Here is a 42,416-nt window from a genome sequence, read left to right on the forward strand (position 1 = left end):
GTAAAATTTGCCAGCAGTTCGGCGATCGAGAATTCCATGCAGCGATATGTCCTCGTAATCTTCTGTTCGTTCGTGCGTTTCGCGCTTCCACAGAGTCAAGTCAACCCCCTTTCACTCAACGCAAAAAGGCACTCGCCTGTGTGGTTTCCCCGTTGGGCAGTGGGGAGTCTGCGGTTTTCAGCCGTCACAGCCCGATCGCAGTCAGTTGACCCAAGCTCACCCAATTGCTCAGTTCATTGTCTCGAATGACAATTCTAGAGACCTCTCCTCTCAAAGCGTGTTGGATGTCTCTGCGAAGTGTCGCACACTCAGGTCGCTTGTCTGCCCACGATCGGTCACCTAAGTTAACCCAAAAAGGTCATTCTAACGATCTTCACTCAGGTTTTTCAGATAGGCGCTATTTTCAATACTGTCATGAAAAGGGGCACGATCGCCACAAGAAGTAGGGATGAGAGAGAACTTCGTTCCTTACCTCTGCCCCGTCACGATGTAAGCCACTCGCTTTCCAATATTAGTGGCGTGGTCGGCCATGCGTTCCAAGTGGCGAATCAAGAGCACTAAAAGAACGATCGGTTCTACAACACCTTGGATGTCAGACTGATGTGCCAGGACAGTATAAAGATTTTCGTAGTCTGAATCGACCGCATCATCCTTGAGTTTCACCTCTAGCCCAGACTCCGCATCCAAATTAGATAACGCAGCCAAACTCATCGCTAACATGGCCCGACAGCGATCGAACATCATCCGAATTTCGCCCATGTGAGGAGAAACCGGGTAAGGAAATAAGCGAACGGCCACATCTCCCAAGTTTTTGGCGTAGTCTCCGATGCGCTCTAAGTCACGGACAAGCTGCATCACGGCACTCAGCAGCCGCAAATCTTGAGCCACAGGAGACTGAAGGGCGATTAAATTAACACATTCCAACTCGATCTGTTTGTAGAGGCGATCGATTTGCTTGTCCTGAATCCTAATTCGCTGGGGCGCATCTAAGTCTTGCTCAAACAAAGCCTGCCTCGCTAAGCAACAAGAATTTTCAACAAGCGCCCCCATTCTCAACACATCTCGCTGAATGCGCTTAAGCTGACGTTCAAAATTGATCCGAAGTGGTTCTTGACTTTCCAAAGCTTTTTTATAAATCATTTCATAAGAGACAATAAAGGCTGATCTGGTTATTAGAACTCCTCTTAAGTGACCCACTATAGCAAGACTTTTTGGCGAGGTCAGGTATCGAGCAGAACCTTTGAGATTAACTTTTTAGATTTAATTTAAGGAAAAGGTGATCACAATCTGAGATAATCCATTACTTTATAATTTCTCACACAGAGCAACTTTCAAATTCTCTCTTGAGAGGGATAGTTGAGGCTGTGACCAGAGAGTGTCGAGTCCCCTACCACCTAGAATGGACATGAATGCAACCCATCTGATTTCTAACATCGATCGCTCGACCACTATGTATTCGTCTACACCGCAAGATGACTCGCTGAACCCTGCTATGTTTGCCCTGCGTGAAGCGCTGCCTGCGGAACTGCACCAATCCACGAGTCACAGTTTGTTTGCTCAACTCCGCAGCCGTTATCCGACAGGTGCCCTCAGTTCTGAGCTAGTCCAGGTTCATGAAGGTCAGTTTGTCGTCCGTGCTTTGGTACAAGTGGGCGGATTGACGATGGCGACTGGGATGGCTGCCGCCGATCGCGTTGAGCTTGCCGAAGATCGGGCCAGAATTCGTGCAATGGAGGTTTTGGGCATCGCCCCGACTAACCTTGCCTCTCCCAGCGTTTCAGCCTTTGAGATGTCAGCCCGACTGATGACCGAAGCCTCCCAACCAGAGATTGCAGGCAGTTTAGCGACCCCTCAGCTTTCTGAAAGTCAATCGTCTACAGAACCGACCCTCAGAGATGCAGATAGTTTCGCTTCCCCAGTAGACCCCATCCCCACGCCCGAAGAAATTGCGTCTCCTCCTCGCAGCCGCACTAAGAAAAAAGAAGCGCCTTCTGTTGCTCAGTCCGATGATTTCTTATCCACGTTTCCGGGTTTGGACACGCCTGAGCCAGCGATCGAGATGGAGTATGAGTACACCGAAGCGTTTGAGCCTGCGGTAGAGTCTGCCAAGGTCACAGTGCCCGATATGCAGCACGACCCAGTGGATTTGTCAGATGCGATCGCCCAGATTGGCACCGAGATCGAGCGAATCGGCTGGACAAAGAAACAGGGCAGCACCTACCTCCAACAAACCTATGGCAAAAAAACCCGCGCCGAACTCACCGAAGACGAGTTGTTAGAGTTTCTGCACTACCTCAAGGCTTTGCCCTCAAAGGGACATCCCTCAATGAGTCAGATTCCATTTTAAGAAAGGGATGAGGGATGAGACTTTGGACTCTAGACAGAAGAAATTTAGGTCTTGGGTCTAAAGTCTTTACTCCTCACTCCTCACTCCCGACCGCTTACTTCACCACTGCGGGCCGGGTAGCTGACGGACGACGCTCAATTACTTGGTCGATCAGTCCATAGGCTCTGGATTCTTCGGCTGACATAAAGAAGTCGCGCTCAGTGTCTTCCTGGATGCGCTCGATCGATTGTCCGGTATGCTCTGCCAGCATTTCGTTGAGGCGCTGCTTATGGTAGAGAATTTCTCTGGCCTGGATTTCGATATCAGTCGCTTGACCCTGGGCACCCCCCAACGGTTGGTGAATCATGATCCGCGAGTGGGGAAGGCTCATCCGTTTGCCTTTGGTGCCAGCGCTGAGTAAAAACGCTCCCATGCTGGCAGCAAACCCGACGCAAATCGTGCTGACTGGCGGCGTAATCTGACGCATCGTGTCGTAGATCGCCATACCTGCCGAAACAGAACCCCCCGGAGAGTTGATGTAAACGTAAATGTCCTTCTCGGAGTCTTCTGATTGCAGGAAGAGCAGTTGGGCGACAATCAGGTTGGCAACGTCTGCGTCGATCGCCTGCCCCAGAAAAATGATTCGCTCTCGCAACAGTCGAGAATAGATGTCAAAGGCGCGTTCGCCCCGACCAGACGTTTCAATAACGGTAGGAATCATGGAGCCTGCTTTTGATAATTTTCATTATTCTAGCGATTTGAGTGAGACGACGGAGACAATTCTCAGTTAAATGGCTGAATTAAGGCAAACTAAGGCTTTGCTAAACCTGTTAAAACAACATTTAAGCGCCTAGTCAAATGAATGTTTAAAGATAAGTAACTGGTTTTAAAATTGGAATCATAACTAACTATTTTTACAACTGAAGAATTTTACTAATCACAACTTTAAAGGAACGATGAACTGTTCTGTTTGATTTGTGTTGATCTCAATAATATACTGTGGTTTAATTCCTGTAAAAATCGCTTAAACAACCACGCTGTAAGGATTAAACTGTCACACGTCACTCTCGTAGATTTGCTGATTCAGCCGAAAATCTGATAGACAAATTTGACATTCTCTATATAGAATTCAAGAGAAGATAAGGTTCCCAAAATAATTTGCTGGAGCGGCTGAAGGTGTATCTCTTTCCTCGATAAGTGGTGAGATTTGAGTGAGTTTTTTCTAATAATTGATTGCAATTAGTAACAAGACAGGCACAACAATGGCTACAGATTTTCTGACTTCTTTGCCGACTAGTCAGGCGGCTCTTACGACCCGTCCCGTTGCTCCAGGTTTGGCAGTTGACCCCTTTACCGGAGATGATGTCACTGCCAAACCCTGGCTTTTTGGCTCTAGCGCTGGAACGAGTCTGGGCTTGACTGCTAGAGGAACCATCACGCCTTCTACAAATGGGCTGCCAGGGTTTGCGACGGCGATCGATACTGCCGGAAATGGCGCACTTCGGCTCACTAGTGCAGGGGGAAACCAATCCTCGTTTGTCATCTTCAACGAGGCGATTAGTAGCGGTCAGGGGCTGTCTATTACCTTTGACTTTTTCTCCTATGGTGGCAGTGGTGCTGACGGAATCAGCTTCTTCTTGATCGACGGTAGTCAGTCACCGACGACAGCAGGAGCACCCGGCGGAGCGCTTGGATACGCGGCTCGTGGCTCCACCCCTGGGCTATTGGGCGGCTACTTAGGGGTCGGATTTGATGAGTTTGGCAACTTCTCTAGCCCAACCGATAACTCACCTGGAGGGACTGGGGCCGCTTCTGATTCGATCGCCGTTCGAGGCAGCCAGGCCAACAGCTATCGATTCCTCACAGGCAGTGGCACATTGCCCACCAGCTTAGACGTACCGGGTGCAGCAGCAACTCGTACCGCAGCTCGACGCACTGCCCGCATTGACCTCTCACCAACTGGGCTTCTCAAAGTGCAGGTCGATTTGAATGCGGATGGAGACTTTTTGGACAACGGTGAATCTCCTACAGCGCTTCAAAATTATGACGTGGCCGCCAACAACGGGGCCCTACCCGCCAACTTCAAGTTCGGCTTTTCATCTTCGACAGGGGGTTCGACCAATATTCACGAAATTCGCGGGCTGTCGATCGGTGCCAGCGGACAACTAATCGGGGGACTCGGAACGGGCACCAGCTACACCTCATTGCAGCCTCCCGTCGTGCTTTCTCCTACGTTGACCATCAGCCCCACTACAGGCAATCTGACCTCGGCGACGGTCTTCATCACCAACCTTAAACCAGGGGATGTCTTGAGCATTGCAGGGCAGCCTGTGACAACGACGAGTGGAACGATCGGAACGTTGACTTGGAGCTATGACTCTGCAACAGGTGCATTAGGCTTTAACGGGGCGGGAACGCCTGCCGAATATCAAGCAGCCCTGCGGCAAGTCACCTATCGCAACAGTGGCGCAACGCCAGACACCGAAGTTCGCAATATCCGCTTACGGCTCGATAGCGTTCCGGGTGGCCCTGGCAATGAAATTCCGGTTCAGGTGTCATTGACTACAGTGCGTCCTGGGCCAGACCTTTTGTGGCGAGACTCCGCATCCAACGATGTCGCCTTCTGGTATCTTCAAGGATCAACCCTTGCTCAGGCCAATATTGCCTCATCAAATTTGAATCCTGCTTGGGTGACGATCGATTCCAAAGACTTTGACGGGGATGGAATTGGTGATGTGTTGTGGCGCAAAACGGACACAGGTGAAACAGCAATCTGGTACATGACCAACAATGGGGTCTTTAAGCCCAACTCTGGGGGCATTTTATCAGCGGCAACCCGAACCCCGATTCAAATCATCAACGATGGGTGGGAGTTGGTCGGAGGAACCAATATTGATGCTGACGCAGCCCTAGAGCTAATCTGGCAAAATCGCAGAACGGATGAATACGCCTTCTGGAACGTAGACTACGCTACGAATACGGTCACCAGTTTTGATTACTTCCGCGATGCGGCTGGAAACAGGCTCAAAGTCGGAGGCTTCAACACTTGGACAATGGTCGGTTTGGCAGACTTTACTGGAGACAGCCGCTCAGAAATCGTCCTTCGCTATTCGCCGCTTGATGAGACCGCTTATTGGCGCTTTAATATCGATGTGGCGACAGGTCAGTTGCGTCTGGCCAATTCCACCTTCTTGCCTAAAACAGGTTTCGCGACGGATACGTTGCAGGTTCGGGCGATCGCTGACTTTAATGGAGACAACCGCCCTGACATTCTCTGGCGCAAGTCTGATCAAGACCTCACCATTTTATGGACGATCGGGGTCGATGGTGCAGGACTTCTGACTGCAACACCCAGTACGCTGCCGACCACAGGCACTGCCGACTGGAAGGTTGCAGGAGCCGCTGATTTTGTGGGCAACGCGGGTGGTGGTGATGGCACCGCAGATATCGTCTGGCGCAATGCGGTTAGCGACGAGGTGGCTATCTGGTCGATCAAGGGCGGCGTGCTGGATTCACCTAACACCGATTTCGTTAGAAGGACGACTGGGTTAATTGCTAAGAGTGACCGTAGCACCTGGGATGTCGAGGCAGTCAACGAGTTTGGCGTAGGGACTCCAATCTAGAAGTTGTCAAGTTGCAAATGATGTCGAATGTTCAACAGCCGACTGAGTTTGGACAGGTTTGAACCTGAGTGAAAGGGGTGTCTTAGGGCATCCCTTTTTTTGGACTTTCTTCTTTCCGCTAGACTGGCAAAATGACCTTTTGTAGAGTTCTAGCCGCCATGACCAATCGACTTGCCCAGGCTCAAAGCCTCTATTTACGAAAACATGCGGAGAATCCGATCGACTGGTGGCCCTGGTGTGATGAGGCGATCGAGACCGCACGACGTGAGAATAAGCCGATCTTTTTGTCGGTGGGCTATTCGAGTTGTCACTGGTGTACGGTCATGGAGGGCGAAGCGTTTTCGGATTGGTCGATCGCTGACTTCATGAATGCCAACTTTTTGCCGATCAAGGTCGATCGCGAAGAACGTCCAGATCTGGACAGCATCTACATGCAGGCCTTGCAAATGATGGCGGGGCAGGGTGGCTGGCCGCTTAACATCTTCATCTCACCAGATGATTTGGTGCCCTTTTATGGAGGAACTTACTTTCCGGTAGATGCCCGCTACGGACGGCCCGGCTTTATGCAAGTCTTGCAAGCGATTCGCCACTATTACGATGTCGAGAAGACAAAACTCGACGGCATCAAAGCTGAAATTCTCAACGGGCTTCAGAGTTCTCTCTCACTACAGCCTGGGGCGCTGAGTCCCGATCTGCTCAATCTGGGATTGACCCACAACACAGAAGTTGTCTCATCCAAACGGCCCGGGCCGAGTTTTCCGATGATTCCTTACGCAGATGTGGCACTGCGATCGACTCGATTCTCCAACTTACAACCCAGCGCTAGAGAAGCCAGTACCCAACGCGGCCGAGATCTGGCTCTAGGCGGCATTTTTGATCACGTAGGCGGTGGATTTCATCGCTACACCGTTGACCCTAACTGGACAGTGCCCCACTTTGAGAAGATGCTTTATGACAATGGTCAGATCGTGGAGTATCTGGCAAATCTTTGGGCGATGGGTGTGCAAGAAGCGGGATTTGAACGAGCGATCGCCTTCACCGTCCAGTGGCTCAAGCGTGAGATGACCGCTCCTCAAGGGTACTTTTACGCGGCTCAGGATGCAGACAGTTTCACCACACCAGATGAGGCGGAACCGGAAGAAGGTGCCTTCTACGTCTGGAGCTATGCGGAACTGCAAACCCTGCTGACGGCCGAAGAATTGGCGGAGTTGAGTGAGCAATTCACGATTACAGAAGCGGGCAATTTTGAGGGCGTGAACGTGCTGCAACGTCGCCAGTCGGGTCAGCTTACTAAGTTGGTAGAAGCGGCACTGTCCAAGCTGTTTGTGGCTCGTTACGGGTTGCCTGCTCATGAATTGACGACCTTTCCCCCAGCGCGAAACAATCAGGAAGCCAAAAGCACCGCCTGGGATGGACGAATTCCATCGGTGACCGATACCAAAATGATTGTTGCTTGGAATAGCTTGATGATTTCGGGACTGGCTCGTGCTTACGGGGTGTTTCGAGAGTTGGAGTATTTGGAATTAGCGAGTCAGGCAGCGGATTTCATCTTGCGAAATCAGTGGGTCGATGGGCGGTTTCATCGCGTCAATTACGATGGTTCTGTCGAGGTGCTGGCTCAATCAGAAGACTATGCTCTCTTCATCAAAGCCTTGTTGGATCTACATCAGGTGACTCGGAGTATTCGTGCCGCTGCGCCTGAAAATGAGACAGATTGGCTGGGTCAAGCGGTTCAAGTCCAGGCCGAGTTTGACGAATTTCTCTGGAGTGTGGAGATGGGCGGCTACTACAACACGGCTAGAGATGCGAGTCGGGATTTGTTGGTACGAGAACGCAGCTACATCGACAATGCGACCCCGGCAGCGAATGGGGTGGCGATCGCTAATCTCGTCCGTCTCTCCCTACTCACCAAAGATCTGGACTATCTCGACAAAGCAGAACAAACCCTACAGGCCTTTAGCAGCATCATGCAAAAGTCCCCAACTGCCTGCCCTAGCCTGTTTGCCGCGTTGGATTGGTTGCAAAACTGCACGTTGATTCGCACCAGTTCTGATCAAATTGCGCGGCTAGAAACTCAATATCTGCCAACAGCCAGCTTTGCATTAGAAACGAATTTACCTGAGAGCGCGATCGGTTTAGTCTGTCAGGGATTGAGTTGTAAAGAACCCGCTTACAGTCTGGAACAGCTACAGCAACAAGTGCAACAAAGTTTGGTGAGACGTGCGTGAATTGTGAAATAGAGTTGGTGTTTTTAATTTTTCGCTATCGGTCGAAGAATAGCTGGAAGATTTTTGAAACTCTTATCTGACTGATTCTAAGGGCTAGGCGTTGGGGTCGGGGTTGGACTGGGAATGGGCTGGCTGGGGGCAATCTTGTCGATCGTAATCAAGGCCTCAATCACAGCTTTGACGATCGGAGCCGCCACCGTCGAACCAAACGCATCTTCACCTTTTGGCTCGTCAATCACCGCCACAACGGCATAGCGCGGAGCCTCGACGGGAAAGATGCCGACAAAACTCGTGATCTTGGCAGACTCCAAATAACCGCCTCCAGCACTGGCTTTTTGCGCCGTTCCTGTCTTACCTGCGATCCGATAGCCCGGAACCTGAGCCGCTTTGCCCGTCCCCTTTGAGACGACCGCCTCCATCATTTTCAGCACCGTTTGGGCTGTCGTGGGCGAAAAAACTTGTTTTGCAGTTGTCAGATTGGGTTGCCAATAGGGTTGTCCAGTCGCGTCGTAGAGTCCTTGCACAATGTGAGGAGTCAACAGCTTGCCACCACTGCCCAAAATGCCCTGTAGCTGCAATAGTTGAATCGGGGTCAGCGAAAATCCTTGCCCAAAGGCAGTCGTCGCCACATCAGCCGGAGACTGGACAAAGGTTTTGCGGTCTTTGAGTTGTCCTGCCACTTCAAACGGCAAATCAGATCCGGTAGACTGCCCTAGCCCGATGCGCTGGAGCCAACTGTAATATAGCGATGGCTTCATCTGTTGGACGATATGCACCATGCCGACATTGCTAGAGTGCTGCAATATCTCAGACACGCTGACCGGGCCTCTGGCACCCGCGTAAGAATAGTCAAAGTTTTGGATCGGCCAACTGTCAATGGAGATCGAACCTTCATCATTAAAAACCTGGTCAGGTTTAATGGCACCTGCTTCTAGGGCGATCGCTACATTCAGCGGCTTAAAAGTCGATCCTGGCTCATACAGATCGGTCAATGCCCAGTTCTTAAACAGTTCAACTTTGGCTTTGAAATACTCGTTGGGGTCGTAAGAAGGATCACCCACCAGCGCCCGAATGGCCCCATCTCGCACATCCATGACCAGCACCATTCCCCGCTTGGCAGAATACTTTTTGATCTGCTGTTTCAAGATTGGTAAAGTGGCGCGTTGAAGCCGACTGTCGATCGTCAGTTGCAAATGCAAATCGTCAATGTGGAGAAACCCCCCCGGCACCTGATCCGGCATGACCGTTCCCATTCCCGTCCGGCTGAGACGCACCGATTTGACCGATCGCTCTAGCAAATTTTTGTGGCTGTATTCGACACCGGCCTGCCCCGTTTGATCAACATCCACATAGCCCACAACATCCGCCATTACGTTTTGCTGAGGATAGAGACGCTGCTGCTGTTGTGCCAGATCTAGCCCGTCGAGTCGCAAGTCTCGAATGCGATCGGCTGCATTTTCTTGAAGCGAAAACTCCAACCGAATCCCGGTATCCGCAGATTCAAACTTACGAGTTAGTTCTGCAATCGATCGACCCAAAATAGGCGCTAACTTGCCCGCGACTTCTCCCTTTGACTCTTTGAAATACATCGGGTGAGCAAACAGCGTATAAACCGGACGATCGATCGCTAGAATGCTGCCATTGCGATCGACGATCGGACGACGCGGGATAAACGGTCGCAGATAGCTCGTTTGTTGCGCTCGCGCCTGTTTGAGCAACCGGGGAGCCTGCACCACCTGAAGCCGCACCAGATTGAGCATCAACAGCAAACTGCTGACCACCAATACCCCCCAGACGATCACAAGCCTGCCGATCGTAGACTTGGCTTGAGGAACATTTACCCGGCGCAGTCTAGCGATTAGAGACGGACGGCGAGAACGTCCACGAGGGTAAGAAGGGCTGCTCATAAGGGAAAAGGGCGAATAACTCAGAATGAACCGAAAAGGTGTTGTTGAAGGATGCCGTCACCGTCCCCCAATTCTGGGAAACTTTCGGACTTTCAAACTCAACAATCCAAATTCAGTAATGCCGGAGAAGAATGTCTTTCAATTCATCCCACCCGCGATCGGTTTAATATCCAAGGGGGGCAACGGGCGAAACCTGGGGAGTGGGCGCATTCTCAGGGGGCGCATTGCGAAGCGGAGCAGGCTTGAGAAAGATCATGCCGTCGGGAGTCCGAGGAACTAGCGTCGCGCCAGGGCTGTTTGCTTGATTTGCAATGTGGTTTTGCAGCAGGGCACTATTGGCTCCCAACTGTCGCTCACTGCGTCTGAGTTCTTCAAGCTTTTGATATTCCTTGCCCCAAAGCTGCTGAGAGTCAACCGTCCAGATATAAGTCACGAGAGCCAGACCCGATACCGCAAAGGTTGTGATCAAAGAAGCCTGTTGGAGCTTGATCAGCGATCGTACCCATTTGGGCGGGGCATTGAGCGACGGCAGTCTTCTAACCGTGGACTGATCCGCAGGAGGCGCAACTCTCATTCTCGCTCGTCTCAAATCTTGCGGTTGGGCAGCAGGAGCCATCCGAGGAGAAGCGGCGACTCTAAGAGAACGATTTTGGCGATCGACAGGTCTTAGCACAGCAGACATAAATACCAGCACTCCTATAAGCACAACCACGTAGAACAGAGCAGCACCAAATCAGGCAGCCTCGCCCAACTGAGCAGGTTTCTGTCCAAAGGCAAGAACGACCCTTATTGTATCTGGAGACTCCCAATCTGATGAGCTTATTTAGAAAATCTCTCGTTCGCCAAGGGAGGGGTGAGGAGTGAGGAGTGAAAAGCGGCGTTGCCAGATATTTAGAGCCGCCTAAGCGCTTGATCCTGGTTGACTGACAGAACTCCTGAAACCCTCGATTTTTCGTAGGTTGGTGTTGAGCAACGCGAAACCCAACAGCAGCCTTTCTACCGTTGCTAACGTTGGGTTTCATCAGGTTCAACCCAACCTACCTGAAAAGGTTTGTCAGTCTGCGGTTAAGTTTCCTAAGCGCTTGATCAGACGTTGTTTATTGATCGATCGAATTTGGTTTAGCAAGACAACAGAATCGTTTCCAAGTCCATCTTCGGGAGTTTGAACTAGAACCTCAGTTGGATAGAGGGGGTCTTCAAACTGAGAGGTGATGGCAGCGACAATTGTAATAGGACTATGGAGATTGGCAATGTCGTTTTGCAGGATCAAGGCAGGACAGGTCTTTTTGATTTCTGATCCCACCGTTGGATCGACGCTAACCAGGTAGACTTCTCCGCGATTGGGATAGGTTACTCTGGAGTGCTTTGCCACGGTTCTTCTTCCAGCGCAAACCATTCTTCAGTTAAATTCAAATCACGATCGGCTCTGCGGATAGCTCCTTCTTGCAGTTGCTTTCTCAACGTTGCCTTACTTTTTTCGTGAATGTAGTAGTTGACAGCTTGATTAATAAATTGGCTAAGATCGCCTTTCTGCGTCAACTGATCAATGAGTTGAACGGTCTCTTCGGGAAGTGTGATGTTGAGCGATCTATCCATGACAGTTCAAATCGATCGACTCCATCATTATAGGAGGCGCTGAGGCGGAGAGGAACGATCGTGGTTTTGCAATGAATGCGATCGTTGGAAGGCGATCAGGGCAAAGCGCAACTTTGGAGAAACCGTAAAACGAATCGCGCTGCATTCCCCAATTCATAATCACTTCGAGGGGCGATCGTCCTTCATCCCTTCCCAATGTAGGGTTCACAGCGATCGCGATCGTTCTTCAGTTCTGGCGTGTAGAGCAGATAGGACAGAAGCGGAAGAAAATGGTAAGCTCAGACTCCAAATTGCTCGATGATAGGAAGGGTAAGCATCTCGGCGAGTTTGACCCAATTACAGGCGAACAACTTAAGCAAGCGAATCCTGATTACGAGGTGGAGCCATAACCATGATTGACCCAATTAAGGTTCAAGCGCGATCGATTCTAGGACGTGATCCTTCGTTTGTCAGAGTGTTGCGTTGGTATGAGAAGAGCGGCGATCGCTTGGCGGGTGAGGCTTTGCTCGATTCATTGATGCTGCCCGAATTGCAAAGGTTGTTTCGAGAGTCTTCAGACAATCTGATGGTGGATTGCTACCCGGTCTCTGCGGCTCAGGTGGCTCCACTTCAGGCAGCGATCGATGCAAAGCGCAACGGTAAAGGAAACGCTGAATCCATTGATCTCGATGTTTACGATTACTACCTTGAATGTGATGCGGTTTGATTTGCGGCTTCTCCAAACTTGCGTGCCCTGATCGCTTTTCGAGGGTGCTATTGGTAATCGCAGTGAAATATCTGCTGAAGCCGATCGTCCTTCATCCCTTCCCAATGTATGGTTCACAGCGATCGCGATCGTTCTTCAGTTCTGGGGTGTAGAGCAGATAGTTGTTGAGGTGTTGGCAGGCGCGGTTGAGAAAGCTGTTGAGGTTGAGGTCGATGCGATAGACTTGCGCATCGTAGATTTAGAATTGGGCAGAGGTGAGCCGATACACCAAGGTTGCGCTGCATTATCTTGCCAAGAAATCTGCGGGACTTAGAATCTTAAGGTCTCGAAAGGGGTGAAGAATTAGTAAGTCTTTATCGTTGCTGAGAAGATAACCCGCATTGCCGCTGATTGCCAATTCGAGAAATTTATCGTCCTTAGAATCTCGGCAAACGGTAATTGAGTCAACAATCTCAATCATCTCAACAATTTCTAACAACTCAATCAAGAACTGATTGCGTGACTCAATTGACACATATCGATCAAAGCGCGATCGACTGAATACATCGTTAAGTTCTGCCAGGACAGGCTCAGACAAGAGAATTGTCCCTGATATTACACCTGACGTTACAACTGTATCAAAAGCCTGCCGAGCCAACGATCGCTTGAACAACGCAGCACTCAGCAATACATTCGTGTCAAGCACAAACCGATCTTCACTCATCTAGGATGGATTGCAAAATTTCTAGTGTTAATCCGTTCGCTTCCGCTTCATCACTTAGGCGATCCATCGTGGTCTCCAACTGAGTGATCTGCATTGCCTGCTTCAGCCATGTCCCTACTAGGGCTTGGACTTTTTTTTGCTGTTCTGGGTTTGCTGATTGATAAGTTCTCGCAACGTCAGCGTCCACTTGAATTGAGATTGTTTCCTTCATCTCCAGTTCCTCGTCGCAGATGCTATTAGTATAGTTCCGTGATGACGGCTGGGGAGTGCAGAGCGATTACTCTGGCAGGAAAGGCTTCGCGCTACATTGTCCCTGATCCAAAGGCTAAAATCACTTTGAGGCGCGATCGTCGTTCCAGGTTTTGCCTATGTGGGTTGTGCAGCGATCGCGATCGTTCTTCAGTTTGATTAGCAGATAGTTTTTGAAGTCTTTGCGATCGCGCTCCACAAAAACCGATGATCACGTTGAGAAGGCACGATCGCCGTTTGCTCAAATAACACCCAATTTGCTACACAAGTACCGCTACTTTTGAAAGGAAAAGTTGCTTAAAGAAACGTATGCTGTACCCTTATCTGAACGGCTAAATGTCGCCTGATCAGGTACATTTTTGTTAAAAGCGGATTGAATGTCTAACCAATGAAAAACGATATCCATTGGATTACCTACAATCTCAACCCCAATCATTGATTGTTCTAAATCAGATTGACGTTGTTCCTTATCTTTCGACTGGTCTTCCTTCCAGGTGTTTTGCCGACTTGTCTTAGCATCGTTGCAGGAGTACTGCCACTCCAGCCCAAAGTGAATATAGTAAACGCCTGCCTTTTTGGGAGCCGTCAAGCTAATAGTATGCTCATCAGACCTATCTCCCTTGAGCAGCTCACCTTGAATTACCCCGACCTCGATACAATCGGTTGATTCATTTTCACCGGGAATTCCAAACACAATTTGGTTTAGGGTGTTAGGGCTACTGCTACGATAATCATCCATCAGGGCTTGGTTAAAGGTAAGTCTATACTCTGTGTTGCCACCAATGGGTTTCCCTGGTTGAGCAAAAATGACATTAGGACGATCCTGCAAAGTAAATAAAATCGTTCCTGCCAGCGTTAACGGAACTGCAATCGCCGCAGCAAGCGCTGCTATAGCAGCCGTAACAGTCCATCTTTGCTTGCGTCGTTGTACATTCTCCGCTTTCCAGCTTGTGCTTACATAGGTTGCTTGTAACTCAGTTGGTTGTGGTTGTTTACTTGCCCCCTGCAACAACCAAGTTTCTGCCGTCTTCAAATCCACGCCCCGCAGCAGATAGCTCTCATTCCGGTTTTGGCTGTCCCATTCGATCGCCCGTTCTAGAATCCGCGTATGCGATCGCACATACTCCAAATCTGTCTCGATCGCCTGAATTAAGTCAGAAAAGCCGCGATCGAACTCATCCGTCTCGCGAAAAAACAACCAGTTGTACTTCGACAACATCGGATGCACCCTGGTCGTATCGAAGCCCTCACGACGAACGATCGGCACCAGTCGCTTATTGTGCTTAACCGCATGGTCGATCTCGTCTCGGCAAACATCTGACGCAACCGAATCAGGACTGATCACAAACACAAAGGTATTCGTCCCTTCGATGCCGCGCTCAATCTGTTGCCACCAATCCGCCGTCAGAGGAATCGCATCCCAATCGACCCAAATTTCTCGCTCTTGTGCCCGCAGTGCATCATGCAGCGTTTGCACAAAGGCTTTGTCTTTCCGAGAATAAGACAGAAAAACGTCAGTCATGAGAGTATGGGGGGCTTTTTATTCCAACATTAGAATACTCGCTCCACCCCAAAATCTCAGTCGGATTGCAGAATGTTGTTAGGAAATGAGAGCGATCGCCTCACAACTTCAAGCTTTGCGTTCACCGCGAATTGATGTCTAGATGCTCTATGAAGACACCCAATCTTCCAAAATCAGGTTCGTAACTAACGAAAAATCTCGCTGGTTTCTGGTTGCGATAATGGCTCCCGTCGTCAGGGCAATGGCAGCAATTCTCATATCTTTCACTAACCGCTTCTTGTTCAGTTCGGGTTGTTGCCGCAGAAGTTGTTGGTAGCGATCGTATGCAATCGCATCAAAGTTGAGAATGGTTGCAAACCTAAAGAACTCAGTAGATATCCAAAGCTTTGCATAGAGTTTGACGGGATCTTGGCTGGGGCTGAGATGGTTGATTTCGCCAATCCAGCCATTAAAGAATTTCCTGCACCGTAATCACAGTAATTGCCCAACTCAATCCTGTCCTTCCCAATTCTGCTGCAACTTGCGGATGTCTCCCTAAAAAGAGTGAAACGTGATCAGTGTCTAAAATCCGTAGCGTCATTCGATGTCATGCAAAGAGTACGCAGGAGAATCCTCATCAATTTCTCTTTCTTCTCGGAGCACTTTGACGATCGCAGCAAACTCTGGATCATTCTTGAAAACTCCCGCAAACTTCATCCAGGGTTTCTCGACATCTTGAGGAGAGTTTAAATCAACGGCGAGAATTTCGAGTGTGGAGAGCCGCTCTGAGAGAAGTTGCTGAATGGCCGCGATCGCTGCTTCACGGGTTAAACGACTAACCGAACAATTCAGTAAAGCTGGAATCGACGCTCGAATCTGACCATCGGGCTGTTGCTCTAGCAAAATTTGGAGGGAAGAACTCGGCTGAACCGAAGAGACCTGAAGATGCATTGCACGAACGGCTTGGAACTATGGATTCAATTGTAGCGGATGCGATTTGCTCCACGAGCGCTTATTAGTGTTGGTGATTGGGTCAAGTGAAGGGACGATCGAAACCATTCACAATCTCTACGCCAGAAGCTTTGCCGAAGTGAGCGACTGGAGTCCTTTACTACCAGCCCCCTACCCACGCGAAGTAGTCAGCATTCTCTCTCGCCGCCGCAGAAAGCACCCCGTCAATCTTGAGCATCGCTAGAACGATCGTAACTTCGCTGAAGTCTTTGGCTGGGTGGCTCACGCGATCGTCATTACCCCAACGTGACTTTGCTGCAAGTTTTTCGCGGCGTTGTTTACGGCTTCTGCCCCCAATTCTGAGGTGAATTCGATAGAGTTTTTCGCTTCGTTGTTCACGGCTTCTGCCCCCCAACCCCCCAATTTTGGGGGACTTTAAGAGAAGAATTCTGGTTCAAAGTCCCTCAAGGGCGGGGAATTTAGGGGGCGTTCTCGGATCTAAAAACGAAGCGAAGCAGTTCATCGAACTGACAATTACTTTACCTCGCACTTCATCCCTCATCCCTCATCCCTTTTATCTCCCCATCCCCAACGACAGCACCAATCGGCTCATAATTCGCCCGTCTTCCAGCCTGTAGAGATTAAACTCAGAACCCATTTGCTTCATCAATGACTGACAAATCGCCAAATGTAGACCAGGAGGCTTGTCTAACATCGACGGGGCCAAAAGGTCAACGGCTCGGCCGGCTTCGAGGTCTTCGATCAAGCGAGGCTCGATCGCCCCGTCATCAGTAATTGAAAGCTCTACCCAACTGTGATCTAACTGCCGACACCACAGATCAATGCGTCCACCGGGATGCGATCGCTGACAAGCAATCAGCAGCAGTTCATACAGCACCAGTTCGATTTTGGCGATGTCGCCTGTGATCATCGGATTCGTCTCATTGTGAACCTGTGACCAGAGTTGGCGCTGTTTGATCAGGTTGTCCACGCGATCCAAGGCTCGTCTCAAAAGACTGACCAGCGGAGCGGTTTCCGTTTTGATTTGCAATTGCCACGGTTCGTCTCGAACCACTCGATGAACCGGGTCGATCGCATCGTTGATCTGGCGCATGATTTGCTGTTGACGAGTTGCTGAGAGCGCATCTTTGTGGGGGTTAGAAATCTCGCCCAGGCGTTTGACGCTCAGTTTCACCGATCGATACATTTCCTCCATGCGACGCTGTTTGTACCAATTGAGACGTTCTAGCTTTTCGCGTTGCAGCTTGAGCATTTCTGACAACATCAGATAGCGGCGTGACCAGGCAAACTGGCTGACTAGTGTATCTAAAGCCGTGAAATGGCGATCGCTCCAGTGGCGCTCTAAATGGTCAGCAATGATCAAAACGCCCGTGGGTTCATGTTCTGGAGCCGTTCTCAAGGCCATAATCAGAAGTTGACCAATGCCAGGAGCGTTGAGCCATTGACGACTTTCGACAGGCACCTCATCGATCGAGAGCGTCAACAGTCCGTTGTGTTCTAGCGCCCGATGCACCAGCGCGTCAGTAAAGGTCGAAACCTTGAGAATCGGATTAAAGGTAAACCGCCCATCTGTATCGCCCGACTGCACAATCCGCCCGGTGCGCCGACCCGGAGACCACGACACCAACGCCGCCATCGGAGCCTGTAAAATCTGGGCGATATATTGCAGGGCCGATCGCTCCAAAAGCTCTAATTGGTGAGTCTGCTGAATCGTCGTCAACCCCCACTGAATCGTCTGATACATCTTTTGCTGGTGGTCGTTTTGTTTTTGAAGCTGCCACTGGCGCAAAATCAGCCCAATCTGCTGAGTGACAACCTGACTCAACTCACACTCCGGCAAACTCCACGATCGCGGCGCTTCGTGACAGATCAACACCAAGCCTTCGAGGGGCTGACCGGGGGCGGCATTGCAGACCAGCAGCGATCGAATGCCCAACTCTAACAGCAGATCGCGCCAGGTGCCCAGCCGTAAATCATCCTCTAGATTCTCAATGGCAGTTGCGCCCAAACTGCGTTCTAGCATTTGCCAATCGATCTCGGCCAGTCGTGCTAGAGAAGAAGCCAACGGTCGCCGATTGTTGGGATAGCTTTGATAACAGACCTCAAACCGCTCTTGCTCGGTGTCGTACATGAGAACGATAAAGCGATCGGTCTTGAGCCGCTTGCCCAACAGTTCAGCCGTGTTTTTGAGGGTGGCTTTCCAATCGTCGGTACTGTAGATGGCGTGGGCAATGTCGGCGGTGAGGGCCTGGTCGAGTTTGGTTTGTTCGACGGTGGATTCTAGTTCCTCCAGGGGGGCGACGAGGGCAACCAGTTGAGCCGCAGCCCGCAGATAGCTTTTCTCTTCGTCTTGCCAGATTCGAGCTTCATTGCCTTCGGTGGCCAGAAATCCCAGCAGTTCGTTTTGGTAGAGAATCGGGGCGGCCATCAGCGATCGAGCGCGAATTTGCTGCATCAGGCGGCTGGTCGTATCAGCTCTTAAAGAACTTAACGCTTCGCCGATCGACACCACCTGATCCGAGGCCAACGCCTGATAAAACCCACTCATTTCTTGAACTGTGATTCCAGAAACGGGCTGATTGTCTTCGATCGCTCTAGAAGACGGCTTAAGGTTGGTGACTCTGCGCCAAAAGTAGCGGTTTTGTCGCTCAAACCAGTAGACACTAGTGCGAGACGGACTGATGAACTGGTGAGTTTGTTCGACAACTGCTTCTAGACGTTGACCAAGATTAGGGAGCGCTCCGAGTTGACCAATCAGCGTGAGAAGGGGCTGTTCGGGGCGTTTGATTTGTTGGCGTTTCCATTCGATTTCGACGGTGTTGAGGGCGGCGGCCAACTCGCCCACGATCATTGAGAGCAGGGCTTTTTCCTCTGTTTTGGGAAAGTTTCCCCACAGGCGCGACCCCAGCATCACAACTCCAAAGCAGCGATCTTTGTAAGAAATCGGGAAGATCATCGTCCCCTGGATGCCGCTTCTTTTGGCCACTTTGCGCCACTCACTGGCCCGGGCTTCTTCTCTGAGATCGGGGAGCGTGATCGGACGCTGCTGAATCACCACCTGCTCCATCAGATCGCCCGAAGTCAGGACAAACCGCTGTTTGAGAAAGGCGCTATCTTCACCCGATGGCAGAGCGCCTCCTTTACCGAGCAGCCGATGATCGACGCGATCGTACAGCCCTAACCAGATCAGATCAGGCTGAAAATGAGTTTGTAGATAGGATAGCGCCGTTGTGAGCAAGGCTTCGATATCGTCACCTTCACGCAGCGTTTGCAAGACCCGCCCCAGGCTAACGAGTTGCTGTTCATAGGCATTTGGCTCTTTCGACTGACCCATGTTGCGAGACGATAATTTCAAGAGATAAGCAGAGGAGGAGAAAACGGGTCGTCAGGGTCTTTGTCAGGATGGGTGGGGTAGAACGGCGAAGCAACCCTCTGCGGGTAACTCAACGAGATCGTGATTTGACTGAGAAACCGCCGACCCGTCTCACCGTTGAGCGCGATCAGCCCCTACAATGTCCGCAGAACCGTTCCCAGACAGATGAGACTCATCCTTTAGAATGCCCTGAAAACCGCATTTTTTCACTCAGTGGAAGATTAGGACTGAAGGGTGAAGCCGTCGTTGACTCATTTCCCCATTTACCCATTCACCTGCTCTCCAACTCGTCAAAATAGATAAAGTGTTCATTATTTTTTGTTACTAGTGGATATTTATCAAGCAGCGATTCGTCCAATTCTTTTTTCTGGCTTGAAAGCCGACCCCGAATGGCTGCATCAACAGACTTTGCAGACTCTAAGCTGGCTCGATACTGGAGTGCCTCAATTTGCAAAGCGATGGGTTTTGTCTAAACTGTACCAGTCCTATTGTGTCGGTGATGTCCGATTAGAACAAAGTTTATGGGGGCAAAGATTTGTGAATCCGATCGGTCTGGCGGCCGGATTTGATAAAGATGGCGTAGCAGCAGCGCTCTGGTCAAGTTTTGGATTTGGTTTTGCAGAGTTAGGAACTGTTACGTTTCATGCCCAACCTGGCAATCCTCGTCCGCGTTTGTTTCGCCTGCCTGAGGATCGAGCCGCCCTCAATCGGATGGGATTTAACAATCAGGGAGCCGCGACATTAGCAGAAAGGTTAAAAAGTTCTGATCTAAATCATCACAAACTTAAAACTCCCATAGGAATTAATCTCGGCAAATCAAAAGTTACGCCCCTTGAGAAAGCGGCTGAAGATTATTTGGGGAGCTTTCGCCTCTTAAAAGGATTGGGAGATTATTTCGTCGTCAATGTCAGTTCACCGAATACACCGGGACTGCGATCGCTCCAGGCGACAGATCAATTGGAACCGATTCTGTCCGCTTTACAAGCCGAAAATCAGGGTGAAAAGCCTTTGCTGATCAAAATTGCGCCCGATCTGGAGTGGGAAGCGATCGCAGATGTGCTCAAGCTGGCTCAACAGTACGATTTGGCGGGCATTATTGCGACCAATACGACGATTCGACGAGACGGGCTACAGACTCAAACCCTGCAAGCGACCGGAAAATTGGTGACCGAGGAAGCGGGCGGCATCAGTGGGGCACCCCTGAGAACTCGATCGACCGACGTGATTCGATTTATCTGGCAGCAAACTGAGGGAAAACTGCCGATCGTGGGAGTCGGCGGAATCTTCACCGCTGAGGATGCCTGGGAAAAAATCGCGGCTGGGGCCAGTTTGATTCAGGTTTACACAGGCTGGATTTATGAAGGGCCGAGCATGGTGCGCCAAATTTTAGACGGACTGGTGCACAAGTTAGATGAGCGAGGGTTAGATAATTTGGGGGAAGCGATCGGCATCGACAATCCCAGAAATCCCAAAAATTAATCTGAGGGGCGACTTGCAGATGACTCAAAGAGATTAAGTTCTTTGGCTGCCCAGATCACGAACTCCCATTCAGCTAAGGCTGGATCATTCCCATCATCGTGACTTCCCAAACTAGCTGCGATTGGGCGACCAGCAGATACTCTCTGGCTTTTTCTAACTGCTGGAGAGCAATCACTCCGACAGACTGCTGCCAGTAGATTTGTTGGAGATAGTCCACGAGCCAAAGTTGAGCGTCAGAATCCAGGGTTTTGCTGATTTGACGGGCGATCGTTAACGCCTCTTTGAGCGATCGAGGGCGCTGAGTAGCCGCCAAAAGAATCTCCTGGGGAATGGTTTGCAGTTGTTGCCAATGGGCGATCGCGGCTCCCGGACTGCCCTGCGCTAACGACAACACTTCTGGACGCTGCAAAATTTCTTCCTGCCCTATTTTCTCTAGCACCTGTGCCATCTGTGCGCGATCGAGCCGATAAAAAGGAATTTTTTGACACCGGGAAACCAGCGTCGGCAACAGCGCATCAGAACTGGGAGCCAACAGCATTAACGTCGCCTGTCCAGGTTCTTCCAGGGTTTTGAGTAATGCATTGGCGGCAGGCTCGGCCATCGTGTTGGCTTGATCGATGATCACGAGCGATCGCGCTGCCTCTAACGGCGGACGACTCAAAAATCGCGTAATCTCTCGAATCTGCTCTAACCGGACTTGCGGCGGCGTTTTTTTCTTGACCCCTGCGGCTTCGGCTTCTGTGGGAGACAATCGCTTGCCTTGATGCAAATAAGTTGGCTCGACCCACAACAGGTCAGGGTGATTGCGCTGTTTGACCCGTCGATCGTCCTCCAACAGCAGGGCTGCAAACGATTCGGCGGCCAGCCGTTTACCAATTCCAGAAGACCCTGCAAACAGATAAGCAGGCGCAATTCGATTTCGGGCGATCGCTTGCGACAGCAATTCGACGGCTTGAGGTTGACCGATTAGAGAGGTGAAGGCGGACATGGAGGAGGGAGGGGTGAGGAGGGAGGAGGGAGGAGGGAGGGGGAGAAAATAGTTTCGATTGATTGAAAGTTAGCCGTACCATCGGGTTAGGGATTGGCTGAGGACGGCTTTGATTTGTTCGGCGACTTCTAGTTCGGTGCGGCTGGCATCAATTCGTACAATTCGATCGGGGTGAGACTGGGCTAATGCTGCAAAGCCCTGCTGGACGCGACGATGAAAGTCTAGATCAGCTTGCTCAATGCGATCGCTGACCCCTCGTTTCTGGGTTCTTGCCAATCCTAATTCTGCATCTAGATCTAGCCAGATCGTTAGATCGCTTTGCAGTCCAGCGGTTGCGATTTTGTTGAGGTGATCGATCAGCGATCGGTCTAATCCTCGCCCATAGCCCTGGTACGCGATCGTCGAATCGGTGTAGCGATCGCACAAAATAATCGTTCCTTCTGTTAATTGAGGCTGCAAAAATTCATCGACATGCTGGGCGCGATCGGCGGCATACAAGAGTAACTCAGCACGATCGGCGATCGGCTCTTTAGCAGGACTGAGCAGTAATTGACGAATACCTACCCCTAGTGTTGTCCCCCCCGGTTCGCGAGTCACGACCAAATCTTTGACCCGACCTTCCGACTGAAGTTTTGCCCCCCAGCCACTCGTCAAGAGCCACTGATACGATCGCTGAAGCTGTGTCGTTTTCCCACACCCCTCAACCCCCTCAAACACAATCAACTTACCCTTCATCCCTCATTCCTCTCGCCAAGCGTGTCGCAGACAACCCCTCATCTCTCTTTCTTTTCGCCCTCGCAGAATAACTCACTCTGCAAGTAATCCGCTATAAAGGTCATAAGGCTTATGAGAAAACACTTACCTTGAATCTTGTCATGAGATTGTCCTAAGCAGCATTCTGCAAACGCAGGTTAGGAACGTATCATGGGTAGGGATTCGCTTATCGCACGCTTGGGGTTGATTATGGCTCGTTATACTTGTTTGTTCACCGTCGCAATTTCTGTCAATAACCTTCCGCGAGTGTTGAATGAGACCCTGGAGTCCTGCAATTTAGACGTGATCTATGACACCGGAGATTATATGATGGCGCGCGAGGTGCCAGGTCAAGTCTCATTTCCAAAGTTGGTGACGGTTGAAGTTTTGATCGACAAAACGACTGCAACAGACGAAGAAATTCGGATGAATTTTGTGATTAAAAATGAAGAATTGCCACTTCAAGTAGACAATCACTGTCGTCAAATGTTTAATCAAGTCAGCCGCGCTGTCAGCGATAACCAGCACTGGAAACTGATAGAAACCGTCGGCGGCTAACAAAGGCAGCGATCGCTTCAGAAGCCGCTTCGCTTCAGTGATTTCGTCTTTACAAATCTTTTAACTCCTCTGGCTCTTCTTCACCGTCGTCTGAGACTTTCTTAAAGTCTTTTTGGTCGTAGTCCTCTGGAAGTTGCCCCGCTGTCCTCGGATTGATCAACGTAATATCTTCAAATTCATCGGGCGGCGTGGTGTGGAAGCCCTCTCGCTTGAACAGATAGTAGACGACCTGGACGTGAGGGCCAAAAATCACTTCGTCTTTGTTTTCTAGATCGCGCGATCGCAGTTTTCGACCATTGATCAATAGCCCATTGGCGCTCGGTTGCCCTTGAGAATCGCCGTCAGAAATGTGGTAGTAGAAGCTGCCATCGGAGTGAAATCTCTGTTCTAGGGTGGCATGATGGCGCGAAACAAACTGTGAGATCAGTCGAATATTGCAAGTGGGATCTCTGCCGATCGAGTAGCGAGTTTGCTCCAAGGGAAGCGATCGCTCTCCCACGTCATCTTTAATGATCAGCAGGTGACTTTGGTGAGGATCTGAAGGCATTGTAAAACCAGCGAATAAATCCTTTAGCGTCCTAATCAAAAATTAAGTTCACTAGTTGACAGTATAAATTGTCAATTTCATCTAGTCGAACATTGGGTTGAAAAGTCTTGTAGTCGTGGGTCGCTAAGGGCGATCGCTGCTCCTTTATGAGAGATTTAACCCGCCGCAGCACTAACCTTTCTATGCCTGAACTTAATGGTGAAACCCAATTCTGCTCAGATTTTTGAAAGGTAAAGGATCAATCTTCTGGGTCGCCCACCATATTGGGGCTGATCAGCGTAATATCAAACTCATCAGGCGGCACCGTCAAAATTGCGTCTCGTTTGAGCAGGTAGTAGATCGCCCGCACTTGAGGGCCAAAGACAACCTCATCTTCATTATGGAGATCGTGGGTTTGCAGTTTGCGACCGTTGATCAATAGACCATTGGCACTCGGCTTGCCTTTGAGGTTGCCATCGACGATTCGATAATAATAGGTGCCATCCTCGTTAGGCAGTTGCAACAGTGTGGCGTGACGACGCGAAACAAACTGCGACACCAGACGAATGTCACACTTAGGGTCTCGACCGATCGAATACACTGGCCCATCGAGAACAAATTCTCGTCGCCCTTTGTCGTCTTCGATAATGATGAGATGATTTTGATGCGGTTCTGAGGGCATGAAAAATCTGATAGGTGGCTAGGTGACTAAAGTTGAGGTGCAACCTACTGAGCTAAGATACCCGACTGCTTAAGGGAGGACTCAGTGCAATTACTGAACCGACATACGCCTCAAGAGACTAAAACAGTCGGGTGGCAGATGCACTATTTAGTTATTAACAGTTAACCCTGACAGTAGAAAACTGGGCTTTCATCCGAGACGCGAGGGGGGCGGTCGCCTTACTGCTGAGGCGTAGAAAAAGCCTGCCGTAGTAAAAGAGAATTAGTCACCACGCTCACAGAGCTAAACGCCATTAAAGCACCTGCCGCTGCTGGGCTGAGTAAAATCCCAAACTTGGGAAGCAGAACACCTGCCGCGATAGGAATCCCCAATAGATTATAGGCAAATGCCCAGAACAAATTCTGTTGGATTTTACCAAACGTTGCACGGCTGAGACAAATTGCACCCACAACATCAGAGAGGCGATCGCGCATCAAGATAATCCCGGCTGTCTCAACGGCGACATCGGTTCCGGATTGGAGGGCAATTCCGACATCGGACTGGGCCAAGGCTGGGGCATCATTGATGCCGTCTCCGACCATTGCGACTGAGGTGAGGAGGGAGGAGGGAGGAGGGAAAGATGAGTGTTGCAGCGATCGCACGACTTCTGCTTTTTGTTGGGGGCGGACTTCTGATAAGACGTTTTCGGGGGGAATGCCGATCATCTGGGCGACAAGTTGGGCGGTTTCGGGACGATCGCCCGTGAGCATCATAACGCGCAGTCCCATCGCTTGTAGGGTTTGGATCGTGTCTTTGGCATCCGATCGGATTTCGTCTTTGACGGCGATGAGTCCGATTAGGGTGGTGTGATTTGCCAGATAGACTACGGTTTTCCCTTGGGCTGAAAGGGTTTTTACTTGAGTTTGCAGAGCATCACTGACGCAGATCCCATTTTTCTGCATCCAATCAAAGGTTCCCAGCCAGATCGTTTGAGGAGTTTCAGGAGACAGCACCACCTGGGCAGACACACCGAACCCTGGCTCTGTATGAAAGTTTTGAGCAGTGAGTAACGGGAGCTTTTGTTGTTGGGCGGCTTTGAGAATTGCGTCTGCTAAAGGATGTCGGGTGCCCTTCTCAACGGTGGCGGCGATTTGAAGTAGGGCCGTTTGTCGCTCGTGCAGATCTGAGCCTTCATCAAGCGGAATGCAGTCTGTGAGGGTGGGCTGCCCGATCGTTAGGGTTCCTGTTTTGTCGAAGACGATCGTATCCAATTGATGGACTCGCTCCAACACGTCGCCTCCTCGAATCAGCAGTCCCCGTTCGGCTCCAATTCCTGAACCGACGAGAATGGCGGTAGGGGTGGCCAATCCGAGCGCACAGGGACAGGCGATCACTAGAACGGCGATCGCCAGTTTGAGGCTCAGAAGCAGTGGAGTCGGATGGATCGCGTGAGACATCACGGTGTGCATCAGCGCATGTTCGCTCCCCAGGGATCTGCTGGCCATCAAGACATCTGGCCAAACCTGAGTGCCGACAAAGTACCAAAAGAGAAAGGTGAGCAGGGCGATCGCCATCACGCCATAGGTAAAGTATCCCGCCACGGTATCGGCAAGCTGTTGAATGGGAGCCTTGCGCGCCTGGGCATCTTCGACGAGATGAATGATTTTAGCCAGGGTAGTGTCTTTGCCAATCCGAGTAACCCGAAGCGCGATCGCGCCTGATTGATTGAGCGTGCCAGCCGAGAGGCGATCGCCGGGTTGTTTCTGTACGGGCACAGGCTCCCCTGTCAGCATCGATTCATCGACAGTTGTCTGCCCGACGACCACTTCTCCATCAACGGGGATTTTTTCACCGGGAAGCACCTGTAGCCATTGACCGAGTTGAACGCGATCGACGGCGATTTCGGTAAAAGCGTGAGGAGTCAGGGGTGAGGCGTGAGGAGGTTGGGCTTCTCGTTCTATGAGGCGGGCGGTTTGGGGCTGGAGAGCTAAGAGGGCCTGGATTGCGGAAGCGGCGCGACCTTTGGCTTGCTGTTCTAGCGTCCGACCGAGGAGAATAAAGCCGACCAGCATCACAGGTTCGTCAAAAAAGCATTCCCAACCAAGCTGTGGAAAAAGGAGCGCAATCAAGCTGGCCGTAAAGGCGGTGATAGTTCCCAGGCTGACGAGCGTATTCATGTTGGGCGCGTTGCGGCGCAGACCTTGCCAACCATCGAGGATCATCGATCGCCCCGGCACCAATAGCGCAAGCGCTGCCAATCCACAGTGAAACCAAATGTTGGTCAGAAGGGGAATCTCAATGCCAAGTAGCTGATTGAGGTGTCCGATCGTCGAGAAAATTAGCAGACAGAGGGCGATCGTCAGTCGTCGAGTTTGTTGTCTTGCCTCGATGCGTCGCCGTTCTGTGGGGTCAACAAATGTGGAGTCTTCGGTCTGCAAACCGTGCGGCTGACTCGGAAATCCAACTTCGGTTAGCTTGTCGGCGAGCAGTTTGGCATCGGTTCCCGATCGACATTCGACGGTGGCGAGTTCGGTGACCAGATTGACGCTTGCGGTAATGACTTCTGGCTGTTGACTAAGCTGAGTTTCGACCGTTTTGACGCAGCCAGCACACATCATGCCACTGACATCGAGCGTAATCGTTTCTGAAGAGTGGTCAACGGGTTTGGGCGTGGTTTGCATCGGATCGCGGCGTAAACATCAACATGACTCCTTTCTTGAGCGTAGATGAAGTTTTGTGCGATCGTCCGAAAAATCTTAATTTTTTTCAATCTCAGGTTTGGCAGAGGTGCGTTGCCAACCGAACCAGTAAATCAGCGCCGTTAGCTGAATCGGCACCAAAATCAGATAATTTTTGATAAAAAAGTCAACTTCCAGATTAGAAAATGTAGTGAAATATCCGGCACCGAGCAGGGTGAAGAAGGCGATCGACAGTAATTTTTTAGGTTTATTCATGGTGGGGCGTTGAGTGAGGACTGAGCAATCTAAGAAAAGCGGAAACCCTGGCTCCATGTCTTGCAGAACGGCAATGAGATAAAACCAGGATTTCTACCCGTGCTAGAACCAGCCCTTCTTGCCTGAAATGTAGGTGCTGATGAATTCATCATCGCTTTTTGTCAGGTAGATGATGCCTTCGATTAAGCCAATGATGCCCATGATGGGAGAGGCAATTCCGATGGTCAAAACACTCACCAAGAGCATGATCAGCCCTTCTGTCTTGTAGCCCAAAATGAACTTATGAATGCCTAAAGCGCCGATCAAAATTCCGCAAATGCCAGCCGTAACTTTTTTGTTTGCGTCGTTGGAGGTTCCAGTGGTCATATAAGCCTCGTGAGGTTTGAGTAAATTGATAACATTCCATCTCAGTGTGCCCGCGAAACTCTGAAGACTACCGGGCTATCGCAGTTTTACGGAGTGAATTTTACAAATCAGGAGAAATTTTACGAATTAAATCTTAGGGAATCTATTTTCGCCGAGGCAATGAGTGGAGAAAGGTCAGTAATTTTGATTAGAATCAGCTTGAGTTTTCAAGATTTTTGAGATTTAGAGTTACGTGTCAAAGCTCGATCGACTGTTTGCTTCCTTATTCTTCAAAGGAGATTTTATGCAACCGATTCGACAAGGCGACGTGATTTTATTGCCAACCCAGCAGATTCAGGGCAAAAGGTTGCCTCATTTGACGCTGGCAGAAGGCGAAGTGACGGGACACAGACACCGCATCAGCGACGGCAAAGCGATTCTGTTTGAGCAAGACGGCGTTTTGTATTTGAGAATTGATTCCGAAACAGCGACCTTGACTCACGAAGAACATCAGCCCGTTCACATTCCGCAAGGCTCCTGGATGGTGAGGATTCAGCGCGAATATGAGCCAGAGGGATGGCGCTATGTCGCAGATTAAACAACTTACTCCGGAGCAAGCGAGTCAGTTTTCAATCTATCGAGAAAAATGGCGACGCATTGAGTATAGAACTGAGCCGATCGACCGTGAAAAAGCCACAGCAGCGGTGAGAGATTTGTATGCAGCGATCAGCAAATCTGCACCTGAAATTCTGTTTTTTGAAGGTCACACCTCAGCGTTTCAATTGTTCAAAAAATCTCTCAAAAGAAGCACTAAGTAATGGTGGAAAGTAAGAAACTTTATTGGTTCATCAACTTTTTTTCCTAACCTTGCTCTCACTGGTTTTTGCCTGTTCATGGCATGGTCTTTGTTTGCAACGCTGTTTGTAGTTGGTGCCTTTCTTACAGCAATCGGTTTGCCTCAATTCATGCAGTCTCCGCAGTTTCTGCATCTGGGGGCGATTCTGCTGATTGTCTGTTTGGTGCTGTCTTTGATTCAAGTTCTGGTAATGGTTCTCGAAAAGCCGGTTGTGTTCTGCTTCGATTATCGATTGTGTCATCCTCTAACGCGCTTCCTTAGAGCGCAATTGTCACCTTTAGTCGAAAAACAACTCACTCAGCCGCTCATTCGTAAACTGTGGATTGAGTTGAGCGATCCCAGCAGGCCAACTTCACCCTTTATTCAGTTCCGACCTCGGTTAATTAACTGGCTCTGGGAACGGCACAAAGAACCCTGGTTAATTACTGCATTTTTTAGAAACAGTCTTACCGAAGAAAATTATGATTTTTGTACTTGGCTAGACTTTTGCGTTTCTGTGCTGAATTGTGAGATCGATCAAGCGAAGTGGTCAGCCTTTCAAAGCGTCAAGCAGGAGTGTGGTTGGGTCATTTTTGCAGACAATGCTTGTTTAGTTTGCGATCGTCCCATTCGACTTTTATTAGATAATCAAGACCGCCTTCATGCCGAGGGAGAGCCAGCTTTAGAGTACGCAGATGGCTTTAGGCTATATGCCCATCACGGCATTACGCTACCAGAAACCTATGGTAAGTTGCATCCAAATCAATGGCGTGCAGAGTGGCTTTTATCTGAGAGAAACGCTGAACTTAGGCGAGTGTTAATTGAGGGCGTAGGTTATGAACGAATTTATCAAGAACTGGGTGCGATCGAGTTAGATTCATGGCGAGAATATTCACTGCTAAAAATTGATTCTAATATCGACGTTGAGCCAATTTTTCTCCTAAAGATGACCTGTCCCAGCACTCAATTTATTCACATTTTGCGAGTACCTCCTAATATGAATTCTGCAAAAGAAGCCATTCGATGGGTTAATTGGGACGTTAATTCCGAAGATTTTTCTACAGAAACCTGATGAAACATGAGCTTTTGAGATTAAGCGTTTTTGCCAAATCACTTCATTGAGAACCACTGCCTAAAATAAATAGACTCAACAAGGTGCCGCTATTCCACAGACTGTGCAGCAGCATTGAAGCGAGAATATTTTGGGTGCGAGTGTAGACAAATCCTAAGACAACGCCCAACGTCATTAGGGGCAGGACTTCTGACAAGCTGAGGTGAACGATCGCAAACAGAAAACTGCTCAATAAAATCGCTTGCCAGGTCGAAAAATAGCGCGTCAGAGACGGCAACAAAAATCCGCGAAACAGGATTTCTTCAAAAATGGGAGCCGCGATCGCTGCGGTGATAAAAAAGGTGGCGATCGCTAGCGTGTCCTTGCCTTCGAGGGCGATCGGTAAAATCGGATTGCTGCCTCCCTGCCCCTGCCAGATTCGCTGATTTAATAACGAAACAATGATCACTAAAGGAAATGCCGCCAAATAGCCACCAAATCCCCACAAAAACCATTTGCCTCTAAGAGTGGCGCGAAACCAGCCATCGGGAAGCGGCAAAAAAGGCTTGATCGACAGGTATAAAACGGTTAAGCCGCCGGACGATAGAAGCAGATAGGTAATCAAAAAATAAGCCGCTTTTCCTCGTTCACCAAAGGCTTCGGGGCTGAGTTTTAGCTGATCCCGGACAATTTGAATACCCAGGGGTAAGAGAATTTGCCCGACAAAGAAAAAGCCAACCACCAGCACTTGCCAGACGATTTCGCCGTCCCAGGGAGTCGTCCAGGTGATCTGATTAGTGCCCGAAAGAATCGCTTGCTTGCCTCGCACTAACCACTGACCAATCAAGAAAATTAGCAGCGCTAACCCCGAAAAGCCCAAAGCCGTCGGAATCAGATTGGCGATCGCCCATTTAAAAAAGGCTTGTTTGGCGATCTGCTGTTCTGTGACTTCGAGTTGACGAATTGCGTCCGATCGCTGCTGTAACTGATAAAGCTGATTCAACGCGCGATAGCGAAACCATCCGTTGAGGTTTTTTTGAATCTGAGCCTCGGCATTGGGAATTAAGCGCGGCGGGTCACTCCATAATCCAGTGAGAATTGAAGCGGTGGAAGAGCGATCGGCGATCGGTTCCCAAGTTTTGAGCGCCTGGTTAACTTTTTCTTGCTGAGTTTGCAACAGTCCAATTCTCAGATCCACCTCATCCACAAACGATTGTTGTCGAGCAAGCTGTTTTTGAGTTGCGGGGGGAGTTTGAACGATCGAGGATTCTGGAACGGGCTGTCCTAACCGAGCTTTCGTCACATCCACCGCTTTTTGGGCACTTTCACGAGCTTTCTGATATTGCTCTAGCGCCGTTTTGAGGGGATCAACGCCTGACAGCGCCCTTCGGGCCGTCTCGGCATCGGGTTCACCTCGCCATTGGGACGCTTGAAGCAACAGATCCGTTTCATAGAGTTCTAGCCGATTGTTAAACTGGGGCCGGTTCCAGCTACTGATCAGATCTCCGACTACGAGTACGATTGCCAATACCGTCAACGCGCCCAAAAGTAACCGCTTCACCGTCATGAACTTTCCTCATCAGTGCGACATGTGCCCCTGTGGACAAACTTAGCAGAAATGGTAAGGGGAACGCGGGACAGGGTAGAATCTTCCTGGCAAGAAGAGGTGAGGCGTGAGGGATAAGGCGTGAGGGGTTGAAATAAGGATTTGGGTCACGTTCAGGTCATTTCTTTTGGGCATTCTTTCGTCCTTCTGTCATTCACTTCTCACTCCTCACTTTCTACTCACTCCTCACTTTCTACTCACTTAAGGAGGATTCTGCTTGACTACTCGCGTCATACTGGTTCGTCACGGTGAAAGTAGCTACAACGTCGATCGCAGAGTGCAAGGTCACTGTGATTTGTCGCTGCTGACCGCAAAAGGAGAAAGCATGGCAGTCCAGGTGGCCAGTGCGTTGCGCGGAATCTCATTTGATGCGGTTTATAGCAGCCCTCTGCAACGAGCCAAACAGACCGCCGACTTGATCTTGGCTAATTTAAAGGACACGCCAACGCTGCAAACAACTGACAACCTTAAGGAAATTAGTTTGCCGCTCTGGGAAGGAATGCTGTTTTCTGAGGTCGAGGCTAAGTTTCCTGATGAGTATCGCGATTGGCTCAGTCAGCCCCATTTGCTGAAGATGAGTGTGCCGTCAGAGCAAGGGGTTGAAGATTTCTTTCCCATCCCGGCAGTGTATGCACAAGCGCAGAAATTTTGGCAGGCTGTTTTACCCGCGCAGGTTGGGCAGACAATTTTAGTCGTGGCGCACAGTGGAATTAATCGATCGCTAATCAATACGGCGATCGGCTTGCCTCCAGAAGCTTATCAACAGATTCAAGTCTCTAATTGTGGGATTAGCGTTCTCAACTTTTCGGGTGAGTTGGGTCAGCCTGTACAAATCGAGTCGCTGAATATTACGTCTCATCTGGGCGAAACGCTGCCCAAGTCTCGTCCCCATCGTCAGGGCCCGCGTCTACTGTTGGTGCGACATGGTGAAACTGACTGGAATCGACAAGGCCGCTTTCAAGGACAAATTGACGTGCCGTTGAATGAGAATGGACGATCGCAAGCTCACCAAGCCGCAGAATTTCTCAAATCGGTGCCGATCGATTTCGCGATCAGTAGCTCGATGCTGCGCCCCAAAGAGACGGCTGAAATCATTCTCAAACATCATTCTGACCTAGCGCTAGACCTGAGAGACGACCTGCGAGAAATCAGCCACGGACTCTGGGAAGGCAAGCTAGAAGCCGAAATCGAGTCTTCTTATCCAGGCTTATTACATCAGTGGCAGCAGCATCCCGAAACGGTTCAGATGCCCGAAGGAGAAAATTTGCAGCAGGTGTGGGAGCGGGCGATCGCAGGGTGGAGAGCGATCGTAGAATCCCATCCTGAACCCTGCACGATTCTTGTCGTCGCTCACGATGCGATCAACAAGGCGATTCTCTGTCACGTCGCGGGCTTGGGGGCAGAGTCCTTCTGGAACTTTAAGCAAGGCAACGGAGCCGTCAGCGTCATCGACTATCAATATGGTGTAGACGCACCTGCCACGCTTCAAGCCATGAACATCACCACTCATTTAGGGGGCGTGTTAGACAAGACGGCCGCAGGAGCGCTTTAGGTATGCTGCTTCTTCAACAAGTCCGACTGATCGATCCGGTTGCTGACAGTGATCAGGTGATGGATGTGTTGATGGAGAATGGAGTGATTCGGGCGATCGCTCCCCACTTAACTGACCTTCCTTCAGGTACGCAGATTCAGCCTTCTCAGGGGTTGGTACTGGGGCCCGGGCTGATTGATCTCTATAGTCACAGCGGAGAGCCAGGCTTTGAAGAACGAGAAAGCTTGGAATCTTTGATGCAGGCTGCCGCTGCCGGAGGATTCACCCGTCTCAACATTTTGCCTGACACCAACCCAGCGATCGACACCCCCGCCGCTGTCACCTGGCTCAAAACCCACTCCTCCCTCATCCCTCATCCCTCATCCCTCCTCTCCTGCTGGGCTGCTCTCACCCTCGACACCCAAGGTCAACAAATGACCGAACTCGCAGAACTCGCCGCCTGTGGGGTGACTGGATTCTCTGACGGCAAGCCGATCGCTAACTCTGCTCTGCTGCGCCGCCTACTCGAATATCTTGGCCCTTTGAATCAACCGATCGCGCTGTATGCCTGCGATCGTTCCTTAGTCGGAAATGGCGTGGTGCGAGAAGGAGCGAATTCGATGCGGTTTGGGTTGCCGGGGAGTCCTACGATTGCGGAGACGGCTCCTCTGGCTGCGCTTTTGGAATGTGTGGCAGACATTGGAACCCCCGTTCACTTGATGCGAATTTCGACCGCTCGTGGAGTGGATTTGATTCGTCAAGCCAAATCTCGCGGACTGCCCATCACCGCCAGCACTTCCTGGATGCATTTGCTGTTTGATACAAAATCTTTGGGCACTTATGACCCCAATCTGCGGCTTGAGCCACCGTTGGGCAATCCTGCTGACCGAGTTGCGTTAATTCAAGCGGTTCGAGAGGGGACGTTGGCTGCGATCGCCATCGACCACAGCCCTTTTACCTACGAAGAAAAAACCGTTGCCTTCTCAGAAGCTCCGACGGGCGCGATCGGACTCGAATTTGCCCTTCCTCTACTCTGGCAAGCCTTTGTCGAAACGCACCAATGGTCAGCTTTGGATCTGTGGCACAGTCTGAGCGATCGTCCTGCCAACTGTCTCAGACAAAAAATCAGCCCCATTCTGCCGGATCAACCTGCCGAGCTTATATTATTTGACCCGCAAGAGGAGTGGATCGTCGATCGCCAAAGCCTCAAGTCGCGATCGCTCAACACGCCCTGGCTCAATCAGAAAATTATGGGACGAGTTTTGCAAATCTGGTGCCCTTGAAATTAAAAATCCTCTCTCATAACTACGGTCAATTCGCCCCAGCGTTCTTGTAATACGCCTGCTAGCGATCGCAATCCCCACCGTTCACAGCGTTGATGGCCGACTTCGATGATCCCCAGTCCCGTTTCTACAACCGCTGACTCTGCCGTCGATCGAAATTGTCCTGTGATGTAGACTGCTGCGCCTCGCTTTGAGGCTTCCCGAATCAGAGGATCGGTCATCGCACCCACAACGGCGACTCTAGAAACAGAGGTTTTTTGAGGAGGAATTTTCTTCTTAAGACCCTCAAAAACTTCGCTGACTTGTTGACAGCATTGTGTGAATTCTTGAATGGGAACGTTGCCAATCATGCCGATCGATCGTCCTTCTTTTTTGCCCAACCAAAACCTCTAAATCAGAGAGACACAACGCTTCCGCCAATCGAGGATTGAATCCGATGGCCAACCGTTCGTCAAACGCTAAATGGTAAGAAATCACGCCGACCTCGACTGGAAAATCATCCGCTAACTTCCAGGGGCGATGCAGAAAGATCGCATCTAATTGTTGGTGACTGACCCACGCTGAAATTTCTGGAAACGGCTCCAAAAGCAACCCGACTCGATGAACTGGACGGGAGGACGATCGATAGATCCCCCCCACTTCTTCTGAATACCGATGCACGCCAAAAAACCAATTGAGAAACCGAGCCATTTCCTCTAAAGTCATCTCGCCTCTAAATCGTGAACTCTGGCAACGCGCGATCGCTCCACTTGCCCATAAACCGCTCTGACACAAACGGCCGCACGACAAACTTGACTGGCTCTCCCGCCTGCACGTCAATTCTCAAAAACGAATAGGGACGGTGCTTTTGCGACCCTCGACCTTCTCGCCCGATAAACAACTGGGATTTGGCAACTAGTTTTTCTTCCCAGGAGCCGTCCAGACTTTCGGTTACATTGTCGCCTTCGATGCGCTGCCGCCGGAGACTGTAGCCACTGCCCCCACAGACGATCCAATTGGTGTTGGCATCTGCATGACCCGTGTCAACCGTGCGTAGATATTCCAGACAGTGAGCGTGTCCGTTGAGAACGAGATCGACGATCGGGCGGCCGTCTGCCTGCGATCCCACCGCTTTTGCAACCCGATTCATCACCTGTCGAATCGCCCGCCTCACCGCCAACGTTTGCGCCTGGTGCCACTTGGTCGCCTCGGTTACATAGGGCGGATGATGAAAAAATAGCACCCGTCCCCGCACACCCGGAGTTTGCCACGACTCAATCAAGCGATCGCACAACCAATCTAATTGCTCAACGTCGATAACGACCGTCTCAACCGTCAGTTGTTTGTTGATGTCTCGCTGCATTTCTTCGGTTTGCTCCAGCTTGGTACGAATGTCATGCAGGCGATCGCTCTCTTCGGAACGGTTCTCATTGAGCTTGGCTGCCTCTTCCATCAACTGCTGCATTTCTATCTCTAGAGCGGCGTAGCGATTTTCTAGCGTCCGGCGATACTCCTGTCCTTCCTCGGTTTTTGGCAGCGGAGCAGGCTCATTAAACGTGTTGGAATCTAACGCAAAAAAATCAACGCCGCCTTGACGAAAGGTGTAATAGCGATTGGGCAATCGAGTGAATTTGCCAGTTTCATATCGCAAACAGCGGCCTGTCTCAGTTTGAGCGGTGTAGTGGCGATCGAGATGCTCCTCTAATAAACCGCGCGCTTCCAAAGGTTTCAACACATCGAGAAACGCCTGAGCATACGCCTTCCCTTGAAAAGAACCGTGCCAACCCATGTCAAAATCTAGCTTTGATTGCAACAGCCTGCGAATCGGATACGTCGCTTGAATGGCTAACCCATAAAACAACGGCAGGTCATAATAATCATGGTTTCCGGGAACCGGGAGAAACGGAAAATTAAACACCATGCGATCGTGAGCAATCTGCTTGTACTGCTCTCCGCCGACTAGAAACTCTCGGTATGGCTGAATGAAATTTTTGAGATAAAACTCGCTGGAGCCAACCAAATAAATCACATCGCCTGTGTGCAAAAGAAATCGGCAATCCTTGCGGTGAGCCAGCATTTGTTCTGCGATTCGTCGCTGAGGACTATAGCCCCGATGTTGCCCAGAGCCGCTGTCGCCAATCACTAAAAACGAAAACTCAGGATCATCTGTCTGATCCGCCAATACCAGTCGAGTTTGATCAATCCCACGACCGAGAATGGGCGAAGATTGCCACCGCACCCGCTCCTTCATTTTTTGAATCTTCAGTGCGATCGGTGGATCGGTCACAAATTTCATCGTTTCCTGTTTTTAAATGACAACTCTCTAGCGATCGTACTCATCTCAAGCCTCGCGACCTCTATCGTCGGCTAAAGATCTAGAAGCAAATGAGGGCGATCGCGGCTCAGATTTCGCAAAATTGCTTGTTTTCTATTCATCAACTTTCCTAATCTATAAAGATTTGATGAATAAAGCTTCTGATAACAAATCCTCATGAGAGCTACAATCCCCACACAGGGTAAGTAAAAGAGCGATTAGAAATTTTGACCATTCAAGGATTGCGAATTGTACTGAGCTATACTGTGGCTGTTCATGTAACTTCTCCCTACCCGGAAGAAAACTAAGAACCTCCTCAACTGCCTCTTGTGTCATCAGGTATTTGTAGGCGACTCGATCTCAATGGTGTGAATACGGAAGTGAATTATGTCTAACAATTTGTGGAAATCGCTGCTTGCGACCCCGGCTCTTTTGAGTGCTACGCTGACCGTCTCCGCTGGACTGATCACCATAGGTGCTGCAACTGCAACTGACGCACCTAAGCCAGAAGCTGCCCCCCTGAGCGCATCCGTCCCCGTTCAATTTTCCGATGCGACCAAATCAGATACGTCTAAATCCGATGCGGCCTCTCTCGACCAGGTAAAAACCTACAGCAGCGAAGGCACTGGTAACGTCGAAGCGGGTCAAGTGACCTCAGTTTCTCAACTTTCTGACGTGCGCCCCACCGATTGGGCTTTCCAGGCACTGCAATCTCTCGTTGAGCGCTACGGCTGTATCGCAGGCTATCCAGACAAAACCTACCGTGGTAACCGGGCGATGACTCGCTTTGAGTTTGCGGCTGGGGTGAATGCTTGTCTCGATCGCGTCAACGAGCTAATCGCCGCATCTACCGCAGATCTGGTCAAAAAAGAAGACCTGGCGACTCTGCAAAAACTTCAAGAAGAATTCGCCGCTGAATTGGCCACCCTGCGCGGTCGCGTCGATTCTCTAGAAGCTCGCGCCACCACCTTAGAAAAACAACAGTTCTCAACCACCACCAAACTGAGAGGAGAAGCCATTTTCGCGGTTTCAGGCGCTCTCGGTGACGAGACAGCGATCAACTCAGATGCTTCACGCAGAATTGAACGGGGGATCAGCACACGGGCTGCTGAGGTTGCACTCCTGGGTGCGGGTGCTAACGTGCGAGAAAACACAACCTTCAGCAATCGCGTCCGTCTCTCCTTAAACACCAGCTTTACTGGCAAAGACTTGCTGTTGACCCGCATCCAAGCCCGAAACGTTGTTCCCTTTGGCCGCGCTGTAACGGGAACCAATATGACCCGCTCTAGCTTTGACGGTAACGATGACAATGAGGCAGAGATTGATAAAGCGTTTTATCGCTTTCCGCTAGGCAGATCTACCATCCAAGTTGATGCAGTTGGACTTGAGTTTTACGACAACGTTCCCACCTTCAATCCGCTATTGGCGAGTAGCGGTCAAGGATCGATTTCGCGCTTTGGTCGCTTTAACCCTATCTACCGTCAAGGTGCAGGGGGCGCGGGTGCCACCATCAACTTTAAGCCAAGTGAGCAGTTCACTGTGTCAGCAGGCTTTTCTGCCAGAGGCGCAAACGATCCGACTGATAAAAACGGTCTGTTCAACGGCTCCAACGCTTTCCTGGCGCAGGTTGCTTTCCAGCCGACCAGAGACATCGGCTTGGGCTTTACTTACGTTCGCTCTTATAACCGCGACACCAACAACAATCCGCTGGCTGGTGTGATCGGCAGTGACTTTGGCGATCGTCCTTTTGCAGCAACGCCTACTACTGGCAACCACTTCGGGGTTCAAGGCAATATTCGTCTCACCCCCGGAATCGCGCTGGCTGGCTGGGTTGGCTACACAGAGGCACGGGCTGAAGAGAATCTCGTGTTGGGTGCAGGTGCGGCCGCGAGACAGGTAGCTGCTGAAGGCGACAACGCTTCACTTTGGAACTGGGCCGTCGCGCTGGCGTTCCCGGATCTGGGCAAAAAAGGCAACCTGGCAGGGATTATCTTTGGGATGCCGCCTAAGCTGACCAGCACCGATTACAACGATCCGCTAACGGGCAACCGTCGCCTCGATCGCGGGACTTCCTTCCACCTAGAAGGGCTATACCGCTATCAGCTAAACGACAACATCTCAATCACACCGGGTCTTTTGGTGATCTTTAACCCAGAACACAACAACGCCAACGACACGACCTATGTGGGCACCGTGCGGACAACCTTCACGTTCTAGACCGTTTTGATAAATTTTCGATCGAGGCCTCGTGTAACACGGGGCTTTTTTTGGGCTTTTCGTCAAACTAACTAAACCCCAGCGATAAACCGGGGTATACTAGAAACGTGGGGATCACTTGCCCATCTTCCTCTTACCGTGGATTTGACCTGTGGAACTTTCGTGTAAAAGCGAGTACGCAATCTTGGCGCTGATCGAACTGGCCGTTCACTACGACAGTGGTGAGCCGTTGCAGATTCGGCAAATTTCTGCTCAACAAAACATTCCCGATCGCTACCTCGAACAACTTCTGGCTACCCTCAGACGAGGCGGACTGGTACGATCGCAGCGCGGCGCAAAAGGGGGGTATACTCTGGCAAGAGAACCCTGGAAGATTACGCTGCTGGATGTCGTCGCTTGCCTGGATGGTTTGGAGGGTAAGCCTGCCGAAAAAGATAGTGATGCCAAGCAGACAAAAACCCTCGAAGGTGCTGTAATTTTTGAGATTTGGCAAGAAGCTCATCAAGCTGCTAACATTATTTTGCAAAAATATACACTCAAAGATTTGTGCGATCGCCGTGACTCCAGACGGCAGCTCGATTTTATGTACTACATCTAAAAAGCACCTAAAGAAATTAGCTCCCCACCCAAAACCTCCTATGCGTATTGCTCAAAATGTCATCCAACTGATTGGTTCGACTCCGCTGGTGCAGCTAAATCGGATTCCGCAAGCCGAGGGCTGTGTGGCTCAAATTCTCGTCAAGCTGGAAGGAATGAATCCGTCTGCCTCGGTCAAGGATCGGATTGGCATTAGCATGATCACCGCTGCTGAAGATGAGGGGTTGATCACGCCTGGGAAAACTGTTTTGGTGGAGCCGACTTCTGGAAATACGGGGATTGCGCTGGCGATGGCCGCTGCTGCGAAGGGCTACCGTCTAATTTTGACGATGCCCGAAACGATGAGTTCTGAGCGTCGAGCCATGCTGCGGGCCTATGGTGCCGAGTTAGAGTTGACCCCCGGAATTGAGGGGATGGGAGGCTGTATTCAACGGGCGCAGCAGATTGTCGATACTACGCCTCATGCTTATATGCTGCAACAGTTTCGCAATCCGGCAAACCCCAAAGTTCACCGAGAAACGACCGCCGAAGAAATCTGGCAGGACACCGATGGACAAGTTGATTTTGTAGTTGCGGGAGTCGGGACGGGTGGAACGATCACAGGTGTGGCAGAGGTTCTCAAACAGCGCAAACCTTCATTTAAGGCGATCGCTGTTGAACCCACGAACAGTCCTGTAATTTCGGGAGGTCGCCCTGGCCCTCACAAGATTCAAGGCATCGGCGCGGGGTTTATTCCGCCTGTGTTGAATGTGAATTTGATCGATGAAGTAATCACCGTTTCGGATGATCAAGCGATCGCGTTTAGTCGGCGCTTGGCTCGTGAAGAAGGCTTATTGTCAGGAATTTCGAGTGGGGCGGCTTTGAAGGCGGCGATCGACGTTGGCAAGCGTCCCGAAAATGCAGGCAAGCTGATCGTGATGATCCAACCCAGTTTTGGCGAACGGTATCTCAGCACTGCCCTCTTTCAAGACCCCGAACTCACCCTCTCTACAGTGGGCTAAATTGAGGAAATCATTAAATTCTAACTTCTCAATTTCCTCCCTCCTCCCTCTTCCCTCCTCCCTTTAAAATGGGGGAATGGCACACTCGAATCACTATCAAATCTTAGACGTTGAGCCAAACGCCACTCAAGCGGAGATCAAACAAGCTTATCGGCGTTTGGCTAAGTTGTTTCACCCTGACAGCAACTCACAAACGGCAAATCACGACAAAATTACCCAGATCAACGCGGCTTACGAAGTATTGGGAGATCCCCAGAGTCGCAACTCTTACGATCGCCACCTCTCTTACTATTCTCGATTGGGGTCAGCAGGCTACAGCGCAGAAAGTGTAGAAGACCGTCAACAGCGCGATGCGGCCGCTCAAGCGCATTATCGACGCAAACGCCAAACAGAACCGGATTCTGATCAACACCTTAAGGTTTGGCTAAACAAGGTCTACACGCCCGTCAATCGTCAACTTGGTCAAATTATTCGTCCTTTGAGGGCGCAAATTAAGCAGCTATCGGCTGACCCATTTGATGATGAGTTGATGGAGGCGTTTCAGGCGTATACCGAAGACTGTCGGCAGATGTTGGGTAAGGCGCAAACGGTGTTTCGATCGTTTCCCAATCCGCCGACGGTCGCGGGTGTGGCTGCCAATCTTTACTATTGTCTCAATCAGGTGGCAGACGGGATTGAAGAGCTAGAGTACTTTAGCCTCAACTACGATGATCACCATCTCAACACAGGGTTGGAGCTATTCAAGATTGCGGAAGGGTTGCGGCGAGAGGCTCAGGCGGCGTTTCGAGAATTGCCAAAGTAGTGCAGGCGATCGTTAGCGAGAAAGCACCTTGGAGAAATAGATTCAATCCTTGAGTAACCTGAGCAGTTCTTTTACTTCTTTGGATGGATATTGTTTCTGACGAAGTAGGTTAATATTAGGTTAACTTTGGGTAAAAGCGCAGTTTTAGTCTTGCGTTTTGGAAAACTTCCCACGGGGCATCATCGCTGGCTAAAGTTGGCAATTTGATACTATGCTCTGCTTACATTGGGGAAAAATAGCACCGAGGAAACTCTGATTGACCAATCGTAGATAAGGAAAAAACAATGGCAGATCAACACAACTTTTTGTACCCTCTCAGCCGTTATCGGGGTGAGGTGAAGCCTGAAAACCTGGTTTTTAACGCAAACTTGCAGGAGTTTTCGCAGAAGGTGAGTTATGTCTGCTGTTTGGAGACGGGGGGCAAGCTAACACCCGAAGAGTCTTACCGAGAAATTAAATCCCTTTGGAAACAGCTTAAGAGAAGTAAAAAGCAGCTTGCGATCGGGCAGGATTTTTCTGAGGGCAATCAAAACTTTTGAATGCTCAGGCGTTGCTTGAGTTTCTGAAGGGCTAGTTTAGAATCCCCTCGTTCTGCGCTTGATTTGGGCAGCTACGGGGGGGGTTATGCTACGCAAGCAGTCCTAAAATAACGTGAATTCGATAAGAGGTTTTCCGCTTCGTTCTTCAGCGCTTCTGCCCCCCAACCCCTACAGATGTAGGTTTGTGGTGAAGGTGTGAGCAGTGACCCCAACGATTCGATAATGAGAAGAAGAGCAGTATGGAGGCAGTAGAGATGCCACAAGACCCTTCGCTCAAAGCTTGGAACCGGATTGTCAGCGAATGATTTGGCAACCTCAGCCTATCGCAAGTGACGGGATTAAGGGTGTGGAGTTTTGGGATCGCATTGACAAATTGTGCCTGGGAATCAACTGGATCGCTGGCAACCCTACTGGGAGCCGTTGTTCGCTCAACTGGCTGGCGGGGTTCCACCGGACTGGCGGGTGGTGGTTTGTGCTGACCGAGGCTTGTATGCCGACTGGCTGTTTGCCGCGACCAGGGCAGTCGGGTGGCATCCGTTCTTGCGGATCAATCAACACCCGAATAAGACAATCCAAGTTCTCCCCAATGGCGACTGGCAATTGCTCAAAGACTGGATTCGGCTCGGTCAAGCTTGGAGCGGTGCTTTTGCACCAATCCGCTCGATTGTCCCCTGGTCGCACGCTGGGACGAAGGCGATACTGACCCGTGGTTCGTGGTCACTGACCTGCCGACTGACCAAGCCGAGGGCTTGTGGGACAGCTACCGCCTGTGGATTGAAGATGGCTATCGCGATTTCAAAAGTGATGGCTGGCATGGGCAGTCCTCACGCATCACCGACCCAAAACGCGCAGAGCGGATGGGGTTAGCCATGTCGGTCGCCACCCTAAGGATGCTCACACTCGGAACCAAAGTAGAACTGCAACAACAAGCCTTACCCAACGGTCGCAATCCTCGACCCAATCGCCCACCGCCTCGCCATCCACAATTGCGTCGTCTCTCTTGCTTTGCGGTGGGCTTACTTTGGCTGCCGCTGATTTTGTATCATCATCTTCCCATTGAGATGCCCCCACTCATCCCGCAGCCCACCTTAACGCTTACCCTCACCTCTTCTTGATTGCTTAACCACAAACCTACACCTGTAAGCCCCCAACCCCCCAATTCTGGGGTAGGGTTGATTTATTCTATGGGAAGGAAATGTAGGCTAAGAGAAGC

At 50.5% G+C, this 42,416-nt stretch carries 46 protein-coding genes (1 of these 46 only partly in view); 21 read left to right on the top strand and 25 right to left on the bottom strand.

What is annotated here, in order from left to right:
• A protein-coding gene (locus ACJ2PR_RS06940) for a ribonuclease R family protein (protein ID WP_446876487.1) crosses the window boundary here: on the bottom strand, positions 1 to 38 show its start. It extends 2,305 nt beyond the left edge of the window; 38 of the gene's 2,343 nt are visible here — the first part of the coding sequence; it begins with the start codon at positions 36 to 38; the stop codon falls past the left edge of the window.
• Positions 39 to 468: 430 nt separating this feature from the next.
• Positions 469 to 1,140 carry a phosphate signaling complex protein PhoU gene (gene phoU / locus ACJ2PR_RS06945; protein ID WP_446857505.1) on the bottom strand — a complete coding sequence of 224 codons (672 nt, stop codon included), beginning with the start codon at positions 1,138 to 1,140 and terminating at the stop codon, positions 469 to 471.
• Positions 1,141 to 1,405: 265 nt separating this feature from the next.
• Here phoU and ACJ2PR_RS06950 point away from each other — a divergent pair, with 265 nt between their 5' ends.
• Positions 1,406 to 2,347 (top strand): hypothetical protein, encoded by a 942-nt coding sequence (locus ACJ2PR_RS06950; protein WP_446876488.1) that lies wholly within the window; start codon positions 1,406 to 1,408, stop codon positions 2,345 to 2,347.
• Between the two features lie 94 nt (positions 2,348 to 2,441).
• On the opposite strand, the gene clpP is transcribed toward ACJ2PR_RS06950, so the two are convergent.
• Positions 2,442 to 3,047 (bottom strand): ATP-dependent Clp endopeptidase proteolytic subunit ClpP, encoded by a 606-nt coding sequence (gene clpP / locus ACJ2PR_RS06955; RefSeq protein ID WP_446857507.1) that lies wholly within the window; start codon positions 3,045 to 3,047, stop codon positions 2,442 to 2,444.
• A gap of 541 nt (positions 3,048 to 3,588) precedes the next feature.
• On the opposite strand from clpP, the gene ACJ2PR_RS06960 reads away from it, so the two are divergent.
• Positions 3,589 to 5,949: a hypothetical protein gene (locus ACJ2PR_RS06960; RefSeq protein ID WP_446876489.1), complete on the top strand. Its 2,361-nt coding sequence runs from the start codon at positions 3,589 to 3,591 to the stop codon at positions 5,947 to 5,949.
• Positions 5,950 to 6,080: 131 nt separating this feature from the next.
• Complete coding sequence (locus ACJ2PR_RS06965; protein WP_446876490.1) at positions 6,081 to 8,177, top strand: thioredoxin domain-containing protein; 2,097 nt, start codon at positions 6,081 to 6,083, stop codon at positions 8,175 to 8,177.
• An 86-nt stretch (positions 8,178 to 8,263) separates the two neighbouring features.
• Here ACJ2PR_RS06965 and ACJ2PR_RS06970 read toward each other — a convergent pair whose 3' ends face one another.
• From ACJ2PR_RS06970 to ACJ2PR_RS06990, 5 genes are all read right to left on the bottom strand, one after another.
• On the bottom strand, positions 8,264 to 10,084 hold the full coding sequence (locus ACJ2PR_RS06970; protein WP_446876491.1) for a peptidoglycan D,D-transpeptidase FtsI family protein: 1,821 nt from the start codon (positions 10,082 to 10,084) through the stop codon (positions 8,264 to 8,266).
• A gap of 163 nt (positions 10,085 to 10,247) precedes the next feature.
• Positions 10,248 to 10,766 (bottom strand): hypothetical protein, encoded by a 519-nt coding sequence (locus ACJ2PR_RS06975; protein WP_446857511.1) that lies wholly within the window; start codon positions 10,764 to 10,766, stop codon positions 10,248 to 10,250.
• 372 nt (positions 10,767 to 11,138) lie between these two features.
• A complete protein-coding gene (locus ACJ2PR_RS06980) occupies positions 11,139 to 11,456 on the bottom strand; it encodes a type II toxin-antitoxin system PemK/MazF family toxin (RefSeq protein ID WP_446876492.1) in 318 nt (105 codons plus the stop codon).
• On the bottom strand, positions 11,435 to 11,680 hold the full coding sequence (locus ACJ2PR_RS06985) for a hypothetical protein (protein WP_446870863.1): 246 nt from the start codon (positions 11,678 to 11,680) through the stop codon (positions 11,435 to 11,437). The genes ACJ2PR_RS06980 and ACJ2PR_RS06985 overlap by 22 nt, the downstream gene beginning before the upstream one ends.
• Positions 11,673 to 11,888 (bottom strand): hypothetical protein, encoded by a 216-nt coding sequence (locus tag ACJ2PR_RS06990; protein ID WP_446876493.1) that lies wholly within the window; start codon positions 11,886 to 11,888, stop codon positions 11,673 to 11,675. The genes ACJ2PR_RS06985 and ACJ2PR_RS06990 overlap by 8 nt, the downstream gene beginning before the upstream one ends.
• 61 nt (positions 11,889 to 11,949) lie before the next feature.
• On the opposite strand from ACJ2PR_RS06990, the gene ACJ2PR_RS06995 reads away from it, so the two are divergent.
• Together ACJ2PR_RS06995 and ACJ2PR_RS07000 are read left to right on the top strand one after the other, a co-directional pair.
• Complete coding sequence (locus ACJ2PR_RS06995; protein ID WP_446857514.1) at positions 11,950 to 12,069, top strand: colicin E3/pyocin S6 family cytotoxin; 120 nt, start codon at positions 11,950 to 11,952, stop codon at positions 12,067 to 12,069.
• A gap of 2 nt (positions 12,070 to 12,071) precedes the next feature.
• Complete coding sequence (locus ACJ2PR_RS07000; protein ID WP_446876494.1) at positions 12,072 to 12,386, top strand: DUF7683 domain-containing protein; 315 nt, start codon at positions 12,072 to 12,074, stop codon at positions 12,384 to 12,386.
• Positions 12,387 to 12,669: 283 nt separating this feature from the next.
• On the opposite strand, the gene ACJ2PR_RS07005 is transcribed toward ACJ2PR_RS07000, so the two are convergent.
• From ACJ2PR_RS07005 to ACJ2PR_RS07025, 5 genes are all read right to left on the bottom strand, one after another.
• The gene (locus ACJ2PR_RS07005; protein WP_446876495.1) at positions 12,670 to 13,089 is read right to left on the bottom strand and encodes a putative toxin-antitoxin system toxin component, PIN family; all 420 of its coding nucleotides are present in this window, start codon (positions 13,087 to 13,089) and stop codon (positions 12,670 to 12,672) included.
• Positions 13,082 to 13,300: a hypothetical protein gene (locus tag ACJ2PR_RS07010; protein WP_446876496.1), complete on the bottom strand. Its 219-nt coding sequence runs from the start codon at positions 13,298 to 13,300 to the stop codon at positions 13,082 to 13,084. The genes ACJ2PR_RS07005 and ACJ2PR_RS07010 overlap by 8 nt, the downstream gene beginning before the upstream one ends.
• Positions 13,301 to 13,391: 91 nt before the next feature.
• Complete coding sequence (locus ACJ2PR_RS07015; protein WP_446876497.1) at positions 13,392 to 13,553, bottom strand: hypothetical protein; 162 nt, start codon at positions 13,551 to 13,553, stop codon at positions 13,392 to 13,394.
• A 59-nt stretch (positions 13,554 to 13,612) separates the two neighbouring features.
• Entirely contained in the window at positions 13,613 to 14,860 is a 1,248-nt protein-coding gene (locus ACJ2PR_RS07020) for a toll/interleukin-1 receptor domain-containing protein (protein WP_446876498.1), read from the bottom strand.
• A gap of 576 nt (positions 14,861 to 15,436) precedes the next feature.
• Positions 15,437 to 15,790, bottom strand: a complete 354-nt coding sequence (locus tag ACJ2PR_RS07025) for a hypothetical protein (RefSeq protein ID WP_446876499.1) — start codon at positions 15,788 to 15,790, stop codon at positions 15,437 to 15,439.
• A gap of 46 nt (positions 15,791 to 15,836) precedes the next feature.
• Between ACJ2PR_RS07025 and ACJ2PR_RS07030 the strand changes: the two genes are divergently transcribed.
• Positions 15,837 to 16,034 (top strand): hypothetical protein, encoded by a 198-nt coding sequence (locus ACJ2PR_RS07030; RefSeq protein WP_446876500.1) that lies wholly within the window; start codon positions 15,837 to 15,839, stop codon positions 16,032 to 16,034.
• 330 nt (positions 16,035 to 16,364) lie between these two features.
• Here the strand turns inward: ACJ2PR_RS07030 and ACJ2PR_RS07035 are convergent, their stop codons facing one another.
• On the bottom strand, positions 16,365 to 19,166 hold the full coding sequence (locus ACJ2PR_RS07035) for a GAF domain-containing sensor histidine kinase (protein ID WP_446876501.1): 2,802 nt from the start codon (positions 19,164 to 19,166) through the stop codon (positions 16,365 to 16,367).
• Positions 19,167 to 19,270: 104 nt separating this feature from the next.
• Here ACJ2PR_RS07035 and ACJ2PR_RS07040 point away from each other — a divergent pair, with 104 nt between their 5' ends.
• Both ACJ2PR_RS07040 and ACJ2PR_RS07045 read left to right on the top strand, forming a co-directional pair.
• Positions 19,271 to 19,483 (top strand): hypothetical protein, encoded by a 213-nt coding sequence (locus tag ACJ2PR_RS07040; RefSeq protein ID WP_446870854.1) that lies wholly within the window; start codon positions 19,271 to 19,273, stop codon positions 19,481 to 19,483.
• A 28-nt stretch (positions 19,484 to 19,511) separates the two neighbouring features.
• Positions 19,512 to 20,663, top strand: coding sequence for a quinone-dependent dihydroorotate dehydrogenase (locus ACJ2PR_RS07045; protein WP_446876502.1), 1,152 nt, complete (start codon positions 19,512 to 19,514; stop codon positions 20,661 to 20,663).
• A gap of 73 nt (positions 20,664 to 20,736) precedes the next feature.
• Here the strand turns inward: ACJ2PR_RS07045 and ACJ2PR_RS07050 are convergent, their stop codons facing one another.
• Both ACJ2PR_RS07050 and tmk read right to left on the bottom strand, forming a co-directional pair.
• The gene (locus ACJ2PR_RS07050) at positions 20,737 to 21,651 is read right to left on the bottom strand and encodes a DNA polymerase III subunit delta' (protein WP_446876503.1); all 915 of its coding nucleotides are present in this window, start codon (positions 21,649 to 21,651) and stop codon (positions 20,737 to 20,739) included.
• A gap of 69 nt (positions 21,652 to 21,720) precedes the next feature.
• Positions 21,721 to 22,386 carry a dTMP kinase gene (gene tmk, locus ACJ2PR_RS07055; RefSeq protein ID WP_446876504.1) on the bottom strand — a complete coding sequence of 222 codons (666 nt, stop codon included), beginning with the start codon at positions 22,384 to 22,386 and terminating at the stop codon, positions 21,721 to 21,723.
• A 228-nt stretch (positions 22,387 to 22,614) separates the two neighbouring features.
• Between tmk and ACJ2PR_RS07060 the strand changes: the two genes are divergently transcribed.
• Positions 22,615 to 22,962 (top strand): hypothetical protein, encoded by a 348-nt coding sequence (locus ACJ2PR_RS07060; protein ID WP_446857526.1) that lies wholly within the window; start codon positions 22,615 to 22,617, stop codon positions 22,960 to 22,962.
• A gap of 49 nt (positions 22,963 to 23,011) precedes the next feature.
• Here the strand turns inward: ACJ2PR_RS07060 and ACJ2PR_RS07065 are convergent, their stop codons facing one another.
• From ACJ2PR_RS07065 to ACJ2PR_RS07085, 5 genes are all read right to left on the bottom strand, one after another.
• Positions 23,012 to 23,509 carry an FHA domain-containing protein gene (locus ACJ2PR_RS07065; protein WP_446876505.1) on the bottom strand — a complete coding sequence of 166 codons (498 nt, stop codon included), beginning with the start codon at positions 23,507 to 23,509 and terminating at the stop codon, positions 23,012 to 23,014.
• A 238-nt stretch (positions 23,510 to 23,747) separates the two neighbouring features.
• A complete protein-coding gene (locus ACJ2PR_RS07070) occupies positions 23,748 to 24,170 on the bottom strand; it encodes an FHA domain-containing protein (protein ID WP_446857528.1) in 423 nt (140 codons plus the stop codon).
• A 218-nt stretch (positions 24,171 to 24,388) separates the two neighbouring features.
• Entirely contained in the window at positions 24,389 to 26,830 is a 2,442-nt protein-coding gene (locus ACJ2PR_RS07075) for a heavy metal translocating P-type ATPase (RefSeq protein ID WP_446876506.1), read from the bottom strand.
• Between the two features lie 75 nt (positions 26,831 to 26,905).
• The gene (locus ACJ2PR_RS07080; RefSeq protein ID WP_446870601.1) at positions 26,906 to 27,103 is read right to left on the bottom strand and encodes a hypothetical protein; all 198 of its coding nucleotides are present in this window, start codon (positions 27,101 to 27,103) and stop codon (positions 26,906 to 26,908) included.
• A 102-nt stretch (positions 27,104 to 27,205) separates the two neighbouring features.
• The gene (locus ACJ2PR_RS07085; protein ID WP_446870600.1) at positions 27,206 to 27,469 is read right to left on the bottom strand and encodes a TM2 domain-containing protein; all 264 of its coding nucleotides are present in this window, start codon (positions 27,467 to 27,469) and stop codon (positions 27,206 to 27,208) included.
• Between the two features lie 283 nt (positions 27,470 to 27,752).
• Between ACJ2PR_RS07085 and ACJ2PR_RS07090 the strand changes: the two genes are divergently transcribed.
• The 3 genes from ACJ2PR_RS07090 to ACJ2PR_RS07100 all read left to right on the top strand — a co-directional run bounded on the left by ACJ2PR_RS07090 (position 27,753) and on the right by ACJ2PR_RS07100 (position 29,355).
• Positions 27,753 to 28,046 carry a hypothetical protein gene (locus ACJ2PR_RS07090; protein WP_446876507.1) on the top strand — a complete coding sequence of 98 codons (294 nt, stop codon included), beginning with the start codon at positions 27,753 to 27,755 and terminating at the stop codon, positions 28,044 to 28,046.
• On the top strand, positions 28,033 to 28,266 hold the full coding sequence (locus ACJ2PR_RS07095) for a hypothetical protein (RefSeq protein ID WP_446876508.1): 234 nt from the start codon (positions 28,033 to 28,035) through the stop codon (positions 28,264 to 28,266). The genes ACJ2PR_RS07090 and ACJ2PR_RS07095 overlap by 14 nt, the downstream gene beginning before the upstream one ends.
• 75 nt (positions 28,267 to 28,341) lie before the next feature.
• Positions 28,342 to 29,355: a DUF6745 domain-containing protein gene (locus ACJ2PR_RS07100; RefSeq protein WP_446876509.1), complete on the top strand. Its 1,014-nt coding sequence runs from the start codon at positions 28,342 to 28,344 to the stop codon at positions 29,353 to 29,355.
• Between the two features lie 43 nt (positions 29,356 to 29,398).
• On the opposite strand, the gene ACJ2PR_RS07105 is transcribed toward ACJ2PR_RS07100, so the two are convergent.
• Positions 29,399 to 30,901 carry a CPBP family intramembrane glutamic endopeptidase gene (locus ACJ2PR_RS07105; RefSeq protein ID WP_446876510.1) on the bottom strand — a complete coding sequence of 501 codons (1,503 nt, stop codon included), beginning with the start codon at positions 30,899 to 30,901 and terminating at the stop codon, positions 29,399 to 29,401.
• Between the two features lie 256 nt (positions 30,902 to 31,157).
• Between ACJ2PR_RS07105 and ACJ2PR_RS07110 the strand changes: the two genes are divergently transcribed.
• Together ACJ2PR_RS07110 and ACJ2PR_RS07115 are read left to right on the top strand one after the other, a co-directional pair.
• Positions 31,158 to 32,492, top strand: coding sequence for a histidine phosphatase family protein (locus ACJ2PR_RS07110; RefSeq protein WP_446876511.1), 1,335 nt, complete (start codon positions 31,158 to 31,160; stop codon positions 32,490 to 32,492).
• Positions 32,493 to 32,494: 2 nt separating this feature from the next.
• Positions 32,495 to 33,754, top strand: coding sequence for a dihydroorotase (locus ACJ2PR_RS07115; RefSeq protein WP_446876512.1), 1,260 nt, complete (start codon positions 32,495 to 32,497; stop codon positions 33,752 to 33,754).
• Between the two features lie 2 nt (positions 33,755 to 33,756).
• Here ACJ2PR_RS07115 and ACJ2PR_RS07120 read toward each other — a convergent pair whose 3' ends face one another.
• The 3 genes from ACJ2PR_RS07120 to ACJ2PR_RS07130 are packed head-to-tail and all read right to left on the bottom strand — an operon-like array spanning position 33,757 to position 36,029.
• On the bottom strand, positions 33,757 to 34,134 hold the full coding sequence (locus tag ACJ2PR_RS07120; RefSeq protein ID WP_446876513.1) for a Nif3-like dinuclear metal center hexameric protein: 378 nt from the start codon (positions 34,132 to 34,134) through the stop codon (positions 33,757 to 33,759).
• Entirely contained in the window at positions 34,040 to 34,459 is a 420-nt protein-coding gene (locus ACJ2PR_RS07125; protein WP_446876520.1) for a hypothetical protein, read from the bottom strand. The genes ACJ2PR_RS07120 and ACJ2PR_RS07125 overlap by 95 nt, the downstream gene beginning before the upstream one ends.
• 7 nt (positions 34,460 to 34,466) lie before the next feature.
• A complete protein-coding gene (locus tag ACJ2PR_RS07130; RefSeq protein WP_446876514.1) occupies positions 34,467 to 36,029 on the bottom strand; it encodes a metallophosphoesterase family protein in 1,563 nt (520 codons plus the stop codon).
• 405 nt (positions 36,030 to 36,434) lie between these two features.
• On the opposite strand from ACJ2PR_RS07130, the gene ACJ2PR_RS07135 reads away from it, so the two are divergent.
• The 7 genes from ACJ2PR_RS07135 (at position 36,435) to ACJ2PR_RS07165 (ending at position 42,318) form a co-directional block, all read left to right on the top strand.
• Positions 36,435 to 38,264, top strand: coding sequence for an iron uptake porin (locus tag ACJ2PR_RS07135; protein ID WP_446870592.1), 1,830 nt, complete (start codon positions 36,435 to 36,437; stop codon positions 38,262 to 38,264).
• A 151-nt stretch (positions 38,265 to 38,415) separates the two neighbouring features.
• Positions 38,416 to 38,862, top strand: coding sequence for an RrF2 family transcriptional regulator (locus tag ACJ2PR_RS07140; RefSeq protein WP_446876515.1), 447 nt, complete (start codon positions 38,416 to 38,418; stop codon positions 38,860 to 38,862).
• 40 nt (positions 38,863 to 38,902) lie between these two features.
• Complete coding sequence (cysK, locus tag ACJ2PR_RS07145) at positions 38,903 to 39,862, top strand: cysteine synthase A (protein WP_446876516.1); 960 nt, start codon at positions 38,903 to 38,905, stop codon at positions 39,860 to 39,862.
• A gap of 76 nt (positions 39,863 to 39,938) precedes the next feature.
• A complete protein-coding gene (locus tag ACJ2PR_RS07150) occupies positions 39,939 to 40,664 on the top strand; it encodes a J domain-containing protein (protein WP_446876517.1) in 726 nt (241 codons plus the stop codon).
• A 284-nt stretch (positions 40,665 to 40,948) separates the two neighbouring features.
• A complete protein-coding gene (locus ACJ2PR_RS07155; RefSeq protein WP_446857540.1) occupies positions 40,949 to 41,203 on the top strand; it encodes a DUF7219 family protein in 255 nt (84 codons plus the stop codon).
• 375 nt (positions 41,204 to 41,578) lie between these two features.
• The gene (locus tag ACJ2PR_RS07160; RefSeq protein ID WP_446876518.1) at positions 41,579 to 42,070 is read left to right on the top strand and encodes a hypothetical protein; all 492 of its coding nucleotides are present in this window, start codon (positions 41,579 to 41,581) and stop codon (positions 42,068 to 42,070) included.
• 2 nt (positions 42,071 to 42,072) lie between these two features.
• On the top strand, positions 42,073 to 42,318 hold the full coding sequence (locus tag ACJ2PR_RS07165; RefSeq protein WP_446876519.1) for a hypothetical protein: 246 nt from the start codon (positions 42,073 to 42,075) through the stop codon (positions 42,316 to 42,318).
• Positions 42,319 to 42,416 lie beyond the last annotated feature (98 nt).

This window comes from Phormidesmis sp. 146-33, assembly GCF_052939515.1.

What these genes read in the sequence shown, in the direction of transcription:
- phoU (WP_446857505.1), bottom strand. Translation starts at nt 1,140, where the DNA reads ATGATTTATAAAAAAGCTTTGGAAAGTCAAGAACCACTTCGGATCAAT.
- ACJ2PR_RS06950 (WP_446876488.1), top strand. Translation starts at nt 1,406, where the DNA reads ATGAATGCAACCCATCTGATTTCTAACATCGATCGCTCGACCACTATG.
- clpP (WP_446857507.1), bottom strand. Translation starts at nt 3,047, where the DNA reads ATGATTCCTACCGTTATTGAAACGTCTGGTCGGGGCGAACGCGCCTTT.
- ACJ2PR_RS06960 (WP_446876489.1), top strand. Translation starts at nt 3,589, where the DNA reads ATGGCTACAGATTTTCTGACTTCTTTGCCGACTAGTCAGGCGGCTCTT.
- ACJ2PR_RS06965 (WP_446876490.1), top strand. Translation starts at nt 6,081, where the DNA reads ATGACCTTTTGTAGAGTTCTAGCCGCCATGACCAATCGACTTGCCCAG.
- ACJ2PR_RS06970 (WP_446876491.1), bottom strand. Translation starts at nt 10,084, where the DNA reads ATGAGCAGCCCTTCTTACCCTCGTGGACGTTCTCGCCGTCCGTCTCTA.
- ACJ2PR_RS06975 (WP_446857511.1), bottom strand. Translation starts at nt 10,766, where the DNA reads ATGTCTGCTGTGCTAAGACCTGTCGATCGCCAAAATCGTTCTCTTAGA.
- ACJ2PR_RS06985 (WP_446870863.1), bottom strand. Translation starts at nt 11,680, where the DNA reads ATGGATAGATCGCTCAACATCACACTTCCCGAAGAGACCGTTCAACTC.
- ACJ2PR_RS06995 (WP_446857514.1), top strand. Translation starts at nt 11,950, where the DNA reads ATGGTAAGCTCAGACTCCAAATTGCTCGATGATAGGAAGGGTAAGCAT.
- ACJ2PR_RS07000 (WP_446876494.1), top strand. Translation starts at nt 12,072, where the DNA reads ATGATTGACCCAATTAAGGTTCAAGCGCGATCGATTCTAGGACGTGAT.
- ACJ2PR_RS07005 (WP_446876495.1), bottom strand. Translation starts at nt 13,089, where the DNA reads ATGAGTGAAGATCGGTTTGTGCTTGACACGAATGTATTGCTGAGTGCT.
- ACJ2PR_RS07010 (WP_446876496.1), bottom strand. Translation starts at nt 13,300, where the DNA reads ATGAAGGAAACAATCTCAATTCAAGTGGACGCTGACGTTGCGAGAACT.
- ACJ2PR_RS07020 (WP_446876498.1), bottom strand. Translation starts at nt 14,860, where the DNA reads ATGACTGACGTTTTTCTGTCTTATTCTCGGAAAGACAAAGCCTTTGTG.
- ACJ2PR_RS07025 (WP_446876499.1), bottom strand. Translation starts at nt 15,790, where the DNA reads ATGCATCTTCAGGTCTCTTCGGTTCAGCCGAGTTCTTCCCTCCAAATT.
- ACJ2PR_RS07050 (WP_446876503.1), bottom strand. Translation starts at nt 21,651, where the DNA reads ATGTCCGCCTTCACCTCTCTAATCGGTCAACCTCAAGCCGTCGAATTG.
- tmk (WP_446876504.1), bottom strand. Translation starts at nt 22,386, where the DNA reads ATGAAGGGTAAGTTGATTGTGTTTGAGGGGGTTGAGGGGTGTGGGAAA.
- ACJ2PR_RS07060 (WP_446857526.1), top strand. Translation starts at nt 22,615, where the DNA reads ATGGCTCGTTATACTTGTTTGTTCACCGTCGCAATTTCTGTCAATAAC.
- ACJ2PR_RS07065 (WP_446876505.1), bottom strand. Translation starts at nt 23,509, where the DNA reads ATGCCTTCAGATCCTCACCAAAGTCACCTGCTGATCATTAAAGATGAC.
- ACJ2PR_RS07070 (WP_446857528.1), bottom strand. Translation starts at nt 24,170, where the DNA reads ATGCCCTCAGAACCGCATCAAAATCATCTCATCATTATCGAAGACGAC.
- ACJ2PR_RS07075 (WP_446876506.1), bottom strand. Translation starts at nt 26,830, where the DNA reads ATGCAAACCACGCCCAAACCCGTTGACCACTCTTCAGAAACGATTACG.
- ACJ2PR_RS07080 (WP_446870601.1), bottom strand. Translation starts at nt 27,103, where the DNA reads ATGAATAAACCTAAAAAATTACTGTCGATCGCCTTCTTCACCCTGCTC.
- ACJ2PR_RS07085 (WP_446870600.1), bottom strand. Translation starts at nt 27,469, where the DNA reads ATGACCACTGGAACCTCCAACGACGCAAACAAAAAAGTTACGGCTGGC.
- ACJ2PR_RS07090 (WP_446876507.1), top strand. Translation starts at nt 27,753, where the DNA reads ATGCAACCGATTCGACAAGGCGACGTGATTTTATTGCCAACCCAGCAG.
- ACJ2PR_RS07095 (WP_446876508.1), top strand. Translation starts at nt 28,033, where the DNA reads ATGTCGCAGATTAAACAACTTACTCCGGAGCAAGCGAGTCAGTTTTCA.
- ACJ2PR_RS07100 (WP_446876509.1), top strand. Translation starts at nt 28,342, where the DNA reads ATGGCATGGTCTTTGTTTGCAACGCTGTTTGTAGTTGGTGCCTTTCTT.
- ACJ2PR_RS07105 (WP_446876510.1), bottom strand. Translation starts at nt 30,901, where the DNA reads ATGACGGTGAAGCGGTTACTTTTGGGCGCGTTGACGGTATTGGCAATC.
- ACJ2PR_RS07115 (WP_446876512.1), top strand. Translation starts at nt 32,495, where the DNA reads ATGCTGCTTCTTCAACAAGTCCGACTGATCGATCCGGTTGCTGACAGT.
- ACJ2PR_RS07125 (WP_446876520.1), bottom strand. Translation starts at nt 34,459, where the DNA reads ATGACTTTAGAGGAAATGGCTCGGTTTCTCAATTGGTTTTTTGGCGTG.
- ACJ2PR_RS07130 (WP_446876514.1), bottom strand. Translation starts at nt 36,029, where the DNA reads ATGAAATTTGTGACCGATCCACCGATCGCACTGAAGATTCAAAAAATG.
- ACJ2PR_RS07135 (WP_446870592.1), top strand. Translation starts at nt 36,435, where the DNA reads ATGTCTAACAATTTGTGGAAATCGCTGCTTGCGACCCCGGCTCTTTTG.
- cysK (WP_446876516.1), top strand. Translation starts at nt 38,903, where the DNA reads ATGCGTATTGCTCAAAATGTCATCCAACTGATTGGTTCGACTCCGCTG.
- ACJ2PR_RS07150 (WP_446876517.1), top strand. Translation starts at nt 39,939, where the DNA reads ATGGCACACTCGAATCACTATCAAATCTTAGACGTTGAGCCAAACGCC.
- ACJ2PR_RS07155 (WP_446857540.1), top strand. Translation starts at nt 40,949, where the DNA reads ATGGCAGATCAACACAACTTTTTGTACCCTCTCAGCCGTTATCGGGGT.
- ACJ2PR_RS07165 (WP_446876519.1), top strand. Translation starts at nt 42,073, where the DNA reads ATGTCGGTCGCCACCCTAAGGATGCTCACACTCGGAACCAAAGTAGAA.